51 protein-coding genes, 1 tRNA gene, 2 rRNA genes and 2 pseudogenes (1 of these 56 only partly in view) are annotated in these 53,324 nt (G+C 58.3%); 29 read left to right on the forward strand and 27 right to left on the reverse strand.

Translation table 11 applies throughout. From position 1 onward, the window contains the following. On the reverse strand, positions 1–141 hold the start of the coding sequence (locus AC0JZ1_RS17195) for a TetR/AcrR family transcriptional regulator (protein ID WP_471883669.1). The gene continues 417 nt to the left of window position 1, outside the view; only the first 141 of its 558 coding nucleotides appear in the window; the start codon lies at positions 139–141; its stop codon lies beyond the left edge, outside the window. Between the two features lie 91 nt (positions 142–232). On the opposite strand from AC0JZ1_RS17195, the gene AC0JZ1_RS17200 reads away from it, so the two are divergent. Then, on the forward strand, positions 233–1,708 hold the full coding sequence (locus AC0JZ1_RS17200) for an MFS transporter (protein ID WP_471883670.1): 1,476 nt from the start codon (positions 233–235) through the stop codon (positions 1,706–1,708). Between the two features lie 373 nt (positions 1,709–2,081). Here AC0JZ1_RS17200 and AC0JZ1_RS17205 read toward each other — a convergent pair whose 3' ends face one another. From AC0JZ1_RS17205 to AC0JZ1_RS17215, 3 genes and pseudogenes are all read right to left on the reverse strand, one after another. Next, a complete protein-coding gene (locus AC0JZ1_RS17205) occupies positions 2,082–2,489 on the reverse strand; it encodes a DUF429 domain-containing protein (RefSeq protein ID WP_471883671.1) in 408 nt (135 codons plus the stop codon). Positions 2,490–2,529: 40 nt separating this feature from the next. Next, positions 2,530–2,970: a hypothetical protein gene (locus AC0JZ1_RS17210; protein WP_471883722.1), complete on the reverse strand. Its 441-nt coding sequence runs from the start codon at positions 2,968–2,970 to the stop codon at positions 2,530–2,532. Further along, a pseudogene (locus AC0JZ1_RS17215) lies at positions 2,910–3,889 on the reverse strand (3'-5' exonuclease). The gene AC0JZ1_RS17210 and the pseudogene AC0JZ1_RS17215 overlap by 61 nt, the downstream one beginning before the upstream one ends. 332 nt (positions 3,890–4,221) lie before the next feature. Between AC0JZ1_RS17215 and AC0JZ1_RS17220 the strand changes: the two are divergent. The 4 genes from AC0JZ1_RS17220 to AC0JZ1_RS17235 all read left to right on the forward strand — a co-directional run bounded on the left by AC0JZ1_RS17220 (position 4,222) and on the right by AC0JZ1_RS17235 (position 6,492). Continuing rightward, positions 4,222–4,734 carry an RrF2 family transcriptional regulator gene (locus AC0JZ1_RS17220; RefSeq protein WP_471883672.1) on the forward strand — a complete coding sequence of 171 codons (513 nt, stop codon included), beginning with the start codon at positions 4,222–4,224 and terminating at the stop codon, positions 4,732–4,734. Between the two features lie 12 nt (positions 4,735–4,746). After that, a complete protein-coding gene (locus AC0JZ1_RS17225) occupies positions 4,747–5,499 on the forward strand; it encodes an SDR family oxidoreductase (protein ID WP_471883673.1) in 753 nt (250 codons plus the stop codon). Between the two features lie 15 nt (positions 5,500–5,514). Then, positions 5,515–5,952 (forward strand): cupin domain-containing protein, encoded by a 438-nt coding sequence (locus AC0JZ1_RS17230; protein ID WP_471883674.1) that lies wholly within the window; start codon positions 5,515–5,517, stop codon positions 5,950–5,952. Positions 5,953–6,045: 93 nt separating this feature from the next. Continuing rightward, positions 6,046–6,492: a carboxymuconolactone decarboxylase family protein gene (locus AC0JZ1_RS17235; RefSeq protein WP_471883675.1), complete on the forward strand. Its 447-nt coding sequence runs from the start codon at positions 6,046–6,048 to the stop codon at positions 6,490–6,492. Positions 6,493–7,015: 523 nt separating this feature from the next. Here AC0JZ1_RS17235 and AC0JZ1_RS17240 read toward each other — a convergent pair. Next, complete coding sequence (locus AC0JZ1_RS17240; RefSeq protein WP_471883676.1) at positions 7,016–7,882, reverse strand: aldo/keto reductase family oxidoreductase; 867 nt, start codon at positions 7,880–7,882, stop codon at positions 7,016–7,018. 81 nt (positions 7,883–7,963) lie between these two features. Between AC0JZ1_RS17240 and AC0JZ1_RS17245 the strand changes: the two genes are divergently transcribed. Further along, the gene (locus AC0JZ1_RS17245) at positions 7,964–8,917 is read left to right on the forward strand and encodes a LysR family transcriptional regulator (protein WP_471883677.1); all 954 of its coding nucleotides are present in this window, start codon (positions 7,964–7,966) and stop codon (positions 8,915–8,917) included. Positions 8,918–9,413: 496 nt separating this feature from the next. On the opposite strand, the gene AC0JZ1_RS17250 is transcribed toward AC0JZ1_RS17245, so the two are convergent. Then, complete coding sequence (locus AC0JZ1_RS17250) at positions 9,414–10,304, reverse strand: LysR family transcriptional regulator (protein ID WP_471883678.1); 891 nt, start codon at positions 10,302–10,304, stop codon at positions 9,414–9,416. A 105-nt stretch (positions 10,305–10,409) separates the two neighbouring features. Between AC0JZ1_RS17250 and AC0JZ1_RS17255 the strand changes: the two genes are divergently transcribed. The 12 genes from AC0JZ1_RS17255 to ggt all read left to right on the forward strand — a co-directional run bounded on the left by AC0JZ1_RS17255 (position 10,410) and on the right by ggt (position 22,939). Further along, the gene (locus AC0JZ1_RS17255) at positions 10,410–11,279 is read left to right on the forward strand and encodes an NmrA/HSCARG family protein (RefSeq protein ID WP_471883679.1); all 870 of its coding nucleotides are present in this window, start codon (positions 10,410–10,412) and stop codon (positions 11,277–11,279) included. Between the two features lie 38 nt (positions 11,280–11,317). Next, a complete protein-coding gene (locus AC0JZ1_RS17260; RefSeq protein WP_471883680.1) occupies positions 11,318–11,791 on the forward strand; it encodes an SRPBCC family protein in 474 nt (157 codons plus the stop codon). A 401-nt stretch (positions 11,792–12,192) separates the two neighbouring features. Continuing rightward, on the forward strand, positions 12,193–12,963 hold the full coding sequence (locus tag AC0JZ1_RS17265) for a GntR family transcriptional regulator (RefSeq protein WP_192087449.1): 771 nt from the start codon (positions 12,193–12,195) through the stop codon (positions 12,961–12,963). Positions 12,964–13,158: 195 nt separating this feature from the next. After that, on the forward strand, positions 13,159–14,679 hold the full coding sequence (locus AC0JZ1_RS17270) for an ABC transporter substrate-binding protein (protein ID WP_471883681.1): 1,521 nt from the start codon (positions 13,159–13,161) through the stop codon (positions 14,677–14,679). A 96-nt stretch (positions 14,680–14,775) separates the two neighbouring features. Further along, positions 14,776–15,633, forward strand: coding sequence for a BtpA/SgcQ family protein (locus AC0JZ1_RS17275; protein ID WP_165130679.1), 858 nt, complete (start codon positions 14,776–14,778; stop codon positions 15,631–15,633). Between the two features lie 6 nt (positions 15,634–15,639). Continuing rightward, entirely contained in the window at positions 15,640–16,542 is a 903-nt protein-coding gene (locus tag AC0JZ1_RS17280; protein WP_471883682.1) for a ribokinase, read from the forward strand. 4 nt (positions 16,543–16,546) lie between these two features. Beyond that, positions 16,547–17,539, forward strand: coding sequence for an ABC transporter ATP-binding protein (locus AC0JZ1_RS17285; protein WP_471883683.1), 993 nt, complete (start codon positions 16,547–16,549; stop codon positions 17,537–17,539). After that, on the forward strand, positions 17,536–18,606 hold the full coding sequence (locus tag AC0JZ1_RS17290; protein WP_471883684.1) for an ABC transporter ATP-binding protein: 1,071 nt from the start codon (positions 17,536–17,538) through the stop codon (positions 18,604–18,606). Before AC0JZ1_RS17285 ends, AC0JZ1_RS17290 begins: the two co-directional genes overlap by 4 nt. Position 18,607: 1 nt before the next feature. Then, positions 18,608–19,552: an ABC transporter permease gene (locus AC0JZ1_RS17295; protein WP_062460010.1), complete on the forward strand. Its 945-nt coding sequence runs from the start codon at positions 18,608–18,610 to the stop codon at positions 19,550–19,552. Beyond that, a complete protein-coding gene (locus AC0JZ1_RS17300) occupies positions 19,549–20,391 on the forward strand; it encodes an ABC transporter permease (protein ID WP_471883685.1) in 843 nt (280 codons plus the stop codon). The genes AC0JZ1_RS17295 and AC0JZ1_RS17300 overlap by 4 nt, the downstream gene beginning before the upstream one ends. 97 nt (positions 20,392–20,488) lie before the next feature. After that, complete coding sequence (locus AC0JZ1_RS17305; RefSeq protein WP_471883686.1) at positions 20,489–21,259, forward strand: glutamine amidotransferase; 771 nt, start codon at positions 20,489–20,491, stop codon at positions 21,257–21,259. 90 nt (positions 21,260–21,349) lie between these two features. Next, the gene (ggt, locus tag AC0JZ1_RS17310) at positions 21,350–22,939 is read left to right on the forward strand and encodes a gamma-glutamyltransferase (protein ID WP_471883687.1); all 1,590 of its coding nucleotides are present in this window, start codon (positions 21,350–21,352) and stop codon (positions 22,937–22,939) included. 13 nt (positions 22,940–22,952) lie between these two features. Here the strand turns inward: ggt and AC0JZ1_RS17315 are convergent, their stop codons facing one another. The 9 genes from AC0JZ1_RS17315 to AC0JZ1_RS17355 form a co-directional block, all read right to left on the reverse strand. Beyond that, entirely contained in the window at positions 22,953–23,627 is a 675-nt protein-coding gene (locus tag AC0JZ1_RS17315; protein WP_165130663.1) for an HAD hydrolase-like protein, read from the reverse strand. A gap of 172 nt (positions 23,628–23,799) precedes the next feature. Next, entirely contained in the window at positions 23,800–24,855 is a 1,056-nt protein-coding gene (locus AC0JZ1_RS17320; protein WP_471883688.1) for a phosphoadenosine phosphosulfate reductase domain-containing protein, read from the reverse strand. Then, a complete protein-coding gene (locus AC0JZ1_RS17325; protein ID WP_471883689.1) occupies positions 24,848–25,396 on the reverse strand; it encodes a hypothetical protein in 549 nt (182 codons plus the stop codon). The genes AC0JZ1_RS17320 and AC0JZ1_RS17325 overlap by 8 nt, the downstream gene beginning before the upstream one ends. 82 nt (positions 25,397–25,478) lie before the next feature. After that, on the reverse strand, positions 25,479–26,084 hold the full coding sequence (gene dcd / locus AC0JZ1_RS17330; protein WP_471883690.1) for a dCTP deaminase: 606 nt from the start codon (positions 26,082–26,084) through the stop codon (positions 25,479–25,481). Then, positions 26,081–27,085: a hypothetical protein gene (locus tag AC0JZ1_RS17335; RefSeq protein ID WP_471883691.1), complete on the reverse strand. Its 1,005-nt coding sequence runs from the start codon at positions 27,083–27,085 to the stop codon at positions 26,081–26,083. The genes dcd and AC0JZ1_RS17335 overlap by 4 nt, the downstream gene beginning before the upstream one ends. Positions 27,086–27,107: 22 nt before the next feature. Next, positions 27,108–27,437 carry a hypothetical protein gene (locus AC0JZ1_RS17340; RefSeq protein WP_129566474.1) on the reverse strand — a complete coding sequence of 110 codons (330 nt, stop codon included), beginning with the start codon at positions 27,435–27,437 and terminating at the stop codon, positions 27,108–27,110. A gap of 70 nt (positions 27,438–27,507) precedes the next feature. Then, positions 27,508–27,876, reverse strand: coding sequence for a ubiquitination-like system serine protease family protein (locus tag AC0JZ1_RS17345; protein WP_471883692.1), 369 nt, complete (start codon positions 27,874–27,876; stop codon positions 27,508–27,510). Next, positions 27,876–29,285, reverse strand: coding sequence for a ThiF family adenylyltransferase (locus AC0JZ1_RS17350; RefSeq protein ID WP_471883693.1), 1,410 nt, complete (start codon positions 29,283–29,285; stop codon positions 27,876–27,878). The genes AC0JZ1_RS17345 and AC0JZ1_RS17350 overlap by 1 nt, the downstream gene beginning before the upstream one ends. Then, complete coding sequence (locus AC0JZ1_RS17355; protein WP_471883694.1) at positions 29,282–30,136, reverse strand: multiubiquitin domain-containing protein; 855 nt, start codon at positions 30,134–30,136, stop codon at positions 29,282–29,284. The genes AC0JZ1_RS17350 and AC0JZ1_RS17355 overlap by 4 nt, the downstream gene beginning before the upstream one ends. A gap of 162 nt (positions 30,137–30,298) precedes the next feature. Here AC0JZ1_RS17355 and AC0JZ1_RS17360 point away from each other — a divergent pair, with 162 nt between their 5' ends. From AC0JZ1_RS17360 to AC0JZ1_RS17375, 4 genes are read left to right on the forward strand one after another with little or no spacing between them, the layout of a single operon-like run. Further along, positions 30,299–30,505 carry a transcriptional regulator gene (locus AC0JZ1_RS17360; protein WP_129566471.1) on the forward strand — a complete coding sequence of 69 codons (207 nt, stop codon included), beginning with the start codon at positions 30,299–30,301 and terminating at the stop codon, positions 30,503–30,505. Between the two features lie 3 nt (positions 30,506–30,508). Next, positions 30,509–31,123, forward strand: coding sequence for a GNAT family N-acetyltransferase (locus AC0JZ1_RS17365; RefSeq protein WP_471883695.1), 615 nt, complete (start codon positions 30,509–30,511; stop codon positions 31,121–31,123). A gap of 8 nt (positions 31,124–31,131) precedes the next feature. Then, positions 31,132–31,623, forward strand: coding sequence for a helix-turn-helix domain-containing protein (locus AC0JZ1_RS17370; protein WP_471883696.1), 492 nt, complete (start codon positions 31,132–31,134; stop codon positions 31,621–31,623). Beyond that, positions 31,595–32,539, forward strand: a complete 945-nt coding sequence (locus AC0JZ1_RS17375; RefSeq protein ID WP_471883697.1) for an ImmA/IrrE family metallo-endopeptidase — start codon at positions 31,595–31,597, stop codon at positions 32,537–32,539. The genes AC0JZ1_RS17370 and AC0JZ1_RS17375 overlap by 29 nt, the downstream gene beginning before the upstream one ends. A 72-nt stretch (positions 32,540–32,611) precedes the next feature. Here AC0JZ1_RS17375 and AC0JZ1_RS17380 read toward each other — a convergent pair whose 3' ends face one another. Beyond that, a complete protein-coding gene (locus AC0JZ1_RS17380; protein ID WP_471883698.1) occupies positions 32,612–33,643 on the reverse strand; it encodes a hypothetical protein in 1,032 nt (343 codons plus the stop codon). Positions 33,644–33,760: 117 nt separating this feature from the next. After that, positions 33,761–33,928, reverse strand: a pseudogene (locus AC0JZ1_RS17385) (helix-turn-helix domain-containing protein); the annotation flags it as partial. Between the two features lie 16 nt (positions 33,929–33,944). On the opposite strand from AC0JZ1_RS17385, the gene AC0JZ1_RS17390 reads away from it, so the two are divergent. Then, positions 33,945–34,598, forward strand: a complete 654-nt coding sequence (locus AC0JZ1_RS17390) for a hypothetical protein (protein WP_471883723.1) — start codon at positions 33,945–33,947, stop codon at positions 34,596–34,598. Further along, positions 34,598–35,341: a DUF5677 domain-containing protein gene (locus tag AC0JZ1_RS17395; RefSeq protein ID WP_471883699.1), complete on the forward strand. Its 744-nt coding sequence runs from the start codon at positions 34,598–34,600 to the stop codon at positions 35,339–35,341. The genes AC0JZ1_RS17390 and AC0JZ1_RS17395 overlap by 1 nt, the downstream gene beginning before the upstream one ends. Here the strand turns inward: AC0JZ1_RS17395 and AC0JZ1_RS17400 are convergent. The 7 genes from AC0JZ1_RS17400 to AC0JZ1_RS17430 form a co-directional block, all read right to left on the reverse strand. Further along, entirely contained in the window at positions 35,286–36,224 is a 939-nt protein-coding gene (locus tag AC0JZ1_RS17400) for a DUF4238 domain-containing protein (RefSeq protein WP_471883700.1), read from the reverse strand. The two genes, AC0JZ1_RS17395 and AC0JZ1_RS17400, sit on opposite strands and share 56 nt — an antisense overlap. Before the next feature lie 640 nt (positions 36,225–36,864). Then, on the reverse strand, positions 36,865–37,986 hold the full coding sequence (locus tag AC0JZ1_RS17405) for an RHE_PE00001 family protein (protein ID WP_471883701.1): 1,122 nt from the start codon (positions 37,984–37,986) through the stop codon (positions 36,865–36,867). A 131-nt stretch (positions 37,987–38,117) separates the two neighbouring features. Then, on the reverse strand, positions 38,118–38,882 hold the full coding sequence (locus AC0JZ1_RS17410) for an ATP-dependent metallopeptidase FtsH/Yme1/Tma family protein (protein ID WP_471883702.1): 765 nt from the start codon (positions 38,880–38,882) through the stop codon (positions 38,118–38,120). After that, on the reverse strand, positions 38,879–40,873 hold the full coding sequence (locus tag AC0JZ1_RS17415) for an AAA family ATPase (RefSeq protein WP_471883703.1): 1,995 nt from the start codon (positions 40,871–40,873) through the stop codon (positions 38,879–38,881). The genes AC0JZ1_RS17410 and AC0JZ1_RS17415 overlap by 4 nt, the downstream gene beginning before the upstream one ends. Beyond that, positions 40,866–41,405: a hypothetical protein gene (locus tag AC0JZ1_RS17420; protein ID WP_471883704.1), complete on the reverse strand. Its 540-nt coding sequence runs from the start codon at positions 41,403–41,405 to the stop codon at positions 40,866–40,868. Before AC0JZ1_RS17420 ends, AC0JZ1_RS17415 begins: the two co-directional genes overlap by 8 nt. A gap of 117 nt (positions 41,406–41,522) precedes the next feature. Beyond that, positions 41,523–42,590, reverse strand: a complete 1,068-nt coding sequence (locus tag AC0JZ1_RS17425; protein WP_471883705.1) for a hypothetical protein — start codon at positions 42,588–42,590, stop codon at positions 41,523–41,525. 331 nt (positions 42,591–42,921) lie between these two features. Continuing rightward, the gene (locus AC0JZ1_RS17430) at positions 42,922–44,094 is read right to left on the reverse strand and encodes a hypothetical protein (RefSeq protein ID WP_471883706.1); all 1,173 of its coding nucleotides are present in this window, start codon (positions 44,092–44,094) and stop codon (positions 42,922–42,924) included. Positions 44,095–44,947: 853 nt separating this feature from the next. Between AC0JZ1_RS17430 and AC0JZ1_RS17435 the strand changes: the two genes are divergently transcribed. The 5 genes from AC0JZ1_RS17435 to AC0JZ1_RS17455 all read left to right on the forward strand — a co-directional run bounded on the left by AC0JZ1_RS17435 (position 44,948) and on the right by AC0JZ1_RS17455 (position 49,708). Beyond that, positions 44,948–45,283 carry a hypothetical protein gene (locus tag AC0JZ1_RS17435; RefSeq protein ID WP_471883707.1) on the forward strand — a complete coding sequence of 112 codons (336 nt, stop codon included), beginning with the start codon at positions 44,948–44,950 and terminating at the stop codon, positions 45,281–45,283. 680 nt (positions 45,284–45,963) lie between these two features. Further along, positions 45,964–46,200: a hypothetical protein gene (locus AC0JZ1_RS17440; RefSeq protein ID WP_471883708.1), complete on the forward strand. Its 237-nt coding sequence runs from the start codon at positions 45,964–45,966 to the stop codon at positions 46,198–46,200. Positions 46,201–46,212: 12 nt separating this feature from the next. Continuing rightward, positions 46,213–46,761 (forward strand): hypothetical protein, encoded by a 549-nt coding sequence (locus AC0JZ1_RS17445; protein ID WP_471883709.1) that lies wholly within the window; start codon positions 46,213–46,215, stop codon positions 46,759–46,761. Between the two features lie 158 nt (positions 46,762–46,919). Next, complete coding sequence (locus tag AC0JZ1_RS17450; protein ID WP_471883710.1) at positions 46,920–47,783, forward strand: recombinase family protein; 864 nt, start codon at positions 46,920–46,922, stop codon at positions 47,781–47,783. 74 nt (positions 47,784–47,857) lie between these two features. Beyond that, positions 47,858–49,708, forward strand: coding sequence for a recombinase family protein (locus AC0JZ1_RS17455; protein ID WP_471883721.1), 1,851 nt, complete (start codon positions 47,858–47,860; stop codon positions 49,706–49,708). Here AC0JZ1_RS17455 and AC0JZ1_RS17460 read toward each other — a convergent pair. From AC0JZ1_RS17460 to AC0JZ1_RS17470, 3 genes are all read right to left on the reverse strand, one after another. Further along, positions 49,665–49,741: transfer RNA gene (locus AC0JZ1_RS17460), tRNA-Met, on the reverse strand. The two genes, AC0JZ1_RS17455 and AC0JZ1_RS17460, sit on opposite strands and share 44 nt — an antisense overlap. Positions 49,742–49,952: 211 nt before the next feature. Beyond that, positions 49,953–50,067 (reverse strand): 5S ribosomal RNA (rrf, locus tag AC0JZ1_RS17465). 230 nt (positions 50,068–50,297) lie between these two features. Further along, a 23S ribosomal RNA gene (locus AC0JZ1_RS17470) occupies positions 50,298–53,099 on the reverse strand. Positions 53,100–53,324: the final 225 nt, after the last annotated feature.

Consider the following 53,324-nt stretch of genomic DNA (forward strand, 5'->3'; position numbering starts at 1 on the left):
GTCATAAACCACCGTGGATTTGCTGACGCCAGCTTCCTTGGCGACAGCATCAATGGACAGTCCGCTCGCACCTTCCCGCAACACCACGCGCACTGCGGCGTCGAGTATGGCGTCTCTGTCAATCGTTCGATTTCTACCCATGAATCTCTCCGTCACCTGTTGCTATCAATACGACCGTTCGTGTATCAATGCAATACCGAAACGATCGTTCGACAAAGATAATGGTGAGCATGTGAAGACTTCGAACAAGTGGCTGGTCCTGTGCGCGGTCATCGTGGCCTACATCCCGGTCATCCTGGATATGACCATCCTCCATGTGGCAGTGCCATCTCTTACTCTCGCGCTCAGCGCCACATCCAACGAGGTCCTCTGGATTATCGACATCTATCCGCTGGTGATGGCCGGCCTGCTGGTGCCGATGGGCGCGCTCGCCGACCGCGTCGGCTATAGAAGAATGCTGCTTCTCGGCCTCACCGTCTTCGGCGTCGCCTCGACTCTCGCGGCCTATTCCGGGTCAGCATCCATGCTGATCGGAGCCAGAGCTGGACTTGGCGTTGGAGCGTCGATGATCATGCCATGCGTCCTAGCCGTCATCCGTCAGGTGTTCCGGGAAGAAGGTGATCGAGCGAAGGCGCTTGGCGTCTGGAGTGTCGTCGGCGCTGCGGGCGCGGCTGTCGGGCCTCTCGTGGGAGGGTTCCTGCTTGAACGCTTCTGGTGGGGATTAGTCTTCCTTGTCAACGTCCCGGTGATGATGCTGGTCATCCCGATGGTCTGGAGCATGGTTCCTGCTCTTCCCGGGAATGTGGAAGCCAGGTGGAAGATCACGGAGGCGGCAGTTCTCGTCACCGGATTGATCGCATCCGTCTACGGGATAAAGTCCGGGTTCAAGGAAGGCTTCGATGCCGTCAACCTGGCGATCCTGATTGGCGGCTTTGCTATGCTGTCTTGGTTCACCAGGGTTCAGCTTCGTTCGGCTGCCCCCATGCTCGATATGGGCCTGCTCGCGAAGCCCGTTATCGGAGCGGGCCTCATGATGGCTTTCGTCGCAGCAGGTGCGCTTGCGGGGTTCGAACTCGTGCTAGCACAGGAACTGCAGTTCGTCCTTGGCATGAGCCCACTGGAGGCCGGCGTGTTCATGCTCCCGCTCGTTATCGCGGCGGCAGTAGGCGGCCCGTTAGGCGGCTGGCTGGCTCCCCATTTCGGTTTGCGGCGCGTGGCGACGCTGTCCATGGCTGTGTCGGCTCTTGCACTATACGGTATAGGCTATGCCGATTTCGGACAGGATCGGTTCTTGGTCACTTCACTGCTAGTAGCGCTGGGTCTCTCTTTGGGCGTTGGCCTCCTGGCCTCGTCGATCGCGATCATGGGTAGCGCGCCTTCCGAAAAGGCCGGAGCAGCCGGCGCGCTCGAAAGCACCGGATACGAACTCGGAGCCGGCTTAGGAGTCACCTTCTTCGGAGTCTTCATTAATTCGATCTACCGCTCGTCAGTCGGGCATCCAGCGGAGGGCGCGGGCAACTCCATCGGAGAGGCAATAACATTTGCACGGACACTCGGTGGTGAACGTGGAGACGCAATTGAAGCCGCCGCTAAATCCGCCTTCGTAAGCGCGCACGGCACCACCCTCTTTGTCTCGGCGACAATGATTGCGATGCTGACAGTAGCGATTTACTTCGCCTTGCGCCGCGCCCCTGCAGGAACGCACTGAGGTATAGGTAAGCAGATCATGTGGTGGCGCTTCGTCCGTCTGCGGCCCATGACCGCTCTTGGTGCGATGCGACGTGACGACGCCATGATTGATGTCTGCTTTGAGGAGGCGAGAGAGACGGCTCCTTCGGCCGAGATGAAGGCGCTAAGCCGTCGTTGAGCGAGAAGCGTAGAGGGCGTCGAAGCAGATGTTGGAGCAGAATCTTCGCCTTGAAAGGAGGGGAACCAGAGGCACGCCAGCCAAAGAACTCTTCGCCTGAAATAGCTAGTCGTCAGATATATCAACGGCCACATAAAGAGCGGTATGCCACGGGCGGTACCTTTGTCTGCCATTCATGCGCGATGATGTTCGATCTATCGCTGGAACGCTTCGATCATAGCCGGCTTGGCTGCCTTCCCAGGAGGTGCGACTGAGGGATCCAGATCGCCGAGGTCTCGTCTCCGAAGGGCACGGCGGTGCCCTCGAATGCGCATATCCCGACCCAGGCGCAGACTATGGCGTCGAGCATGTCCTCAAACGCCTTCATCTGCCATGTCGCTGCATCGAATGGAGGAAGCTGCAAGACGTCAACGGCGCCCGGCAACCGTCCGTCAAGGCTGGCAACGATTACTTGCCAGGTTTCAAAAAGTCTGATCCGCCGGCCGGCGGCTGTTTCGATCGGCCAGTAATCGCGGATCTTCCCGACCTTGTAGGGCAGTCGTCTTGGAGCGCCCGTCAACTCCACCAGGGCGGGATGGGGATAAACTTCCAGAAGACCCGGCATTGCAAGGTCTTGTGTCAACAATTTGTATCCGCACTGCGCAAACCCGGTCCTCAAATTGTCACTGATCCTGCCGGGCCGGGTCGAACTCGGCGTATGAGTGCTGTAATGGCGCGCCATAGGCCTTCGAAACCAGGTTGTACGAGACCCGTCGTTCTGCAATGGCCTCATGAGACAAGGGCATATCCACGGCGACTAGGTCGATCGGAGCTCCTGCAATCTGCTCCGCGGCCGTAAGGACAGCTGCGGCCTCTGCGACCAAGCCTGATGGCCGGGAGCTGGGGATCCGCCCTACGGCGCTGTCCATCAGGTGGCCATAGGATGATCCCGCGAAGGTCACGCGCCACCTGCCCGCCTCGGAAGTAACAGGCGCGATACCGCTCGGCTGCGTTGCTGTCCAGGCTGCGTCGATCCCAAGAATGGCCGTCATCGCTTCTCTGCTTACGCGCGCCGGAAGCGATCGAATGCCGTCAGATGTCTGACGAGCGGATCGGCATCCCACCGGTAGATCTCCGTCCGGAGGAAATGAAGTTCGTCGTCCAGTCTCTCTTCCGGAAGTTCGATCCACCAGGATTTGGGGAGCGCGTCGGAACCGTCAGACCAGCGATAGCCGCGCGCCTTCAGGTGATCTTTCATCTCAAATGGCGCGTTCTCAGCATGGATGCGGACCCTTAATCGCTGGCTGGCTTCATGGAGCTCTGCAAACGGCGCCACGCTCACACCGGCTCGCGTCTGCCCGAGCACTTCGAGGAGCGCGAAACAATCATCGACCGCTCGATGTCCGTCGTGAAATATCCCGACTGCCCGATCAGGTAACCGAGCTTGCTCCCTTCGAAGCCGCGTGCGGCCCAGTCGATCTCGAAGACCGAGCAGGCCCAAGCCTTGTGGGTAAACATCGGCGAGAAGGCCTCGCAGAAGGGCCGATCGAAACCCGCATTGTGGGCAACCACCAGGTCAGCCGGCTCGATGAGAGAGCGGAGGCAAGTGACATCGATCATCTGCGCCACCACCATCTCGTCAGTAATCCCGGTCAGGCGGGTGATATCGGCCGGGATTGGAATACTCGGCTGTTGAAGTCCGCCGTAGACGCCGGTAACATCGCCTATCTCACCGGCATCGTTGAAGGTAAAGGCGACAGTGCCGATTTCGATGATTTCGTCGCGGCGGTAATCAAGGCCGGTGGTTTCGGTATCGAGGATGACGCCCTTCCGAGAGAACCCAGGCCTCGCACGCTCGACAACCGACCGGCGGGGAAGCCGTCGCAGTATGCGATAGTTGCCGGTCGCCTCGAGATCACGAGCCATCGACTCCTGATCGCAACCGTCCTTGCTCTGTGACCTCTCCGAAACAGCTCGAAGTTTGGTGACCTTGGTGTTCACCGGCAAGCCGTGAGCTGAAAAGAAGTCCAGTTGCGAAGTCATAGTATCCCGGTCTGATCGGTTCACGCACGGCGCACATTACCCATCAGCTTAGTCGCGATCAACGATCGGCGCGTCGGTGTGGATCGTAATTCTGAGATCATCGGCGGGTGTCTCGCCTGTTTCGGCACGGAATGCGCGGCTGAACTGGCACGGCGAGAGTGCCGCAATCATCGCCAGTTTTGCCTGAACTGTCCTATCTCCCTTTTCGAGCCCGCAGAGATCCGATTGCCCGCTCCCGATATTTCAGTTCTGTCAAACGCAGCGTTTACTAATCGAGGATTGACTGGCAATCATATCGCGGATATATTTTATCCACGATTAGGAGATAAAACATGAAACTGAGCGAAGGCGTCGAACAGGCAATTCATTGTGTGGCGTTCCTGGCGGGACTGTCGGAAGACGGCGTGCTTTCGGCGGCAGCCTTGGCGGAACTGCATGGCGTATCCACAAGCTACCTCTTGAAGCACCTGCAAGCGCTTTCCGGCGCCGGGATCGTCGCGACGACGCCCGGCCCGAAGGGTGGCTATCGACTGGCCAAGCCGCCGAAGGACATCAGCCTGCTCGACATCGTCCTCGCAGTCGAAGGGCCGGCGCCCGCGTTCCGGTGCGCCGAAATCCGCCAGCGTGGGCCGAACCCTCTGCCGCAGCGTTACTTTACCAGGCCCTGCCAGATCAACGCCGCGATGCTGAAGGCTGAGAAGGCCTATCGCGCAGAACTCGCCAAGGTGTCCGTTGCGGAGCTTCTGGCGGATCTCGGCGCAGACGACGACGGCGGTATCGCCGCCCGTGGATGCGCCTTCCTGGAACTCCACGAACGCAAGACGGGCAATCGCGCCTCGTCATAGGAGAAAGCACCCATGACCAAGATAAAGAAGGTCGTCGTCATCGGCGGCACGGGCCTGATCGGCTCGAAGGCAGTGAAGCTGCTGCAGGACGCCGGCCATGAAGCGGTCGTTGCAAGCTCACGCAACGGCATCAACGCCTACACGGGAGAAGGACTGGAAGCGGCGCTTACGGGCGCCGACGCCGTCATCGACGTGTCGAACATGATGTCCTTCGACAAGGACGTCATCACCGACTTTTTCGGGACGTCGAGCCGGAACCTGACAAGCGCCGAACAGGCCGCGGGCGTGCGCCATCACGTCGTCCTCTCGATCGTTAATGCCGACCAGCTTGCGGCCAATCCTTACATGGCCGGCAAGCTGGCACAGGAAGAGGCGGTCGCATCCTCCGGTCAGGCCTATACCATCGTCCGGGCAACGCAGTTCCACGAATTCATCGAAACCCTGGCTGGCGCCTATGCAGCCTACGGGGTGGTCAAGGTACCGGATATCGACTTTCAGCCGATCGCGGCCAGTGACGTCGCCGCCGCTCTGGTAGAGGCCGCGCTCGGGCAGCCGAGGAACGGAACGGTCGATCTTGCCGGACCGCATCGGGCACCGTTCGAAACTTTTATTCGGGCGTATCTCGATGCGAAGGGCGACGGCAGTCCGGTGACCGCGGACCCCGCGGTCGATTACTTCGGCGCCCCCGTTGCCAAAGGCTCGCTTGTTCCAGGTAAAGAGTACATCAAGGGCCGCGTCACGGTCGCCGAATGGCTTAAGATATAGAAGGAGCGCACGATCATGAAGACCATTTCATATGCGGCTGCGGCACTCGCGGCCACCCTTGCCACCGCGTCCGCTCACGATGTCGCTAAGCCAGGACTCGCGTACGATACGAAGGATGCCAAGGTGACGCTCGTCTACGAGCATCCCCTGCCCGACCTTCCCGGCAAGAGCGTCAAGGGCGTCCTCGTCGAGTACGGCCCCGGCGGCTACAGCTCCGCCCACACGCATGCGAAGTCTGCGCTGATCTATGCCACGGTCCTAGAGGGCGCGATCCAGAGCGCCGTGAATGGTGGCGAGACGAAGACCTTTACCACCGGTCAGAACTTCACCGAACTGCCCGGAGACTGGCACGACGTCAGCGCCAATGCCAGCAAGACCGAACCGGCGAAGCTGCTCGCCGTCTTCGTCGTCGATACCGACGACACCGTCCTGACGACGCCGCGCAAGCCGTAGCGGGTCCTCCGAAACTAATCGCTAAACCACAGATCACCCGACGACGGCTACTCCGGCGAACGGAAAGCCGTGGCCTCAAGAAAGGAAAGCAACATGTCCCGCCTGAACTGGTCCGAAGTCTCCCCCGAGGGTGCCAAGGCGCTCTTCGGTGTCCACCACTATGTCACGGCCAAGACGAACCTGCCGGCAGAGCTGATCCACCTCGTCTTTCTGCGCGTGTCTCAAATCAACGGCTGCGCCCACTGCATCGACATGCATAGCCGCGATCTGCGCAAGACGATGTCCGTCGACAAGATCACGCTGGTTCCGGTGTGGGACGAGGTGCCCTACCTGTTCAGCGACCAAGAACGCGCCGCTCTCGCCTGGGCAGAGGAAGTGACCAATGTCAGCCAGACCCATGCCTCCGATGAGGCATACGCGGTCGCCGCTGCAGCCTTCGAACCGAAGGACCTCGTCGATCTGACGATCACGATCGCCGCAATGAACGCCTTCAACCGGCTTGGTGCGCCGTTCCGTCTTCCGGTGGCTGCAAAGGCTTGATTGGAGCTGCAACAATCGTGAAGGAGGCAGCCTGCCGAATCGCGCGAAAGGTCCGGCAGGCTGCGCCAACTACAGCGGCGATGAGACCATCCGCGTCGCCATCTCCCAGAGACGGAAAGCGTTCTCCGGATCGACCGCGTATCTTGCCACTCCCTTGAACGGCTCGGCTCCGCGCTCGTCGACCACAGGGGCTTCCTGGCAGTCGTCGAAATATCTGCCGGAAATTCCTTCTAAGTAGAAGAGATAGGTGGTGAACGTTACAGCGATACGGGAGGAGAAATCACTTTTGGAGTCTTGGACCTTATTTGGACGCGGCAGGTATCGAGTATATAAGCGACTGCATTCAAAATTTAGACCCTGAAAATGAACCGCTATGGCGGGTCGCTTAATAGAGACGGGAAATCGAGGGCTCTGCTGCAGCCATTCACAGCGATCGGTCGGAGCGCCCACTGTCGAGCTTGCAGGGCTATTGGCGCTCCGCCGCAATTGCTGCGCCGCCGCGCTGCGTAAGACTTAAGCCGCATTAGGCCGCAACCTTTTCCAGCTCCGACAGGACTTCCGTCGGGAGATCGATCGTAGCCGCTGCCAGGTTCTCCCTGAGATGGGCCCGGGACGAGGTGCCGGGGATCAGGAGAATGTTCGGCGAACGCTTAAGAAGCCAGGCGAGCGCCACCTGCATTGGCGTGGCCTCAAGCCGGGCAGCCACGTTCGACAGGGTAGAGGATTGCAGCGGTGAAAAGCCGCCCATAGGAAAGAACGGCACATAGGCGATGCCTTTGGACGATAGCCTATCGATCAATGTATCGTCTTGGCGATGAACGAGATTGTACTGGTTCTGCACGCAGGCGATTTCGGTAATCTTTCCAGCGTCTTCGATCTGCTTTTCTGTGACATTGGAGAGCCCGATGTGCCGAATCAGGCCCTTGTCTCTCAAGTCTGCCAAAACCTGAAGCGCCTCGTCCAGCGAACCTTCTGCAGGACCGTGGACATCGAACATGGCGCGAAGATTCACCAGCTCGAGTACATCGAGGCCTAGATGACGCAGGTTGTCATGGACGGCTTGTATCAGTTGGTCGCGCGAAAATGCAGGGTTCCATGAGGCGTCTGGCCCCCTGACCGCGCCAACTTTGGTGACGACCACAAGGTCGTCGCTGTAGGGGTGCAACGCCTCTCTTATGATTTCGTTCGTTATATGCGGTCCGTAGAAGTCGCTGGTGTCTATGTGATTGACGCCGCTTTCCACGGCCTCCCGCAGAACCGCAATGGCCTCCGGACGATCGCGAGGAGGTCCGAACACGCCCTTGCCTGCAAGCTGCATGGCACCATATCCCAACCGGCGCACCATACGATCACCAAGCTTGAACGTTCCTGAATTTTCTACAGAGTTCATGGTTCATCTCCTTGTATTCCGCAGAAATAGATGCGTAGGATATGCAGCACAAGCTGCTGTAATCAGGACAGGCTGTCCGGTATGCTGGACAATAGGCTTCAAGGTCTGGGGAATCTGGTGTCGGATATAAACGATGTTAATGCGTTTCTGTTGGTGGCTCGATCTCGCGGTTTCCGACAGGCCGCGCGCGAAAGCGGCATCAGTTCGTCCGCATTGAGCGATGCCGTGAAACGACTGGAAGACGATCTGGGTGTAAGATTGCTTAATCGCACGACCCGGAGCGTTCTCCCGACTGACGCCGGACGCCTCTTGCTGGAGCGCCTCGCACCCGCATTTACAGAGGTGGCATCTGCTCTCGACGAGGTAAAGAGCAGCCGCGGTCGGACAGCTGGCGTGCTCAGGCTAAACGTTCCGATGAGCGCGGCGCGGCTGGTTCTGCCTGCGATCGTGCCGCCGTTTTTGAAGACCTATCCGGATATACGGCTCGAAATCGTGACCGACGAGAATTTTGTCGACATTATCGAAAGCGGCTGCGATGCGGGCATCCGTTATGACGAGCGCCTCGAGCAAGACATGGTGGCATTGCCGATCGGCCCACGCCAGCAGCGCTATGCCCTGGCCGCCTCGCCACATTACCTGGGGACAAGGGGAACGCCCCAACATGCACGAGATCTGCTTTCGCATGATTGTATTCTAGGGCGGTTTTCAGGGCGCGCCCTCCCCTCCTGGGAATTCGAACGCAAAGGGGAGGAAGTCATCATAAATCCGAAAGGCAACCTCGTCGTGCAATTTGGTGGAGGCACCGATCTCGGCATTGAAGCAGCCATTGCTGGCTCTGGCATGCTCTACATTTTCGAGGACTGGCTGAGGCCACACTTCGACAAAGGAGTCTTGGTGCCGGTGATGGAAGAATGGTGGCTGCGGTTTTCGGGCCCGTTTCTTTATTATCCCGGGCGGCGCCTCGTGCCTGCGCCTTTGCGCGCATTCATCGATTTCGTGAGGCAATCGCACAAGATATGGATCAGGGCAGAATAAGCGAACGCTTCTGTCATGTTCAAAATCGGTCCCCACCTTGATGAGATGGGAACCTTCGACCCTCGGTACCACTGTCATCGGCCCTGTTCCCACTCTTGAACGGCTCTGCAGCTTATAGAGGAGGCAGGGAAGATCGATGCCTGTTGGACATCAGTCTTGGCGGTGACATATTATTTCTGCAACCGACGTTCTCACGGACCGGAGCGGGCCGTTTCTATTCACCACCGACCATGACAGGTCAGCCACGCGCGCGTTGCCAAGGCTGCGTGATGCGATCTGAATACTCATCCCAGCGGCTAGTCAGAAGTGCTGTCTGTCGGAACCACGCCATGCCGGTCATTCCCCTTTATGGGTTCACGACCACGTTCACCACCAACCTAGAGACTGGGAAGCGCGGCAAGCAACTACGCCATCGTGTTGAATATTCATGCCGAGACACATGCCGCCTGGGCCGTATTCGCGGGCAGTTGCTGCTGCGGCTTAGCGCGTCCGGTCATTACTCGCCGATATAGGCGGCCAGCTCTTCAGGAGTTCCCTTGGGAAAAGCCTGCTTCAGGAAATCCAGGAAGGCGGAGACCCGAGCACTCAAGAGACGCCGGGACGGGTAAAGCGCCCAAAGCGCGATTTCGGAATTCTCGACGTCTCCCCAGTGCATCAAGGAGCCGGCGGCTAGATCGTGGCTGACCAGCGAGATCGGAAGGCGCGCAGCCCCGACGCCTGCCCTCACCGCGTCGCGAACCATAATGAGGGACGACAGAACGAGGACGGGATCGATCCTGATCTTCGTGGGCCCATTGGTGGTTATGACGTTCCAGGTCTCAGGACCTGCCTCTCCCCGAACTACGCCCGGAACCGGTTGATCGCCAGCGGGTCGCGCAAGATCGGGACGTGCCACGACAACCAAACGATCATGCAGAAAAGCTCGACCGACGAGACTTTCATCCGGAGCTGGGTTGACGCGGATGACAAGGTCATAGCCCTCCTCAATCATATCGACGGCGCGATCTTCCGTGGTGATCTCAAGTCTGACATCCGGGTATTTTAGCGCAAAACCAGCGGAGATCTTGCCCATGGCTGTCTGGGACAACAGAAGCGGCGTACTGATGCGCAATCGACCGCGAGGCTTTTTCGCACCGGACGCGATTGCCGCCGTAGTCTCGTCCAGTTCTGTCAGCAGCACGGCTGTTCGCTCGTAGAGCGCCCGCCCTTCCTCCGTCAGCTTGAGGGCGCGCGCGCCGCGCTCGAATAGTCGAAGCTGAAGTACCGCCTCAAGTTCCGTAACACGCCGCGACAGCGTTGCCTTTGGTCGACCGGTCGCGCGGGCGGCTTTGCCAAAGCCACCATGGCGAGCAACGAGGTTAAAATCGGCAAGTGCAAGCAGGTCCATGGATGTTCCACCTGTGAGACGCAACGTCTAGATTAGCGGTCTATCGGGTCATCAGTGAACCATCCATATTTGGGGTGTCAAGCAAACAAACCCGGAGACATTCCCATGACCATCCTCGTTACCGGCGCCACCGGCAATATTGGCGCGCTAGTCGTTCAGCACCTCGTCAACCGCGGCGCCGATGTGCGTGCCCTGGTCCGCGATCCCTCCAAGGCAGACTTTCCGGCCGGCGTTGTAGTTGTGAAAGGCGACCTCCTTGACGTGGACTCGCTACGCAGCGCCTTCGACGGCGTCTCTACGCTCTTCCTTCTCAACGCCGTCGTACCTGACGAATTTACCCAGGCACTGATCGCTCTCAACCTGGCGCGTTCGGCGGGCATTGAGCGGATCGTTTACCTGTCGGTGATCCACGCCGACGTCTACGTCAACGTCCCGCACTTTGCGGGCAAGTTTGCCGTAGAGCGAATGATTGAACAGATGGGTATGGCCGCCACGATCCTACGTCCGGCCTACTTCATGCAGAACGATCAGACGATCAAGGAGGTCGTCACTGGCTATGGCGTCTACCCGATGCCGGTCGGCGATAAGGGCCTCGCGATGATCGACGTGCGCGACATAGCGGAGATTGCTGCCCATGAACTGCTGCGGCGAGAACAAGCGGTAGCCCCCCTTCCGCTGGAACGCATCAACCTCGTCGGACCCCAGACGCTGACCGGAGCTGACATTGCAGCTATCTGGTCGGACGTCCTGGGACGCCCCATCAACTATGGCGGTGGCGATACAGCCGCCTTCGAGCATAACCTCAAGCAGTTCATGCCGCCATGGATGGCCTACGACATGCGCATGATGGGTGAGCGGTTCCTGACCGACGGCATGCTGCCTCACGAGGGCGATGTCGAGCGCCTGACGACGCTGCTTGGCCGCCCGCTTCGCTCCTATCGCGACTTCGCCTTGGAAACCGTGGCCTCCGCCTGAGGCAGGCCGCCCCACATCTCACAACAAGGACCATCGTCATGATCTATTCGACCGCAACCGTTCCCGTAAATCCTGAAGGCGAAACCACGCTCACCCGAGAGCAGGTCTGGAAAGGCCTTGTACTGAAAGCGCGCGACGCGCGCCTGTTTTTGCCGCCAGGCCTCTGCACCCGCTGCGACGTCGTCGAGGACAGTGCAACCCATTTCGTTCGTGAAGCGACGATTGCGGGCTCTGACATCAAGGAGATCATCACCCTGGAGCCGCAGAGCAAGGTCACGTTCTTCCAGGCCACCGGTCCACGCGAGGGCGCCATCATCAATGAACTGTTCGAGGATGAAGCCGGCACGCTGCAGCTGAAATTCTACTGCTACCTTGGAATGCGCGGCAAGCAACCTGGCGGCCTAGAAGAGCAGGCTGAACAGGCGCAGTTCGACAGCGACAGGGGATACAGATCGGCCCTGCTGTCGACGCTGAAGCGGACCCGCGAACTCGTTGCAGAGGGCAAGCTCTGATTTCCGCCATCACCAAACCAGTCGGGAGGCCTCGCGAAAGGCGTCTAGCCTTTTACAGGGCCAGTCCTATCCTCATCTCAGGTGTGAGTCCCGCTCGCCTTGAACCAATTCGAACCACCGACACCGTCACTGGTAAATCCAACACGGGTCTATCTGGCATTAGTTCCGGACGTGCCCTCGAGCGCGCGCTTCAAATGGCCGCCGAGAACAAATTCCTACTTTTCGCTTGGCAGGTACTGCGCTTGGACGGTCACCTCCTCACCACCCGCCATCGGCGCGGCAGTAGTCTTTTTTGTTCCGCGACGGTTCGAGCCGCACAAGACGAGATTGGCTGGGTACAAACTTATGCCCAAAAGCTAAGCGCAAAGCGAAATGCTCAAAAATAGCCTTGACGAAATGTCATGACGTTATACTCTATCGCCATGAGCTGGAATGATACCGATCTTGAAGAAAGTCCGATACCACGCTGGTCGCAGATTGCGGACCGGTTGCGGACGGACATCGAGAGCGGCAGTTTCAAGCCCGGCGATGTTCTGCCGGGGGAAGCGGAGATCAACAAGCGCTTCGGTGTCAGCCGGAGTACCTCGCGGGCAGCTCTGGACTATTTGGAAACCGAAGGTCTCATCAAGCGACGCTCCGGCGTCGGGTCGATCGTCATCGAACCGCGTGTCGAGCGTCCGTTGAACCAGATCTCCTCGTTTTCGGAAGACATGCGTCGGCGCGGTCTGACCCCTGGCTATCGAACACGATCCGTCAAGGTCGTGTCCGCCAGTGCGGCAATCGCTTTGGAGCTACAACTCCAGCCCGGCGACGACGTGGTGGAGATCGACAGGACAATGCTGGCGGACGGCATGCCGCTTGCAACCTCGATCACATATCTGCGCCCGCAACTGTTCAAGAAGTCGGGTATTCCGACGATCGAGGAACTGGATAGCGGCTCGCTTTACGAAAGACTGCGGCGCGACGACATCGTTTTCGCCGGTGGCGACGAACGCATCGAAGCCGCAATGGCCGACACCATGACGGCCCGCATCCTCAACGTCCGGCAGCCGGCGGTCGTGCTGATCTGCCACCGAACCTCCTGGATGCCCGACAGGCAGCCAGTGGAATACGTCGTTCTGCACTATCTCGCAGAACGCTACAGCTTCCACGTGAAGCTCATCAAAGCCTGACAGCTCGAAAGGCTGATCGCAACACAGGAGCCCGCGGCTTGGTCGGGGGCTCTGCCGGCTATCCGTGCCGTTTCGGAGCCGTCGATACTCACAACATTCGTATCCATCTGTCCCGACGGGCTTCCCGGCGCAGGGCAGGTGCGTCCCGAAGAATACTGAACACAGAACAACAATAATAATCGCCAGAGAAGGAACATGACGTTGACGACTATACGCAGCTCGTTTCTGGCCCTAGCAGCCCTCTCCCTATCTCTTTTGCCCGTCGCAGCTTCCGCTCAGACGCCCGAAAAAGGCGGCACGCTGAACATCGGCGTCGTCTCGGATCCCGTGACGCTGGATCCCGCCTTCTTCGCCTCCTATTTCGAGCTCTACGAGCAATACCTGATTTACGAACCCCTGCTCACCATGACGCCGGATCTCAAGGTCGTCCCGGGCATCGCCAGTTACAAACAGGTCGATGACCTCACCTACACGTTCGAGATCAAGCCGGGCGTGACGTTTCAGGACGGAACCGCTTACGACGCCGCGGCCGCGAAGTTCAATCTCGACCGCATGCTTGACCAAAAGACCGGTTCGCCGCGTCGCTCGGACCTCGGCCCGATCGCATCGGTTGAGGTTACGGGGCCGCTTGCTTTCACCGTCAAGTTCTCTCAGCCCTACGCGCAGTTTCCCTTGGTGATGACGAACCGTGCGGGCCTTTTCGTCTCGCCGACCGCGCTGCAGAAACTCGGTCCTGATTTCGCAACCAAGGGGGTTGGTGCCGGACCTTTCAAGCTCGATAGCTGGACCAAAAACGGCCAGATGGTGCTCTCTGCCTTCGACGGCTATCACAAGGGACGTGCCCCCCTCGACAAGGTCATCATTCGACCAATCCCTGACGAAACGCTGCGCACGGCCGGCCTGAAAAGTGGCGATCTCCAACTGGTCGACATCGTCCCGCCGCAGAGCCTGGCGCAGATCAAGACCGATCCATCTGTCAATGTGGCCGACATTCCGGGCCTCGGCTTCAATGCCTTCTCGATCAACAATACCAAGCCCCCCTTTAACGATATGAAGGTCCGTCAGGCGCTGCTGTATTCCGTCGACAAGGACGTCGTGAACAAGGTGGCCTACTTCAATACTGGTTCGCCTGCCTTTGGCCCCGTTCCACCACCGATCACCTGGGCGTTCGATCCGAACTTCAAGCCCTACAAGCGTGACGTTGCAAAGGCCAGACAACTGCTAGCCGAGGCAGGCCATCCGGACGGTGTGCCGTTCGCGATCACCGTCGTCGCCTCGCCCCTGCAGCTTCGCGTCGCACAGATCATCCAGGCGCAGGCGCAGGAAGCCGGCTTCAAGGTCTCGGTTCGTCAGGTTGATGCGACAAGCCTGATCTCGGTCCTTCAGAAGAAGGACTTCGATATCTCCTGGTCGCCCTGGACCGGTCGTCCGGACCCGGATGGCAACATGTACAACTGGTTCACCAAAGGGGGTCCGAACAACTTCTCGGGCTACAGCAATGATGACGTCGACAGCCTTATGAAAAAGGCACGTGTCAGCGCTGACCAGACCGAACGCGCTGCGATGTACAGGCAGGCACAGCAGATCATTTCCGACGATGCCGGAATGCTGTTCCTCCATTTTGACTCAACGCTGCAAGGCTCGACCAAGAAGCTTCACTGGACGCCCTACCCAGACACCGCCTTCCGCCTCGGCGACGCGTGGCTCCAGAAGTGATCCCTTCCGCTCTCCGTTAACTTCACGACACACCGTCGCGCGCCCTGATGCTTCGCGACGGTGCCAAAAAGACTGCAAAATCAAAAAGGCAACCAGATGAGTGAAACACCAAAGGCTAAACCGGTCTTCCGCGTGAAGCCCAATGCCATCGAACAGATTTTCGGCCGCCGCAAGGCCGTCATCGGAGTGATCCATTCCCTCGCTCTTCCCGGCTCACCGGATTATGACGGTCAGCCGATGTCCGAGATTGTTGATTTTGCCGTTGCCGAGGCAGAGCGTTACAAGGCCGGCGGTGTCGATGGCCTGATCGTCGAGAACCACGGCGATATCCCGTTCGCCAAGCCGAACAATCTCGGCCCGGAAACCGCCGCTTCGATGGCTGTCATGACTGATGCGGTGCGTCGTGCAACCGGCATTCCGGTCGGCGTTAATGTTCTGGCCAACGGGGCAATCCAGGCGATTGCCGTCGCCAAGGCCGCTGGCGCCGCCTTCGTGCGCGTCAACCAGTGGTCCAATGCCTATGTCGCAAACGAAGGCCTGATGGACGGACCTGCCGGCGAAGCTGCGCGCTACCGTGCGTACCTCCGCGCCCGCGACATCAAGATCTTTGCCGACGTGCACGTCAAGCACGGCGCCCATGCGATCACCGGCGACCGCACCATCCAGGAACTTGCCCGCGACAACGAATTCTTCGACGCCGACGTAGCGATCGCCACAGGCCAGCGCACCGGCGATTCCGCCACCATGGAAGAGCTCCAGACCATCGATAGCGGCACGTCGCTTCCCGTCGCCGTCGGCTCCGGCGTCACGCCAGACAATGTCGGCGATATATTCTCGGTCGCAGACGCCGTCATCGTCGCAAGCTACCTGAAACGCGATGGCGTCTGGTGGAACCCGGTCGATCCCGAGCGCCTGAACGTCTTTATGCAGGCCGTCAAGAAGGCAAGGAGCTGATCGCACGTGGCTAAGGTCCTTGTACTCGGCAATGCCGGGCTCGATATCAGCCTGCAAATGCCACGCCTGCCCGAGCGGGGCGAAACTCTGCTCGGCGACGGTGCCATGCGTGCGCCTGGCGGCAAGGGCCTTAATCAGGCGGTCGTTGCCGCCCGCGCCGGGGCCGATACGCGCTTTGCCGGCCCGATCGGCAATGACGGCATGGGCGAGGAGATCATCCGAATCCTCGGTGCCGAACAAAACCTGGTCTTCGAACCGCAGCGGTCGGAAGGCTCAAGCGATTTTTCGCTCCTGATGGTCTTGCCCGATGGCGAAAACAGCATCGTCACGGCCGGCGCCTGTGCCGCCGCCTTCTCTCAAGAAGCAGCGTCCCGCTTCGCCGCCAACACTGAGGCAGGCGATCTCTTCCTTGCCCAGGGAAATCTGACGCAGGAGACGACACTTGCAGGGTTCAAGGCCGCACGCGACCGTGGCGCCTATACGGTCTTCAACCCGGCCCCGATCTGGTGGGATGCCACGCCGCTGCTTGCCCACTGCGATATTCTTGTCGTCAATCGCGGTGAGGCCGAAGCCATCAGTGGTCTGGATGATCCCCGTGCTGCGGCTGCAAGGCTTCACGAACGAGGCGCAAAAACCACCATCATCACGCTCGGTGGCGACGGCTGTCTGGTGCACTCGAGCCGCACCACTCGGCACCACGAAGCGATTGCCGTCAAGGTCAGGGACACGACCGGCTGCGGCGACACGTTTTGCGGCGCGCTGTGCGCGACCCTCTCGTTCGGCCATTCGTTGGAGAAAGCGATCGCCTATGCCCAATCTGCTGCATCCATCACGGCCACGCGTCCCGGCGCCTTCCGCGCACTGCCCAGCCCTGCCGAACTCTCCGCCCTTTGCAAAACGGAGGCCTGACGTGATGGCGCAAACAGAACAGAACCTTCTTCTGGACATCGATCGCATGTCTGTGGCCCTCGGTCCGCCGGGCAAGCGAGTTCGGATCGTGAGGGATGTTTCGCTGGAAATTGCCCCTGGCCGCATCACTTGCGTTGTCGGAGAGTCAGGATCCGGCAAGAGCGTTTTCGCCATGTCGCTGATGCGGTTAATGTCGGACGATATTTCGGAAATGACGGCAGAGAAGGCGCTGTTCGAAGGCCAGGATCTCAAGACTCTGACCGAACGCGACATGCTCAAGCTGCGCGGCAGCCGCATCGCGATGATCTTTCAAGAGCCGATGACCAGTCTTAATCCGGTCTTTACAATCGGGGACCAGATTGCCGAGGCAGTCCAGCTTCATCAGAAGGTGTCCGCGGCCGAAGCTCGGCAAAAAGCGCTCGCGGCTTTGCAGAGCGTTCATATTCCTGCCGCCGAGCGCCGGCTCGATGCCTATCCACACGAGCTGTCAGGCGGCATGCGCCAGCGCGTGATGATCGCCATGGCGCTGGCCTGCGAACCGTCGCTGCTGATCGCCGACGAGCCGACGACGGCGCTCGACGTGACCATTCAGGCACAGATCCTCGCCTTGCTGATGGAGCTTCGTGAGCGCTCCGGTATGGGCATCCTGTTCATCACCCACAATCTTGGCGTGGTCTCGGAAATCGCCGACGACGTGGCGGTCATGTATGCCGGTCGCATCGTCGAAAGGGCGCCGGCCGCCTCTCTGTTTACCGATGCCCAGCACCCTTATACGCTCGCCCTCCTGGCAGCGATGCCGCATCTGGGCGCGACGGTGGAACGCCTCGAGCCTATCCTCGGCCGCATGCCGCCGCCCTGGGAGGAGGAACTCGGCTGCCGTTTCGCGCCGCGCTGTCCGTTTGCGGCACCCAAATGCGCCAAGCTTCCGCCACTGCGCGAGATTGGCGTCGACCACCATGTCGCCTGCTGGCGCGCGCCCGTGGAGGACCTGGCATGACGCCCTTGCTCGCCGCCGAAAATTTGGTGAAATCGTTTTCCGTCTCCACCGGCTGGGGAAAGCCGAAGCGCTTTTATGCGGTCGACACTGTCAGCATTTCAGTCGAGCGTGGCCGCACGCTTGCGGTCGTCGGTGAATCCGGCTGCGGCAAGAGCACGGTCGGCTCCCTGCTGCTGCGCCTTCAGGATCCCGACAGCGGCAGCATCCGTCTCGACGGCGAGGATGCCATGGCTCTCGACAGCAATGGCCTTCGCCGCTTTCGTCGGCGGGTTCAGGTCGTCTTTCAGGATCCCTTTGCATCGCTCGATCCTCGCGAACGCATTCGCGAGGTCCTGGTCCGCCCCATGCTGCTGCATCGGCTTTGCGACAGGCCGGAAGCATCGAAGCGCGCCGCCGCCTTGATGGAAGCGGTCGGTCTGTCCGCCGAACAACTGGACCGCTTCCCTCACCAGTTTTCCGGCGGCCAGAGGCAGCGCGTCGCGATCGCCCGGGCGCTGTCGGTGCAGCCGGATCTGATTATCTGCGATGAGCCGGTGTCAGCGCTTGATGTTTCCGTGCAGGCGCAGGTCGTCAACCTTCTGCAGGACCTGCAGCGCGATACCGGCGTCGCCTTCATCTTCATCTCGCACGATCTCGCCGTCGTTCGCCATCTGGCCCACGATGTCGCGGTCATGTATTCGGGCCGGATCGTCGAGCAGGCGCCGACCCGCGAACTCTTCGACAATCCCAGGCATCCCTATACCCGGGCGCTTCTGGCCGCCGCACCCCGCGTCGAGATCCAGAGAAAATCGCATGTGCTTCTGACCGGCGAGCCACCTGATCCGACCAACCGCATCGCCGGTTGCCGGTTCGCCGCGCGCTGTCCCTATGTGCAGGACCGATGCACGCAGGAGGAGCCGCCACTCATGCCCGTGAATGCGGCCCACCTGTCGGCCTGTTTCTTCGCCACGACGCTTCCGCAGGTCGAAACGCTCCCAGACACCCTGCCGGGCACGTCCGCCTCTGCCCGCATAGCCGCCTATCGCCGCGCTCGTGACCGCCAAACGCAACAGGCTGAGGACATCTGACATGAAGCTGATCGTTACCCGCGTCCTCTCGGTCATTCCGGTGCTCTTCGGCCTCTGCGTGCTCTCCTACACGCTGCTCGCGATGATCCCCGGAGATCCGATCACCGCCATGCTCGGCATGGATGCCACGCCGGAAGCGATCGCCGCGCTGCGCGCAAAATTTGCTCTAGACGAGCCCTTGCCGCTCCGGTTTATCTCCTGGTTCGGGCATCTTCTGATCGGCGATCTCGGTCGTTCCATCCAGTCGGGCCGACCGGTCCTCAGCATGGTCATGACCGCCATGGTGCCGACCATGCAGCTCGGCCTAGCGGCGCTTTTGATCTCGCTCGTCATCGCCATTCCGGCCGGAGTGATTTCCGCGGCACGCCGCAACAGCGTCGCCGATTATAGCGTCTCGCTGATTTCGCTGGCAGGCCTTTCGCTGCCAAGCTTCTGGCTGGCGATCCTGCTTGTCCTCTTCCTGTCTATCCGTCTGCAGATTTTCCCCTCCTCCGGCTATGTGCCTATCGGGGAAGATCCCGTTGGCGCTTTACGCCACATCACCCTGCCGGCGATCACCCTCGGTGTCGCCATGGCCGCGTCGACCATGCGCATGACCCGCGCCGCCATGCTGGACGTGCTGAATGCGGACTATATCCGTACGGCGCGCGCCAAGGGCCTGCCCTTTCGACGTGTGGTCTGGAAACATGCGCTGCGCAACGCGCTGATCCCGGTCACGACGCTGGTCGGCCTGCAGCTCGGCCAGTTGATGGGCGGCGTGGTGGTGACGGAGACGGTGTTCGCTTGGCCGGGCATAGGCAAGCTGACGGTCGATGCGATCTTCGCGCGTGACTATCCCGTGGTGCAAGGCGCCATCCTGGCATCCGCCGTACTCTTCGTCTTCATCAATCTTGCCACCGACCTTCTTTACGCGACGCTCGATCCCAGACTGAGGAAACGTGCATGACCACAGCTCCCGCATCTCACTCGTTGATACGCCGTCTTGTGGAAGACAGCCGCAGTGCCTTCGGCATGGCGCTGGTCAGCATCCTTGTCCTGGCTGCCGTGTTCGGACCGGTCTTGTCCACCTATGCGCCTGACGCTGCCGACTTCATGGCGACGCTTGCCCCACCGTCCGCCGATCATTTTCTCGGTACCGACGATCTCGGTCGCGACGTGCTGTCGCGTATCCTGTCCGGTGCACGGGTATCGCTGCTTGTCGGCGTGATCAGCGTCGGTGGCGCGGTTCTTGTCGGCCTGCCGATCGGCCTTCTGGCCGGCTATCTGGGCGGCAGAACAGATGCGGTCCTGATGCGCTGCATGGACGTTCTACTGGCCTTTCCGGGCATCCTGCTGGCACTCGGCATCACAGCAGCGCTTGGCGCGTCGCTTACCAACACGATCATCGCGATCGCCGTCATCAACACGCCGACCATCGCCCGGGTGACCCGCGCCCAGACCATGTTGGTCTCCAGCCTCGATTACGTGAAGGCGAACCGGGCGCTCGGCTTTAGCAATCTGACGATCATGACCCGCAGCGTTTTGCCCAATGCCCTGTCGCCGGTCCTGGTCCAAGCATCGCTGCTGCTTGCCTCGTCGATCATCACGGAGTCCTATCTTTCCTTCCTCGGTCTTGGCGTCCAGCCGCCGACCCCGACCTGGGGCAGCATGCTGCGTGATGCGATCAGCTTTATCGACCAGGCAACCTGGCTCGCCTGGTTTCCCGGTGCTGCAATCTTCCTGACTGTGCTCGGCTTCAACATCTTCGGCGATGGTTTACGCGACCGTCTCGATCCGCGCGACTGATCCGTTGAACATTGCACCCACCCATCTCCACCTCGCTCAAAGCGCAACCAGCGCCAGTCAGAGCGACAATTCAACTCCCCACGAGGACCGGTAAGACATGACCAAGAAAGTTCTTCTCGTCGGCGAAAGCTGGATCAGCTCCGCCACCCACTACAAGGGCTTCGACCAGTTCGGCAGCGTCACCTTCCACCTCGGCGCCGAGCCTCTGGTCAAGGCGCTAGAAGGCAGCGAGTTCGAATTGACCTATATGCCGGCTCATGACGCCGTGGAGAAATTCCCCTTCGATATGGCCGGCCTCGACGCCTACGATGCCATCATCCTCTCGGATATCGGCGCCAATTCGCTGCTGCTGCCGCCGGCCGTATGGCTGCAGTCCAAGACCGTGCCGAACCGGCTGAAGCTCATCAAGGCCTGGGTGGAGAAAGGCGGAGGCCTGCTGATGGTCGGCGGATATTTCTCGTTTCAGGGCATCGATGGCAAGGCACGCTGGCGCCGCACGGCCGTAGAGGACACGCTGCCCGTCACCTGCCTGCCCTATGACGATCGGGTGGAAATACCTGAAGGTTCGACCGCCGTCGTCCTCAAGCCCGAACATCCGATTATGGCCGGCCTCGGCGGCGAATGGCCTCTGCTTCTGGGCGTCAACGAGGTGGAGGTCCGCGACCGCGCCGACGTGGACGTGCTCGCCCGCCTGCCCGAAGACCAGGGCGGCCATCCGCTCCTGGTGACCGGCACCCATGGCCAAGGCCGCACCGTGGCATGGACCTCGGACATCGGCCCTCACTGGCTTTCGCCGGCATTCTGCGAATGGGCCGGTTACGCCAGGCTCTGGAAGAATATCCTCGGCTGGATGACCGAAGCACGCTGACGGCAGCGTACCACAAGACAAGCGGCCGGCCGGATACGAGACCACCGGCCGGCCGCCGATACCCCATCTTCGCAGATCAGGAGCAGACGAATGACATCGCGCGATTTCTTCAAGCCGGGACACTCAGTCGCCATTTCGGACCGCGGCATGGTTGCGACCTCCCATCCGCAGGCGACCCTGGCGGCAGTCGATATCCTGCGCGCCGGCGGTAATGCGGTCGATGCGGCCGTGGCGGCGGTGGCGCTGCAATCGGTGATCGACCCGCTGATGACCGGCATCGGCGGCGATTGCTTTGCTCTCTATTCACCGGCCGGCGGAACGCCAGTCGCGCTCAACGGATCCGGCCGTGCACCCCAGAAGGCCGAGCTAGCCTATTTCATTGACAAAGGCTTCTCCTCCATCCCCGACGATAGCGCACATGCCGTCACCGTACCCGGCGCAGTAGATGCCTGGTGCCGGCTGATCGAAAGCCATGGTAGCCTCGGGATGGACCGTGTTCTGGCCGCAGCGATCGCCGCTGCCGAGGATGGCTATTGCATCACCCCACGCGTCGCGCTCGATTGGGTGCGCTACAGCGATCGGGTTGGCAAGTTCGCAGGCTCCGCCAGCTACTTTCTTCCAAACGGCAAGGCACCCACCACCGGCCAGCGAATGACCAACCCAGCGCTGGCCGCCACTCTTCGCGCCATTGCAATGGGGGGCCGCGACGCCTTCTACAAGGGCCGGGTGGCCGAAGAAATCGTCGGCCTGCTGCAGTCGCTCGGCGGCCTGCACGAAGAAAGCGACTTCGCAAAATTCGCCGCCTTCGAGACTGCACCGATCTCGGCCAAATATCGGGGCCGTGACCTGCTGGAATGTCCGCCGAATGGCCAGGGGCTTGCCGCTTTGATAATCGCCCGCATCCTCGACGGCTTCGACCTGCGCGATCCGGCGCTGTCGGAAGCCGACCGCATCCATCTTCTCGCGGAAGCATCGAAGGCAGCCTATGCCAGGCGCGACCAAGTGATCGCTGATCCAGCCCATATGACGGCCGACATCGATGCCATCCTGTCGGATCAGTCCATCGACGCGATCCGCTCAAAGATCAGCCTCGAAAATGCCGCCACGGCCAGCACCTGGGAAGGTCCGACCCACAAGGACACGGTCTATGTGACGGTGGTCGACCGCGACGGCAACGCCGTCTCGCTGATCAACTCGATCTTCTTTGCCTTTGGCAGCGGCATCTATGCGCCACGCTCCGGCGTTCTGCTGCAAAACCGCGGTGCAGGCTTTGTGGTCAAACAAGGCCACCCCAACGCCATCGGCCCCGGCAAGCTGCCCTTCCACACGATCATCCCCGGCATGCTGGCCGAGGGCGGCAAGACGCGCATGACCTTCGGCGTCATGGGCGGGCAATACCAAGCGGTCGGCCATTGCCATCTGCTAAGCCAAATCCTCGATCGAGACATGGATCCGCAGCAGGCGAGCGACCAGCCGCGCAGTTTCTATTTCGATGGCAAGCTCAGTCTCGAGCCAACCATTTCCGACGATGTGCGGATGGATCTGGAACGTCGCGGCCACACGACCGTCTGGGCGGACGAACCGATCGGCGGTGCGCAGGCGATCTACATCGACCACGAGCGCGGCGTTCTGCTGGGAGCTTCCGACCACCGCAAGGACGGCATCGCGCTAGGGTATTAAGCGACAGCCTTGATTATCGTTCGGCGGGGGACACCATGCCCAGCGCGACATCGGCCAGTTCGGCAGTCTCTGCGACCAGACGATCCGCGCCGGCGCTCTCCAATTCGGCTTGGGCGCCATAACCCCAGAGCACCCCCGCAGCCCGCATGCCGTTGGCATGGGCGCCGGTGACGTCGTATTTTCGATCACCGATCATGACACACCGATCGACGTTGAGTCCATTCTGGTTGACGATGTGTGCGATCAGTTCGGGCTTATGGTCGATGTCGCCGGCCGGGGTCGAACCATAGACACCGGTGAAGAGAGAATCTAGGCCTTTGTCTTCCAGTATGCGGCGCGCAAACGTTTCGCGCTTGGATGTCGCGAGGAAAAGCCTGGCTTCTTTCTTCATCTTGGAAAGAGCTTCCGGGATACCGTCGTAGACCTCACTCAGAAGAAGGCCTCGCGCCCCGTAGTCCTGCCGGTAGGCATCGACCCCTTCGGTGACGCGGTCGTCGCCGAACTGTCCGAGCAGGTACCGCATGACGTCCTCGATCGGCGGGCCAATGATCGACCTGATGTCCATGGCTGGATCAGTATCATGCCCAAGGGAACGAAGCGCTGCCCTGCAGCTCGAGAGAATGCCGGGTTCTGATGCGATCAGAGTTCCATCTAGATCGAGCAGGATCGCGGGTGAGGCATACGACATGGAGGAACTTTCATTGGACTGATCACAGCATCATCGGTGCTGCCGAATTAGACAAATATATCCTTTCGCAGTGGTCTCAATGTAATTCTGCGGATTTTGCAACAGCCAACCATTCCCACGCCTTGAAGGGATATGAACCGTCGTGGCGTAAATAGGCCATCGCTTTCAACAACTAATGATCTGATATTCCACGAAATTGTAGTCGTACGTGGTCGTCGAGCCTCCACAGACCGGCGATGACACCTCTCTCTTGAGAGTCAATAATTTGACGGCCAGTTTCCGCCTCAAGGAGATCTATTCGACGCAGGATCATCTTTCGCGCTTCGAGGGTGAACGGACCCATTCCTTGAGAGCCATTTCTACGTGTAGGCCATCGCATTTCGGGATCATTGCGCAATTCGGCCAACCAATTCCGTAACTCAAGATAAGGACGTAGCTCTTCGTGCCCAGCATCTATGAGCTGTGCTGCGGACTTGTCTTTCCTTACCACAGTACATGTCCAACAGCCGAAGCGGCCAGATGCGCAAGGTGGAGCAGTAGGTGCCTTGATCACTGGGCACTCTCCTGATGCATCCCGGTAAAGCTTTTCGAGAACACTGGGCAAAATCGATCTCGGCTTTGACAACCAAAAGACAGTGTCCCACACTTCAGGGACGCTCAGGTTCAAGATCGGAAGATAAAGATCGTAGTCTTTATTGCCTTCGGTTTGCTTTTGCCATTTGCTAAAGGAGGACTTCTTTAGAGATCGGTCTCGCTGCTGGCTCTCCGATTGCCTCAAGCCCAGAACCAAAACCGTATTCGAGGGATCTTGGGCAGTGATAAAGCGGGACACAGGCTGAATTCGGAGGCCATTTGTACACCAACGAAAGCTATTCGTCGGTGGAGGATATCCTCTCCCAATAATCCTTACAAAGAAACGATCTTGGACAGGCGCCTGCAGCAGCTTTACGTCCAGCTCAGCTACCAATCCGTTAAATTCTTCCTGTAACCGGATCAAAGAATTTTTCACATATGCATCGAGGATCGGGTTCTCCACACCCGTATCACAGTAGATGACCGTAAGCTTTAGATGCTCAAGGTTCGATTTACGATAGGCGGCAAGCATCACCTTCAAAGCTGCGGTTGAATCCTTACCGCCGGAAAACGCGACAACCCAATGATGGTTAGGGCGCTGATGAAGGGCGTCCGTCGCTTCGTCAATCGCAACTGTTATCTGATCGTCAGTCAAGTTGGTTGAGGCGCTTTTCTACGGCCGCCTTGTGTTCAAAACGGATGTGTTCCAACTGCTCGTTTCCGATTGCGATCTGACGGTTAGTGACGACCCGACCGCCTATGATAGAAACTATCAAAATGGCGGCGAAAATGGCGACGGCTAAAAGCGCGTATTGAACATCAAAATAATATAGAACAACCGACAGCAACGCGTACAGGAAAGCGACAGCACCTGAATCGGCAAGGCTCGTCCAAATCAACCCGTTAAAGTACGCAAGTGAAGCCTTCGTCGTCAGCGATTTGTCATCGTCGACGAGCTTGAAAAAAAGAGAGCGAAGATTTTTCCAGCTGTATTTGACCCGATCGTCGCTGTATCCGGCGATTGAGACTAATCCGGCGCGTAGATTTTCAGTGATCTGGTCATGATTTGCGTTGTTCATCCGCGCGCGTATAGGGGTGATGTAATAAAGCACCCCAGGAATGACCACTATGATCAAATAGGGCGCCTTGGAGTAATCAGGAATCTCCCAAGCCGTGCCGAACAGCAAATATGACAAGAGGACCCCATATAAGACGATAAGGGCCCCAGGGACTAGAAGCCTCCAAATCTTGAGCGTGTTTAGCGTCATCGGGAACCCATCAACCCTTGCTGTGCTCGGAGATCGCGCGCAGTCTCACAAGATCCTCATCATCGGCCGCCCGCGAAGGCGCTGGCCTGACATTGCCGAAATATTTGCGCTCCAATCCCCCATAAGCCATTCCATCAGTCACCTGAGTTAGACGCATCTGGAACATCTTCGCGCCGACAACGAGCTCGACCGGGTTGTTGCCATGATTGAACAACTCGACCGAGAAGCACCCCCTGAAGCCGGGTTGGACCATCGTATTCACAGAAATTCCGAGTCGCGTGTAGCTGCTTCGGGACAACACGTCAGCATAGCAATCACTCGGCAGCGCAACGTACTCAAGGGTTGTCGCCAAGACGACCTGATCCGGATACAAAATAAACCGCTCGCCGAGTTCACGCCGTGTCGGCTGAAAGTAGGTAGAAATGGCCCGAAAGCGCTCATTATCGCGGGCAATTCCGATGTACGGGCGGCGCGTCACAATCGAGACAAGGAAGTCATATCCCAATCTGAGATCGACAGTCAGCTCTCCAATCTGCTTTGGATCAAGCAGGGGTTCGATCCATAAGCCGAGCCCATCCTCCCGCGAAAGGCGTTCAAGAATCTCTTTCTTGATCACTCAGCTCCTGCCTCCCAAAGATTTCGCACTGATGCGTTCCGGATTGATTTCTCGATAAGGTCATTGACGATGCGAACGACGTCGAGGGGGTTAGCTCCAACCGTCCATTGTGGACCGCCACCCGACCTTAATCGACCGAGATAGGACCATCCCGCAGCCATCACGCCGTGCAATTCCTCCGTTCCGTCAAGAGTGCACGGGCGAATGTCATCAAATGCGCTGTCGATTGAAGGTACTTTGTAGCGCTTTTGGAGCCGAGGCAGACCAAGCTTCTTTAACGCACTCTGATACATCAGAATATCATCCGATTCTACTTCGTCCAGGAAACCTCGAATCAAATCGAGCCGTTCCGCAGTAGAAGGGTGCGTAAGGCTCCGCTCAGCGCGTGGATTGATAGCTTCGAGGCTATCGGAGATCGCATAGCCGACGTAACAGGCGGCGAAGAGATCTGCGAAATGTTCACGCCGATAGACTTGGACGAGCTCTTGTACCTCGGGGGAGGCTCCCTCTACCGGGTGTGTTAGGCTGGTAGACGCAGTAACGTTGCGTGCGAGGTCCACAAAATGGCCGAGCTCATGATACAAGGCTGCGCAAAATAGCGGCATGTGTTTGTAGACGCGCGGCACGCCGATGAATATGAGTTTTTCTTCAGGCAGTGCTCCTGGATAGTGGACCATAGTCTTGGCCACGAAATCCCAAGGATCGCCGAGTGCCAGATGGAAGTCTTTTTCGTCGGTCAAGGCCGTCGTTACGATGCAGGCAACTGGAAGCCAGTCGGTAATTGCATGGCGCATGCAATACTCTATCTCGTACGGGGCCTCCTTCGTCGTCGACCCCTGTAGATATCGGTAGCAAATCCACACCTTGTCCGCGAACGGTCGGAGAATTTCATCCTCGTATGCCGGCGACCAGGAAAGCGCGTGCTTGATCACATCGATCAGCGCTTGGGTATGCTTCTCGATTGCATGATTGAAGTATGGTGTTTTGGAAAGCTGCGCCAAGCTCTCCGCAAGAAGGGCAAGATCAGTCCGCGGGTGCAAGTCTCGGCTCCAAATTCTGGAGCACCTTGTGAGCAACGGCTGGGCTGACATCACCTATATTCTCGACACCCTTAAGGGCATCGCGCAGCCCCTGATAAACAATCATGTCGCTTGCAAGCTGCACGGCCTGCGGCGTCACGTCCGGTGAGAGGGTATCAGGATCGTCAGACAGAATTCTCGCTTGGTGCAAAACATCATTGAAATGAAGCGTGAGAGGATGCGGAATGTCTCGGCTGCCCCTATCAATCAAAACAAGCACCAAGCGAAAAAGCTCAAGGCGCCGACTGTTTTCTGATGGCATGGCAGCAAGCATAAAAGACCCCCAACTCGCGCCGAATCAAAGCGAGGATAACTCGGCAGAGTTGAAGGTGGAACAATATTCACTAATTTTCTGGTAAAATTCCCCCGCTATCTTTGCACCATTCGATCTTTCCTTTCTTCATCCAGAAATGGCAGCGGCATCCATCCGTCCGGTGAACGGACGGCGCGATACTCGGTCGGCCAAGCCAATCATGCGTTACCTTCCAACGCGGCCGGCGATCCGGGTTCAACGACAGCAGTAGCGGAGTGCCACATCCAGACGGGCATGGAAAAGTGACCCATTTCGGTTTCTCGGCCGGTCCGACAACGACTGCTTGCCCGGGCATAAGATCGCCTGGAGCTGGCATGTCGAGAGTGGATTTCACAAGGAATTGCGGCCTCTCGATTATCCCAAACCAAGCGAGCGTCTTGGCGAGTGTAGTTTGCAGCATCAACCTGCCCTCCCCAGAAAAGGTTCGACGTCACCGAGACCGTGAACACGATCAGATCGGCAAATTCGGCAAGGTTCCTTTGCGGCGCCCGGGCGGAAATCCTCGACAAGGCTGAACTTCCGGACCCGATTGGCTATAGCACCGTCTTCGCCACGAAACCGGTTCAAACGCTGGATCAGCTCCTCCATCGCCATGGTCGCGACAGAGGTCGTGAAAGGAATGACAGCCGGCGAAGGACTTCCCTCCCCCCGAACATACGCTTCTGCCTTACGACGCTCATACTCTTCTGGGTCGGAGCGTCGGAGGGCTTCCTCCGCAGCCGCCTGAGCATCGACGATACGGCGGCAGACGAGACACGCACTGCCCGGCTCCAGGACCGTGACACGACCATCCGCCTCCAGGCAGGAAATTCCGAAGCGCTCGGACACGCGAAGCGCGAGGCCGATATCGACGACGGGTATCAGGTAATAGTATGCGAGCCGATTGAGAAGCAGCCGCCCATCGTGATCATCAGTGCAGCCGAAGATGATGTCCATCGACTTCAAGGCATCGCGGCACTCTGTCGAGCCGATCCACGCATCATAGGTCACGACGCGCGTCCCAAGCCCCATCCGCTCGATCTCACGCCTGGCAACGTCGACCTTCCTAGCCTTCCCCTTGGCGTCTTCATACGTCGCACCGTAGAGACGGTTAAGATTCGTGTCCTCGACGTGATCCGGGTCGAAGATCGCAATGTGCCCGGCCCCCATGCGAGCAAGCTGCTGTATAAGCGGACTACCGGTTCCCCCGGCACCAACCACGCCGAACCGCATGTGATGCATGATCCGCGTGAACCCGGCACCCAGAGCAAGTTCCTGCCGGGCCAGGGCCGGAGAGGATACCTCTTCATCTGCGCCGAAAAAAATGACGCGCCACTGGCCCCCTGCCGTTCCAGCTCGATCGAAGTCGTTTACCTCATCCGGCGACGTCCAGACCCGGCCCGCAACCAATTCCCCGTCGGCAAAAAGCAAGCTTGGAAGCAATGCGTGATCACCGTTTCGGTTCTGTGCAAGGCGAGCGAGTTCCGCCTCGTTCCGATCGTCCTGAGATGAGAAATGCCGAGGACCGCGGGGGTGCGAGTGAGCAATGCCCACTTGTAAACCGTCACGATCAGCACGCGCCAACAACTGCACGAAGCGCGCAGTGCTCCAAGAGATGTGCTGATGGTCAAAGGATTTAATTTCTGCATCCTCGACCGGCAGCACTTCCTTGACCATCAGACGGAGCCTAGGCTCATTGTCAAACGGATCCGCGTTGATGCGCGACATTCCGAATAGGACGTAGGCAGCGTGTTCATTGCCGTCAGGCCTGCAGAGCTCGGCGGTCAGCACGCCGAGATGCAGCTGATTAATAGTAAGGTCGCTTTTCATGCCGCGATCTCCAGAGCACGCTCGATGCGGCGGACCATCGTCCAGATGCCATCGATACCCGGACGCCATGCATTATTGTGGCGAGACCAACGCTGCCAAGTCTTGCCATTGAATGCATGAGGCTGGTCGGCGGCGTTGGGATAGCGCTGACTGGCTGCCAACCGTACCCACGGCATCAGATAGAACATATCCGGCGCGCAGTCCGGGTATGCTGGCGGCAGCATGATGAGGATGTCAGCTGCGCCGACATCGAAGCGCGCCGCCGGCAAGCTCCATCCCTTCAGGACCACCGCCTTGCCCACACCATCGGCCACCTCTTCAAAGGCGATGCCCTGCTCCAGAAGATAGGTGCGATCCTCGGGCGGGAGCACTGCTGCTCCCGCGCCTTCGGTGGTCGTGTCGATGCCGGTGAAGAAACGCTCGGTCCCGTCGCCCTGGAGATCGACCTTCTCCTTGTTGCCGATCAGCTTGTCATCTCCGACGCGCTGCGAAAGCCAGACGCCGTAGGAGTTCGGGTCGACACCCGCCAAACGCTTCAACTGCACGCCGGTGATAAAGGGAAGCCCCCATTCGAACTTGCGGCCGTCGAGAACGAAGCGGAAGGAGCGATCGCTTTTGAACGTGATGAACTGTTCGCGACCGGGATTGCGAAGGTCGACACTTTCATCCGGACGGATCTCTTCCAGCTGACCGTCATCCAGCTCCTGGAAAAGGAGATACTCGTCGGTCGGAAAGAGCTTTGCCTTCTGGAGGACCTGAGCGCCAGTGACGATCGGGTCGTTGAAAGTGAATGCGTTGCCGTCGATCTTGATATCGAAATTGTGGCGGCCGGGGAGGATGCTGTCTGCCATTGTCGGAAATCTCCGTTTGCCGACAAGGCGACTACCGCCTCGTCTGTATCCATAAATAATAGCTAGTTTTTAGCTATGCAATAGCCAAAGGATGAATTTTTTTTGTTGACTATTTGAGTAAAAAATATACACTCCCTGAGTCGAATTACGCGGGAGCGCTTCATGAAGAAAACCATGACATTGAACTTAACGGATGCGGAAATGCAGGCACTGCAGGATCTGTGCGATAAAAAGGACCTGTCAAAAACCGCTGTCCTTCGCCAGGCGCTGAGGCTCTACCAGTTGGTAGACGTGCGCCTTGAACAAGGTGGAAAGCTCTTCTTCGAGGATGATGCCAAGAAGGAGAAGGCTGAACTTATGGTGCTGTAACACGTGACCTCCTATCCAGTTTTTCTGACCGACAAACGTACCGGGAAGCCGGTAGCCGCCGAACTCATTGACACCATCAGCGATGCTGATCTTCGCTCGGTTGAGACCGATTGGAGACCGGTGACAAACGCAAAAATCAGAGAGATCATGGCGCAGGGCGCAAGCCCAGCCGATTGGCCGGAAGGCTGGCATTGGAAGTGGAGAGACAAGATGACCGCGATCCGCGGCCTGCTTGCTTTCCAGACGTTTGCGCTTCACTGTGAAGGCAAGCTCCAGGGATTGATGCAGCTTAATACAGCCCGCTATCGCGGCCGTGTCCCAGAACAGGCCGGCAAGGATCTGGTCTATGTCGACTATGTCGAGACAGCTCCTTGGAACCGCAAGGCTATCGTTGCAGAACCCCGGTTTGGCGGCGTCGGAACCATCATGATCCGAGCAGCTATTGAAGCCAGTCGAGACCAAGAGTTTCGCGGTCGCATTGGTCTGCACTCCTTACCGAGCGCTGAGACCTTCTATGCCGACATCTGCGGCATGACCGATTGTGGCCTCGACGGAACCTATGAAGGATTGAGATACTTTGAGATGACGTCCGCACAAGCAGACGCATTCTCAGGATAGGAACAGCCATGAAACTCGAAATAACGAGGGAGTGGTTCGAACGCAGAGCCAAACTTGAAGGGGATCTTGAGATCTCCGCAGGTCGGCTCGCCAGGGACCCGGCCCCCGAACAAGCACAAGTCGAAATCGAAGCAAGCGAAGCCCCAACTCCAATTCGGATGGCATTCGGCTCTTTTGTCGAAACGATGCGCCGTCAGAAGGGGCTTTCCATCGAAAAGCTGGCAGAGCGCGCTGACCTTGATGTGTCCGATGTCGTCCGTATTGAGCGTGATGCCCATTTCAGACCGGAGCCGCGTGTCGTCTATCGGCTGGCAGAAACTTTCAACCTGCCGGGCAAAGCCATGCAGCAGCTATCTGGAAACACCGCCGCTCGTCCCGGCCTTCAGGAGCAAGCGCTAAGATTTGCTGCACGATCGGGCGACTCTCCTCAGAAGCTATCACGCGAGGAGCAACGAGCCCTTGAGGAGTTCATTGCATATCTGGAAAAGCAACAAGGCTGATGAATTGCGTAATATTATTCTCAGCCGCGGGACGGCGTCAGACATAGATAGGCAAGTCAATAAGGTCCTCAAGGCACTCGGAAGTCCCGAGCCGCCTCTGAAACTTGATGACGTTCGCGAGATCCTAAAGCTCGATCGTCGATATTACTCTACGACGGATGACAGCTTTCTTCGCGAGACGATCAGCAAGTTGACGGTAGCCGGGACGCAGGTGATGAAGCGCCCCGGCCTCCTCCTCGAAGCGGTAAGGAAGATGGACCTCCGTGCGCTCTATCTTCCCGACCGCAAGAGGATCGTATTGGACTCGGGTCAGCCTGATGCAAAGCAGCGATGGAACGAGGCACACGAGATCGGACACAGCATCATTCCTTGGCATGAGGATCTGATGCTTGGCGACCAGGAACAAACACTCGTACCTGGTTGCCACGCCCAGATCGAGGCAGAAGCAAACTATGCAGCCGGCCAGTTGCTATTCTTGCAGTCGCAATTCCAGGTGGCCGCGAATGACTCCTCTCCGGGTTTAGATTCGGTTCGCGCTTTGAAGGGCGCCTTCGGAAATACTTACACCACTACATTTTGGCGCTTCATCGAAGATTCACACCGCGACGTTCCGATGATTGGCCTCATCGGCGGGCATCCGCGTCACCCTCAGCCTGGTCAGGCGCATTTTCGGCACATCATCGAATCTCCGGCCTATCGAGATATGTTTGATAGCCTGTCCGTGGATCACCTGCTGCAGTTAATGCGGACCTATTGCAAGTACCAAAAGCGTGGCCCGCTTGGAGACGGTGAAGTCAACCTGGTTGACAAGAACGGTCAGACCCACGTTTTTCTCTTTGAATCCTTTAGCAACACCTACTACTGCCTAACGCTTGCGACATATCAGCGGCCCTACAGAAATGCCGTTGGCTTTTGAAAACAGATCCGAGCGGCCCGTGGCTTAATCCGCATCCCGCTCCAGCAGAAGGTTCAATGAAGCCAGTGTCACTCACTCCACCCTGATGTAGCGCCGCTGTTCGGTTACCGATGACGGTGGCATCCGCCAATCTGCATCATATTTGGCGGTAACCAGTGAGACATTCTTTGTCGGAACCTCCACTATAAGATCATCTTCTGTCAGCATGAAAAGCGAAGTGGAAGAGCGCATCAGTAAGTTCCCTCGCAGGCTGTCGCTTCCATTATATTGTAGGCCTTCCAGTTGAACCGCCGCTTCGATCCCGCCTCCGAAGCGTATAACTCGAAGCACAGAGCCGTACGTGTCATATGCAAAAAGGCTTATCGACATGACGACCGCCAAAGGAATCGTAAGATATCCCTGAAGAAGCCAAAGCTTTCGATTGGTTCCAGCATACCATACTGAAAATGCAATTAGCGAAGCGGCCGCAGCAAGGAGCAGAGCCGTGTAAAAGCTTTCGTGGTCCAGTATCGGGAAAAAACCTGATGCCCCAACAAGATAGTAACTAACCCCCGAGACGAAAATAGCGACTGCCGCATAAGGCAGCACTGTCCGGACCAACGCCTCGAAAACAACGGAAACTATTTTAGCAGCTTCATCCGAGACGGTAATGACGACCGATATCGGGTCTATCGCGAGTCCCATGTAAACGTCGAGCCGTAGTGACTCAATGGAGTTGCTCGCCCAATGAAAAAGAAACTTGAACTGAAATAATACGAACACGCAACATGTGACGAGCACCATAGAGAGCGCAAAACCGATGAATGACCATAGGCCAAGCGTAAACCCTAGATAGGGTGTGCCTTCCAACGGCACGCGCATTCCGAACCTCGCTGCAAAAAGGGCTGTAGCCGGAGTAGCGAGGAATGCCATAATGACGGAGATGACCAGCGACTTTCCGACCAGAACAACCGCGAATTTGGCGACGTCCGGCATTAAAAGAAACAGATACCGGATCTGCTTGTAAAGCGCTGTGACTTTCAGCCACCACGATGGCGCTTCGCCGCCGCCGATAGACCATTTGCTGTCTGGACCACTTCCATCGCATTCTTGAAACACTTGCATCGACAACCCCTACTCTCCACACTGGATAGCACTCGGAGGTGGAAGCTGTATTAATCGCATTCAGAAGGTTTCCTTATTTTGCAGCACAGTCAATGCGATGATCGATCTAAGCGGTACCTACATCATCCCCCATGCTCGAAACCTCCCCCTCCCCATCATCTTCCGCAAGCCGAGTTCCAACACGATCCGCCGCGCAGCCTGCGGCGTCACATCTAGAGTCTTCGCCACCATGCCCGCGGACACAAGCGGTTCCGCCATCACCAACTCGACCATGCCAGGCCACTTTACTCCAAATAGGGTCGTGACAGGTGATGCGGCCGCCGCATTGATGTCTCCACTGACTTGCAATGGCGCAGCTCAAAAGCGCGACGCGGGCCAGATGGTTGGGGTTTTTCTTCACCCCCGGATTCTGAGGGAAAGCCCGCACACCCGTCAATATGGACGTTCGAGAACCGCCGTGCATAATGCCGGCAGGTTGGGGAATCTCTACATGAACATCAAGCGCGGACTCTTCCGCATCTGGCTTGTCTGCTCGATCTTCTTCGTTATCGGCAACATCGCATTCAGCTATTCCTTTATCCGCTCCGAGCTCGTCCGCGACCGCATGTTCAGGGAGGGCGGCGTGCTCATCCCGGTCAAATGCGGCCAGGCGCGCGGGGAGCTGAAGACGGATTACAAGCTTAGCGAATGGAAGTCAGAAAAGCTGAGCTACGACAGCTGCTGGTATCGCATGGGCAAGTTCCGGACCCTCTTTCCGGAATACCGTGACCTCGATGATCTCGATCTTATCGGCAAGACGTATGATGCGGCCGGTGAGGCCTTTTATATTCCCGAGCCTTGGCAGTCTCTGCAGCAGCGGGCCGCTATCGCACTCGGCTTCCCGCTCGGCATTTTCATCATAGGGTTTGCCTTCGTCTGGGCATTTTCCGGGTTCGCGCGCCCGAAGGCTTCCTGATGTATGGCTATTTGATCGACCTCTACCATGTGACCGTCAAACACCTGTCCAACCTCAAGTTCGACAAGAACAGCGAGGTTCACCGGACGCTGGTATCCCTCTATGCCAGCATCATTGAATTGACGAACAGCGCGATACTAATCCGCGAGGCCGGAGCCTATACCGGCATGGACGTGCTCCTCCGCTCGGCCATGGAAGCTCACGTTGATCTGATCAATTTGGCGAGCAACAGCGAGTACCTGAAGGCAATGCTTGCCGTGTACCACAAGGAGTGGATCAAGCTCGCGAGCGACGGAGTGAAGGGGGAGAACCCCTTCCTTTCCTACTTCAAGGATAACCCCGAGGTGGTGGAAAAGCTCGACTATCACAAGGTCGAACTGAAGGCCTTCACCGACCAGTACAGCATCCCGACCAACTTCGATAAGTTCAAGATGGCGGGGATGGAGAACGAGTACCGCTCGATCTACAACAGCCTGTGCAACGACAGCCATGGCAACATCAGGGCGCTGACGTCCCGGCACTTCCGAGTCCACGACAAGGGCCATGAGCTGGTCATATTCGACAAGCCCAGCCGGGAGGATCTGGCGGCGACGCTGGATTCCTTTATCGCCATCCTGAACCAGTCGAACTACATCATGCACGACTACTTCAAGTCGGATGGAGCGGTGAAAGAAGAGCTGGCAGCCTTCAAGCGACACCGGGAGGAGAGGGGTTTGTCGTGGGTGGATGAGCTGGAGGCTTAGGCTCCATCGCCAGCGAAAAGTATTCGCCGCTGCTCATCCCTTCCCTCACCTCTTCAAGGTAGGAATTATCCACCCCGTAAACCTTCTCCCGAGCCTGGGCTATGATCATCCGGTTCACTCCTTCCACAACCTGGTCTGAAGGGATGTACTGCAGTTCATCATTCCACTTCGGCTTCATGAAGATTGTGAGAAGCTTGTCGGGGCTTAACGGAATTGCCACCTGCCCATCATCCCTCCCGAGCGGCGTCATAATCAGCGGCCGGTCGCATGTCAGGAAGCGCCGTTTAGCGCCGCTGGCGTCGTAGACCATCCAGTCGGCTCCCATCAGGGTCCGGATGACGTTCTGATTTTGAGCCAGCTTCGTGGTTATGATAATCGCCGCCATCTCCGGCGTGTGAGGGTTCAACTGGAGGAGAGCCTCCTCCACCGTCGCCGGTTGGCCGTCCTTCCGGACTTCCTGCCAACGGGCCTCAAGCCGCGCATCAGGCTTCACGAAATCCCGCTTGAGCCGTTCCTTGAACTTCTCCATTTCAGTCGGGTTACGGATGCCGAGGGAGAGGAGGAACCGCGCCCAGATGTACAGATCCTCATCGGTCATCTCCTCCCGTTTCAAGAGTTTGTCCCGAACCTTGGCGGCAGACGTGTCCACCTCCTGATAGAAAACCTTCTCGACGTTCTGCTTTGTCTCTTCGGTCACACCCGGCAGGGTGTACAGGTTCGGGACGTAACCTGTCTTACTTGTCACCCAGCGTCGGCAGCGAATCTCCATGGTTGGCGGGACACGTCCGTACTCTACCAGCTTGCGGTCGTTCCTGCTCAGCCACGGCCGGAGGTAAAACTGCGGAATGAAGTGATGGTCGTCGGTATCTTCGCCTTTGGCCACGGGCGGCCTCCTATGGAAACTTCCTCCCTTATACCACTTGTTCCAGCGGCCAATAGGTAAACGAGCATCTTTGACGAAGCGAAAATGCGCAAAATGATTCCCACTATTTCCGTCTTAATTTTGTGTTAATACCCCTGAAAACATTGTTATTTTAGCTTCAGAAGTTGACAAATCCTTACACCCCGTTTTGGGACAATAAATTGCAACGCGAGCTAAATGTTAAGAGTTCAAGCATAGCATCTGACTCGCAAGCAAAGTCGCTTGCTTCCAACTGAGGCCACTGCTATGAAAATAACAGCGCTTTTCAAGCGGCTCTTCCTTGTGTCCATTTTTCTGTTTGTAAGCGGTTTCTTAGATGAAGCTGGCGGGAAGACGTTCGACATTATGTGGGACGTGCTGGGACCGTCCATCAGATCAGGTGACCATCCCTAAGCGGCGTCGATGTTCCTCGATCATGCGCTTTTCGCGCTCCGCGTTTCGCGCTCTGGCCTCATTGATTCGCCGTTGAGCCGCTTCAAGATTGACCGGCGATGACGTTGACTCCTCGCCGGGAACAGTATCAATCCACCCTTGCTAGTTCAGCCAAATCGTCGGGTGCGGGATGTACGGACCCCGTCTTAGTCAACGGAAGCGGTCGAGGCTACATCACACCCCACGCCCGAAACCTCCCCCTGCCCGTCATCTCCCTTAGGCCGAGCTCCGTCACAATCCGCCGCGCCGCCTGCGGCGTGACCTCGAGCGCCTTCGCCACCAGTCCGGCCGACACGAGCGGCTTTGCCATCACCAACTCGACGAGCTCGGGCAATTTCGAAGACGTCCGGCGCCCTTCCAGCTTTCGCTCCATCAGTGTTCGAGCCAGCGCCAACCGATCGTGCTCCTTCATGCCGATCTCTGCCGCCGACAGCAAACCGTGTGCAATCGCCAGCAGCCGGGTCTCACGATCGCGATGCCGGCGCCGATCGACCGGAATGGTTTTGAGGCCAAGGTTGATGGCCGCGAGATGGGCGCCTGACGTGATGCCCGCCTGGCGCAGGATCGAAGCGGCCAGCAACCGGCCGAGCCAAGGGGCGTGCTGCAGGACGGCAAGCTCGTTCCAGGCGTCCAGGGCGACGATGGCCTGCAGCACCGCCGGCAAATTGTCGGCCTGACGTAAGACGCCACGCCATTCATCGAGCCGGGCATCCTCGTCCCAGTCGAGATCATAGACCAGCGGATCGGCCGGAGCCCGGCCAGGCTTTTTGACTCGTTCGATCGCAGCGTCAGAGCGCGCGAGCAGCGCATCGATAGCTGCATAGTCGACGCCGGGGAGCTCTTGGGCGTCGTCGGCGTTATCCCCCTCCCCTTCCGCGTCGATCGCGATCGCCGGCCGAATTACTCCGGTGGTCGTCGCCTCGTCCGCGCCACCCGACGCGATCTCCGAGGATCTACGCAACGTGCGGATTCCGTCAGGCGACAAGGCCCAGCCGGGCAGCTGCGCCGCAATACGCCGACGGGTGCGCAGGACGTCGCGGGCGATGGTCAGCTCATGGGTGGGTGTGCGAATATCGCGGGTAGCGTCGTGCAGGACGAGGTCTTCGAGATGCACGAGTTCGCCGTCGGTCCACAGCGAGGCGCAGGCGTCAGCGAAATTTTGCCGTTCGAGAAGGCCGGCGCCAACCGGCGAGCGGGCGATGCGCTCGTCGAGACGAGTGAGCGCGACGGCAGCGTCGAAAGCTGGCCGCATCACAACGCTTATGCTGATTTTCGCGAGATCGTAAGCCATTGTATCTACGGCAAATGATTTATTACACGAACTCTATCGGCTTATTACAGTTCTTCATATAGTATGATTGCCAGTTTGCGTAATGACTATCGATAAGTAACTCTTATCAATACTCAAAATGATTATATTTCTCAGGCTTTAAATTTCCAGATATACCGCAAAACATCTTCAACGGCTTTCCCATCCAGCGCCCGTTCCTCAAACAGAGCTTTTGCCAGGTCATTCAGTTTGCTACGGTGCTTACCGATAATCGTCCCAGCCCTCTCAAGCGCTTTTTCCAGCCGCACATGAATGCGCGCTGACAACTCCGGATTGCCATCCAGAACCGCGGTCGGATCGTTGTCCTTTCGGTAGAGAAGCGGATGGACGGCACCAAAACCAAGCGATCTTTCGATGGCAAGCGCAAGGGTGGTTGCTCGGGCAAGATCGCTATCATCGGACCCGGCCGAGCCCGCAGAGACATTGCCGATGACGATTTGCTCGGCTGCGCGTCCCGCCATCATCATGGCGAGGATGTTCTCCCGGTAGCTGAGGGTGTCGCTTCCTGATGCGGAGAAGCCAAGCTCGCTGTAAGCACCTCCATTGGCTGTGTCGATGTTGATGCCGTGGATGGGTCCCAGCTTCAGGACATGATGGACGAGTGCATGACCTGCCTCGTGAACCGCAAAGCGCCAGCGGAGATCTTGCGACAGTTGCGGTCGGTCATTACGGATGGCTGCCTCAAGGTCCTCGTAACGGATTGCCCGCTTCTCGCGGCGCGCTTTAAGACGAGCTTCACGGACGAAGCGTTCGACATCGGCCCCGGTCATTCCCATGGCACGGGTTGCCAAGCGGTCGAGCATGGCCTTCGTCGCTTCTGAGTCCACTGCGCTTGCGTCATTTGATACTGTTTTCATTTCAGGGGCCTTGCTTGAGTGTCTTCGATGCGACGTTGTCTACCGGTGCCGTTGCGATCCGGGTGATCGACGTTGCTGTTGCTGCGTGCGGTAGGCTTTTCCTCTACCCGTGGTCGCTTGGCTTCCATCACGAGAGCTTCAACATCATCACCGAGATGGTGCGCAAAGATTTCGGCAAGCGTCGGCACATCGGGCCTGGGGATTTCGATATGCGTCTCCAATCGTCCGGAGCGCTTGATCGCCTCGTCGATATTGTCTGGGCGGTTGGTGGCACCCACGACAATGAGGCCCTCGCTCTTCACAGCGCCATCGAGCAGTTCCAGGAGCTTGTTGACCACGGCGTTCCAATAGTCGGCATGTTCCCGCTCGGCGGGCTGCCGTTTGCCGATGCCGTCAATCTCGTCGATAAACAAAATCGCCGGTGCCATGGCTCGCGCCTCGACAAAGGTCTTGTTCATCCTGTCGATCACGTCGTTCAAATGACCGCCCTGCAGCCAGGTCGACACCGAGGTGACGATCAGTGGGACCTGCAGACTGTTGCACAGTGCCCGGGCAAAGGTGGTCTTTCCGGTCCCGGGTGGACCGGACAGCAAAAGCTTGGTGCTCATCTCCGACCAAGCGAGGTTACTCGCCAGGTAATCGTCCAGATCCTCCTTGAGATCGAGCGCCCAGTCTTTCGCCTTGCCATATCCGGAGAGCGTTTCGACGGTCAATGGCGGTTTGTGGCCGGTCTCGCCCAGCGCCGGCATTGGCTCCGGCTGGATCACTTCGGCCCCGGACGGCTTGTCCTTTTTCCAGCGACCGTTGCTATCAGTGTCGGTCGGTTTCGGCTTTTCGTGTGAGCCTTTGGGCTTCTCGGCGGATGTGTTCGACGATGCCGATCCGGGTGCCTTGTCGTCACTCCCGCCACCACCGTCCTCCTCTTCCTCGAAGTCAGCGCGATTGCGCTCAATGAGCGTCGCCAGGACATGCAGCACGTCGCGAACATGCCGCCCTGGACGGAAGGCAAGGACCAGATCCTCCAGCGACAACCAGCGCGCATCGGAATCCGACGGCAGGCCCAGCGTCTCGATTGCCACGTCCGGATAAAGCACCTCGACCAGATCGGCGACGAAGCTGCGATCGAGCTTTCCCGTTTCCAGACGCAGGTCGGCGGCGATCTGCAGCAGCGAGGGAATGTCCGATCGCTTCTCCGCGATGGCGAGAACGGCCAAGTCGTGGGACAGTGCGCTGAGCATCCGCCGAGGTAGGGCATTGCCCGTGACACGATGCACACCGGCGCCTGAGAAAGTCATCAAGCGTCTGCGTGTCTCGCCTTCCACGAAGTCGAAGTGATCGTCGTTGAACATGTGATCGGACTCGATGACTGCAAACGGGCCGCCCGGCACCAGCCGGGATTTCTCCAGGAGCCGCAGCACCTCACGCTCGAAGCCATCGAGCGGCGCATGGAGGGTGATCACCGGTGTCACGCGGGTCAGCGTATAAACGATCTCCCGCAGAGAGCGGCCGCTGCTGCGCACCGCACGTGCCAGAACCAGGATTGCAACAATATGACTGACCGATGGCTGAAGGGCTGCGCGATCCACCAGACCGACCGCGTAAGCGCGCCGATCGATATCATTGCCCAACACCCCTTCCTCTACGATTGTGCCGCGACGCGCCCGCGGCAGGACCATGAATTGCGAGGCAAACGGCGGATGAACGATCCCGCCGGTCACCACACTATCGCCACCAGAACCCGGCCTCGGATTGCCGGTTTCCTTCGTTGCGACAAGCCAGTCACCAAAATTGCGCCGGAACCAGGTATCGTCACGGATCGGATCGCCGGTCAGCCTTGTCGTGTCGAATGCAGGGCTGTAGCAGCAGAGCATGTGGCCATCGACATCGACGATCCTAACCGATAGCAGACCGTTGCGCAGTGCGGCCCGGCGTGCCTCGCGGCGGCTAAGATGACGAAGACGGCGAACAAGCAGTCGGGCGAGCTTATCCATTAGTCCGGCCTCCCGTCTCCGCGGCAATAATTGCCGTTTGAACATTCTTCACCGGATCCCGCGGACGCGTCCGGCCACGCCGCCCATTAATGGCAGCGAGCTGCGGGACCCGCGTCAACACACGCTCGCGCGGGGAACGGCGCGACCGGTGAGTATCGTCCAACGAGCCGGTCGAGAAAGACAGGCTCAGGTGTTCGTTCCCGAACGGAGCGAGGTCCCGATTGCGATTCTGCAGCCAGTCGAGCAGCAGTCGGCATGCCGCGTCGCCGCTGGTGGCAAGTGAATTCAGCCGCAAGATCAGAGGCTCCGGCACAAGGCCATCCAGCAGAGAACCTTGCCGGACGAAGGCGAGCGCCAATCCGATCAGTACGGCGGGGTCGTCGCGATCGCTCGAACCGCGATCCACGTCCTCGGCTGGGATATGAGAGAGTTTCGCAGGCTTGCCGTGATGACAGGGCAACGCGACGGTATCGGCCGTGACCGCTTCGCAGACGAAGCCGGCCACAGACGGGCTGTGGGTATCGATGGACATAACTGTCTCCTCGCCGGAGCGCATCGGCATCCGGCGTTCATGGAATGGAATTGACTGGAGAAGCCGGCCACGCGCTTCAGGCGCGGCCGCGATCAGCGTCGTTAGGCTGGCGGCGCGTCAGTGCCGGCGCGGACGGCGGGCAAAGCCGACCCGGATGCGGACCGGTTCGGGCTCGTCGTCATGATCCTCGTCGAAGCAGCCGAGATGGTCGTGACCATTGTCCTCGTCCTGCGCGGCCATCGCCTGCTCTTCATCGTAAGTGCGGGCGGGACCGTTCAGCGCGATCAGCGACTTGCCCAATACGGTCGAGGTAGCGGCCGCGTCCGACACAACCGGAGCCACGACACCGAGGGCCTTACGGGCTTCCGCTTCGAGGAGCTGCTGCACGCGGCGACCGAAGCGCAGGCGCAGTTCGGCCATGCAGGCCGCAACTCCGTCGATTTCCAGCAGGTCGTCGATCTCCGACAAGGCCCAGATGCCGTTGGCATGATCGCTTGGGCGACTGGCGCCATCGACGATGGCAACTTCGACGGTATCGACCATCAAGCGCTTGTGGCTTTTATAAAGCCAGTCCGGCAGCACCATCGCCGACGCCATCATCTTCAGCTTCAACTCCTCGAGCCGACTGGTGTCGCCATACGAGGCGAGCGACCGTTTGAGGTCGAGGATGTAGGCCGTGTGCCGCGCACGATTCACGAGGATCAGGTCTGGCGTATAGCTGCCCTTCGCCGGTGCCTCGCAATCAAGCTTCACGCCATCAAGGCTGGACCAGTCGTTGCCGGACACGGCTTCAAGCGCGGCCTTCACCAGCGGCAACTTCAGCGACTGCGTCAAGACAACGACATTGGGGTTGGCTTTAGCCAGACGCTCGACCGCCTGCTCCAACAACTTGCCTTCCCGGAAAGACACTGCACGGACAAGCGAAGCGATGTGAACGTAGTGGCCGAGGATCTCGTCCTCGACGGGCTCGCCGTCGGCGATTGCCGCAATGGCGCGATCGATGAGCAGATCGAGATCGGCCTCGACTTCGGCGAAGCGAACAATATGCGGATGGCGGCGCAAAGCGGCCGGTTCGCTGATGCTGTACGCACCGATACCGAATGAGCGGTGGGAGAACATCGATGTCGCAGCGACAGTCGAACGAAGAACTTCCCCGGCAGAGGTTGAGAGAGTATGCGTTGTCATAGCCCGATTCCTTTTCGCGAAGGCTTGAGGGTCAGGCCCTTGGTAGCGTTGGCGCGCTGCCTTGGGCCGTTTTGTGTCCGGTCTTCCGAACGACCCCAACCTGGCAGGACCGGCGGGCGGGCTCAAGGACCCGGGAGAGCAAAAAAGAACAAAGCCGGTACAAGGTTAACGGCGGGCTCACGAAGTCCGGCGCGGTGAACGCGTCCGGTGATCGCAGGGGTCGGCCTCAGCGTTTCGCTCGCCATCATCAGGCAAAAGGAAAAGGGCCGACATGCGGCCCTTTCGCGTTTGGTGGGAAGGCCGGTCGCCCTACCCTCGTGCAAACTGCATCTTACGGCGTGACGGCGGGTACGAGTTCAGCCTCGGCGACGTTGTCATCTGCAAGCGCCGGCACCTTGGCAAACTGCTTGCGGTTTCGCGGCGCCTCCCGGCTGACCGTCATGAAGCCCCCGGTCGCCTCCTCCAGCGCCGCGCCGAACCGGTCGATCGCCTCATCCGGGACATCGGCATCAGTCGAGATCTCGTCCAACATTGCCGGCTCGACATCGTGACGATCGCCGACGCTGTTCGCCTCTTCCAGAACCGCCGGTTCGGAAGCCAGAGCAGTTGGCACCGCAAGCGGCCATTCCGGCTTCCGCTCCTTTGACACCGCCCAGCCAAGCACCGGAAGCACATGCAGCGCAAGCCAGTCACGCATGTCTTTCGACTTCGGCCAGCTATCGACACCCCCCAATGTGTAGAGCGTATCGTTAACCTCGGCCCAGCCGCTTCCTTTCGGGAATTTCGTCGGCCGGGTGTTGCGGCCATAATCGAGCTCCGGCTCGATGAACAGCGCCAGGTTTTCGAGCTCCTGGCGGGCGACACGGGCAATGTCCTGGATTTCCTTCGCCAGCGCCTCCTTGATCACGCGGCTTTTGGCCAATGCAGCCTCGATCGCCTGGCAGATTGTGGCGACATGGGCGAGGAACGCCTTCAATCCATCGCGGATCTTGGCCGCAATCATCACTTTCAGTCCGCCAACACCGCCGGTCCAGAACTGATCGTCCTTCCCGGCCTTGTCGCCACCTTCTTCGCTGCTAGCGAGAATGGCCTTCACGTCGGCAACCTGCAGACGCCCGTTCTCCTCGGCGAAGGCAATGGCCGCAGTGATCTGGTCGGTCGTTGCCGAACTCAGATGGAACAGCGCCGTCGCCCCGACCGAGAGGTCGACCAGTTCATCACGGTAGGGTGTCAGGTTGCGGTACACCGCAGTATAATTGCGGGCGCTGCGCGGTGCGAGACCGCAGCGCAGCTTTACCCAATTGTCGAACCGGCCGTCGGCCAAGAGGTCGGCAGCCCGGCTCAGATGATCGCCGAGCTCGAAAGTCTGCTCGGTGGTGCGGCGGCCGAGGTCGAAGATATGGGCCGCGCTCGTTTCGAGCTGTTCGCGCATCGAGTGCCCGATACCGTTATCTTCGTAGGAATAGGCGGCAGTCGCGATCGTCTTGGTGGTCTTAGTGCGCATGGAAGTCTCCGTGTGACGCGTTTACAATGTATCCGACGAGCAACCCATCGGATGTCTATATGATCGCGCGAATACGGACATAATTCAAATCAGAGCAAAACATACACCCAATATTGATTCGAATATAATCTTCATTTTATCGTCAAATTTACAGGCATTATTTCGATCATAACACGATATTAACCATTATAAATCAATATATACAACATCTTCAAAAATTTTACACTACATGATCGATTGATTTTATTTCACGGCAAAATCCAGAATCCGTAGCCGGATAGCCGGCCTCCCACATTTAGGGCTTCACGAAGTAGTCTTGTCGTCACGGAAACACGCGGCGAAGTAAACACGAAGCCAGCGTCTCGCCGTCTAAAGGCGATGCTCGATTTCCACCCGGAGATGGCACATTCCGCGCGAACGGCTGGAATATATGACATGCGACTTCGCGGATGAACCCACCGGGAAGCTTTTTGGTTCGTCGCCGCCTCATAGTCCGGAATGGAGATAGTCCTGCAGGCGCAAGCGGGAGAGGGATCCGTCGGCGATTTCTGTCACCTTGCCCACAGGTCGTTCCGAAGTGCCCGCACGTCGAGACAAATTGCGCTCATTTGATTCAAGGGCCGATATTTTTGATTCCAAACGCTGGTCATTTGATTCACGACCGCCGTTTGGCCCTCGCCAGCTTATCTCGACCTGTCTCAACGTGTCCGCAATTGATCTCAAATTGCGTTCATTTGATTCAAAACCCTAAAAAAACGATTCATAAACCGGGATTTCCGATTCCATGCAAACGGCGTTGTCGCGGTGACAACGGTCTGGCATCGGTAGCCAGAGACCTGATGGGAAAGAGTGTATGCCAGCGAAGTCCGAAGAGATCCGCAACAGCAAACAGCGTGAGCGACAGCAGAAGCTGCGCGATGCGGATCGAAAGGCCAAGCGCCCCGGACGCGACGATGTGGCCCGCGTCGCACTCTACTGGCTCATCAACAGGGCGATCGAGAAGGAGCTGCACGAGGACCTCGAGAAGTTCAGAGCCAGGATCGTTGCGATGCTGGCAGAACAAGGCTTCGACAACCGCCAATCCGAGATCGTTCTCGACGAGCTCATCTACAAATATCTAACGGGGGGCTCGCCCTTCCGCCGCAAGCCCCACTTGCTCTATCCTGACGGCGCTGACGACGCTGACTGACCGGTTGCGTCCGAACTGCAGCCTGCGGTTTCGGTCTTTTGCCCATCAACGATGGCTGCGGGAACGCCTAACGGCGTTTGCAGACTCTACGGCTCCTCCCCCCATTACTCGGTTAAACGCCGTTTGATTCTGAATCGGTTTTCCTGAGGTTTTCTGGATGAGCGTCCCGCGCCATATCCTGGCGCCACCTTTGGCCTGCCCTCTATTGCACTCCGACGGCTCTGACGCGCACCGACCAATTTCATCTCGTTCGATAAAATGCAACCGATCGTATTAAGGACGTGATAGGCAGATTTTCAGATAAAGGCGGCTTAGCAGGGAGCATGCCATTGCTTTCGGGAGCGGCTGAAGTTAGCGGTTCAGTCAGGATGCGACCCAGCGGAAGCCCTTGCATGGCGGAAACTGGTTTTTGATTAGCTTTTGGCCAACTGGGACAATCTTGCAAGAGAGGACTCCTGGCGCGCTCGTGACTCCGATGATCGAGCGTCGTACCGATTTTTACAGAGGCTCTGGCCGGTGCGGAACCGTCCTGCAGAGCATGCCCAGCCTGTGTCACCTTTTCCGTGTGGTGGCTTTACAGGCATTAGATGATGGGGATCGAGGGCGAGCGGAAGCCTGAGGGGTCCCATAGTGGTGAACGCATTCCTTCAATATCCACTCTGGACACGAAGGACCAAAACGTGACCAACATCATCTATCTCGCTTCGGCGATCGGAGCGATCAAGACCTATCACCTGCACGATGTCGACAACGACACCAAATCCCGGCTGCATTCCGGCACAGCAGCCATGGCGTCCATCACGGGTGAACCGATGTCGCGCATCCGCGATGCCGTGCGCCTCCACCGTCATGGCGCTGGCTGGGTAGACCGTCGTCGCGCTCCCGCGATCACGAAGACCAGCCACACTGAGATCTAAAGCACCTTGCGATTGCTGGGCTATGCAGGCGAATGGCACAAGGTCAAAGGTCGCCCGACCCTTGCTGCGTACCTCAAAGCCCGCACGGGCATCCAGCAAAGCCACCCTTCCATCGTGTTTCTGAACAACCACCGCGCCGCCATCAGTGGCGAGCTGTTTTGCGACGTGACCAATAACGGCCTGATGGTCGATATCGACCGGGCACCTTGGCGGCGCAAACCGGTGCACCGTGTGTTCGTCCTCACCCACCGTATCCCCGCGACGCCCATCCCATCGAAGACTCTTCAGCGCGTCCAGCCGACACACCTGACGGCCGAGCAGAAGCGTCAGATCAAGGAACTGGATCGCCTGTTTCGCGAAGCCATCAAGGCGGAGACCGGCGCAACGCGGGTCAAGGTGACCTCCACCGACGTCTTCATTATCCGCCCCGCCGATTCCGGCTGGACGTGGTGCGGGGCGCGCGACAGCGTCGCCGACAGCCTTCTCAAGCTTCAGCAGCATGGCTGGATTGGAGGCAACACCGACGAAGCCGCGGCTTATCGCGCGTTGATGGGTTACTGACCAGCACTCAGGAGCAGCACCTCATCGGCGGCAATTATTGCCGCCAGTACCTGCCAACCGCCAGACCATGATGATCTGGCATCGCGGCGGGGCTCTCAAGTCCCCTGCCGCCGGCTACCATGTCCCCCGCCTTCACCCATTCGAACAGAGATCACTCCATGACCAAAAATGTTTTGTTCTATGCACGCCATTCCGCCGGCGACCCAATCAATGCCTGCCTCGAAACACAGCTCTACTATGGGCACCGCTTCATCAAGGAGAATGGCTGGACCTTCGCAAAGTCCTATGCTGACGAGGACATCGGCGAAGTCGTCTTCATGGCGCAGCCCGGCGTGCGCAAGCTGTTCGCCCACATCGAGCGTGAGACGGTCGATATCGTCCTCTGCCATACGCTGGACCGGTTGTGCTCGCGATTCGATATCGCTAATCGACTGTTGAGCGAACTTACTGGTAAGGGCATCGAACTCTGGGTCGCCGATCCCGGCGAGCGGATCACCGCCCGGAACCTGTCCGACTATTATATGACCGACCGCAGCAACATGTTTGTCCCGAGCGGCCGTATTGCCCAGGTTCCCGACGACCTGCGCGAGGAGAAACACTTCGCCCCCCTTCCATTCGGCTACCGCTATTCTGGCGCCTGCAATGCGGACGGCCAGCGCATCTTCGGTTTCAAGGTTGTCGATCCGGTCGCCGCCGACGTCGTCCGCCGCATTTTCAGTTTGTATGCCGAGGGGATGGCTCCGACAAAGATCGCAGCGCTTCTAAATGTGGAAGGCGTGGCCGGTCCCCGTGGCAGTATCTGGCGCGACGCTGCGATCCGCGGCAATTGCGCCAACAGAACGGGGATCCTGAACAACCCGGCTTACATCGGCGTGTGTAAACAGGCGGGCGACGATGACGACCATTACGTATCGGCGCTACGCATCGTCAGCGATGAACTCTGGGGCCGCGTGAAGGATCGCCAGAATGCCGTAGCAGAGCATGCGGCAGGATTGGCAGGGCGCCGTAATCAGCAGAACTGAGCACGCAGCAGACGCACTGGCCGGCGAAGCCGGCCAGGATTCACGATGAGATTGTTTCAGATGGAACTGCCCCAATGACCAAGAATATCCTGTTTTATGCCCGCTACTCCACCGACCGCCAGCACGAGGTCTCGATCGAGACGCAAATCGAGCTTGGCGAAGCCTTCGTCAAAGATCGTGGCTGGAAGCTGGTCGCAACCTATTCCGATGCCGCGATCAGCGGTACGAGCTACCAGCTACGCCCCGGCATCCAGAATCTCATGTCCCATGTCCGGCGCGAGAAGATCGACATTGTCCTCTGTGTCACCGTCGATCGCCTGTCGCGCGACCTCGAGCATGCATTCAAGATGCTGAAGGAGTGGCAGTATCGCGACATCGACCTGTGGACCGTTCATGGCGCCCAGGCGGTCACCAATCTCGAGATGGCCCTGCGAACCGCCCTCAGCCATGAACTGGTAGAGCAGATCCGATACCGGACTCGCGAGGGTATGAAGATGGCCGTAAAGAAGGGCAAGGCGTCGACGTGTCTCGCCTACGGCTACAAGCTTTCGCAACAGCGCGATGAGATGGGTGACCGCATCCGAGGTTTGCGGGAGATCGATACCGGCAAGGCTAATATTGTCCGCCGCATCTATCAGCTCTACGCAGACGGCATGTCGCCGCGCGACATCGCTCAACTCCTCAACAAGGAAGGCATTCCCGGCCCGCGTGGCCGCAAATGGCGCGATACCGCAATCCGTGGCCATGTTGGCCGGGGCAGCGGTATCCTTAACAATGAGAGCTATATCGGCCGCATCGTATGGAATCGGCGCCAATACCGGAAGAACCCGGAGACGGAACGACGCACCGCCCGCACCAATGACGCTGCTGAATGGGTGCTCAAGGAAGTCCCGGAGATGCGCATCGTCTCAGACGAACTGTGGAGCCGCGTCAAGGAACGTCAGAAAGAAGTCGGCCACCTGTTTGATTTCGGGCAGAGCAATCGGCTGAACGCGACACATCGGCCGGAATATCTTCTGAGCGGAATGCTGGAATGCGCCGAGTGTGGCGGGCCTTACGCCATCTCCGGCAAGGATCGCTATAGCTGCACAAATCGCAAGAAGCGCTTGCCCATCGATGAACTCGACGGTGCCTGCTGCGGCAACAGCAAGACCATCACCCGCCACGAACTCGAAGAGCGCGTCCTCAACTGCATTCCGGTCGCCTTCTTCTCGCTCGATATCTTTGACCGGATTTCGCAAAAGATGGTCGCGCATGAAGTGAGCAAGCTGAAGAGCGTACCCTCCCGCCGGGCGGAACTCGAGGCAGAACTGAACGCGACCACACAGCGGCAGAAAAGTATCATTCAGCAGATTAGCGACCGCGCCGCGGAAGGCCGCCCTCGCCTCCCCGCTCTCGACGATCAACTCGACGAACTGGAGGCTACACGCGAGAAGCTGGTACACGAACGCGCCGCAACGGAAGAGCCGGCGGAAGATTTCCAGGAGAAGATCGGCAAGCTGAAGGCACAGTTCAATCCGACGAATACCGAGATTGCCATCCGCAAGCTTCTCTTCCTCGCCCGCAACGATGGCGACGAACAGGCCAAGCGCCGGCTGATGCCGATCGTGCGCGACCTGATCCACACGGTGGTGATCGGCAAGACACCCGGCCATCAGCCGGCAGCCCTGCAGGTCCATGGCGACATCGCCAACATCATGGCATCGATGGATGTGATCGACGTAATGCAGCAGCAATTCGTGGCAGCCGCTCAGAACGACCTGATGTCCCGCATTGCTTCGGGCGAGATCGACACGGAGCGCAAAAAGAAAAAGCTCCTGGAGGCTTATGCCGAGGAGCTTTTGAAGAAGTTTCCCGAATGGGAGAATTTACAAGTTTCAGTGGTTGCGGGGGCAGGATTTGAACCTGCGGCCTTCAGGTTATGAGCCTGACGAGCTACCGGGCTGCTCCACCCCGCGTCACCAAGATTACCGGTTTATGCCCGGGGAGCGCATGAGGTAATTCCTGATGCTTTAATGCAGTGGATTGATTTCCAGATCCATTGCGGTTTGGGCAGCTCCTTGCCCATTTTCAGTTGGCTGTACGGCAAAAGGGTCGCTTTTGGCGACCCTTCATTCGGCTGGGCCGATGTTTGTTTTCGGATGAGAAGATAATGATTGCCTTTAGCAGACCTGGCAGCGACCTACTCTCCCGCGTCTTAAGACGAAGTACCATTGGCGCTGGGGCGTTTCACGGCCGTGTTCGGAATGGGAACGGGTGCAGCCGCCCCGCCATAACCACCAGGTCGGCTAAGGGCAATCAGATGAGAAGCTGGTACAGGCACTTACCTGTTTGCAGATTTGAACACGTCACCCGCAACGTTTCTTTCCTGTTGGTATGCGTTAGGCACCCATACAGGCCAGAGGCCGTCGCCGGTCGTCCGGCGCCCTCGCGGAGCATAGGCTCCTTTGAGCCGCTCATGCGTGAGCGCTGAACAGATGATCATCGATTTATCGATGAGCATGAACAATGAGAACGATCAAGCCAATCGGGCTATTAGTAAGGCTAAGCTTCATGCGTTACCGCACGTCCACACGCCTCCTATCAACGTGGTCGTCTTCCACGGCCCTGATAGGGAATACTCGTTTTCAGGTGGGTTTCCCGCTTAGATGCCTTCAGCGGTTATCCCTTCCATATATAGCTACCCTGCTATGCCGTTGGCACGACAACAGGTCCACCAGAGATATGTCCATCCCGGTCCTCTCGTACTAGGGACAGATCCTGTCAATATTCCTACACCCACGGCAGATAGGGACCGAACTGTCTCACGACGTTCTGAACCCAGCTCACGTACCGCTTTAATTGGCGAACAGCCAAACCCTTGGGACCTGCTCCAGCCCCAGGATGCGATGAGCCGACATCGAGGTGCCAAACAACCCCGTCGATATGGACTCTTGGGGGTCATCAGCCTGTTATCCCCGGCGTACCTTTTATCCGTTGAGCGATGGCCCTTCCACGCGGGACCACCGGATCACTATGACCGACTTTCGTCTCTGCTCGACTTGTCAGTCTCGCAGTCAGGCGGGCTTATGCCATTGCACTCGACGACCGATTTCCGACCGGTCTGAGCCCACCATCGCGCGCCTCCGTTACTCTTTCGGAGGCGACCGCCCCAGTCAAACTACCCACCATACACTGTCCCGGACCCGGATAACGGGCCGCGGTTAGACATCCATGACGATAAGGGTGGTATTTCAAGGATGGCTCCACGAAGACTGGCGTCCCCGCTTCAAAGCCTACCACCTATCCTACACATGCCGACACGAATGCCAGTGTAAAGCTATAGTAAAGGTGCACGGGGTCTTTCCGTCTGACCGCAGGAACCCCGCATCTTCACGGGGAATTCAATTTCACTGAGTCTATGTTGGAGACAGCGGGGAAGTCGTTACGCCATTCGTGCAGGTCGGAACTTACCCGACAAGGAATTTCGCTACCTTAGGACCGTTATAGTTACGGCCGCCGTTTACTGGGGCTTCGATTCAGAGCTTGCACCCCTCCTCTTAACCTTCCAGCACCGGGCAGGCGTCAGACCCTATACGTCGTCTTATCGACTTCGCAGAGCCCTGTGTTTTTGATAAACAGTCGCTACCCCCTGGTCTGTGCCACCCCTTCCTACTTGCGTAAAAAGGGGTCACGCTTCTTCCGAAGTTACGCGTGCAATTTGCCGAGTTCCTTCAACATAGTTCTCTCAAGCGCCTTGGTATACTCTACCTGACCACCTGTGTCGGTTTCGGGTACGGTCTATAATGGTGGAGCTATTTCCTGGAACCGCTTCCCCGCACACTCAATCCAATAAGAATGTACAAGTTACGCAATCCGTCACTACCACCAGGCCCACGAATATTAACGTGGTTCCCATCGACTACGCGTGTCCGCCTCGTCTTAGGGGCCGGCTAACCCTGCTCAGATTAACTTTAAGCAGGAACCCTTGGTCTTTCGGCGAGGGAGTCTCTCACTCCCTTTATCGTTACTCATGTCAACATTCGCACTTCCGATACCTCCAGAGGCCCTCACGGGTCCTCCTTCACAGGCCTACGGAACGCTCCGCTACCACGTGGATAAATCCACATCCTCAGCTTCGGTGCATGGCTTTAGCCCCGTTACATTTTCGGCGCAAAGACCCTTATTTAGACCAGTGAGCTGTTACGCTTTCTTTAAATGATGGCTGCTTCTAAGCCAACATCCTGGTTGTTTTGGGATCCTCACATCCTTTCCCACTTAGCCATGACTTGGGGACCTTAGCTGGAGGTCAGGGTTGTTGCCCTCTTCACGACGGACGTTAGCACCCGCCGTGTGTCTGCCGACTAGTACTCCTCGGTATTCGGAGTTTGGTTAGGATCAGTAAGACGGTGAGTCCCCATAGCCCATCCAGTGCTCTACCCCCGAGGGTATTCGGTCGACGCTCTACCTAAATAGATTTCGCGGAGAACCAGCTATCTCCGAGTTTGATTGGCCTTTCACCCCTAGCCACAAGTCATCCCAATCTATTGCAACAGATGCGGGTTCGGCCCTCCAGTTGGTGTTACCCAACCTTCAGCCTGCTCATGGCTAGATCACTCGGTTTCGGGTCTAATGCAACTAACTAAATCGCCCTATTCAGACTCGCTTTCGCTGCGCCTACACCTACCGGCTTAAGCTTGCTAGTTACACTAAGTCGTTGACCCATTATACAAAAGGTACGCCGTCAGCCTTGCGGCCTCCGACTGCTTGTAGGCATCCGGTTTCAGGTTCTATTTCACTCCCCTTGTCGGGGTGCTTTTCACCTTTCCCTCACGGTACTTGTTCGCTATCGGTCATGCACGAGTACTTAGGCTTGGAGAGTGGTCTCCCCATGTTCAGACAGGATTTCACGTGTCCCGCCTTACTCAAGGACAATAGGTCAACTTACGTCTACGGGGCTATCACCCGCTACGGCCGACCTTTCCAAATCGTTCGACTTTTCTTCCTATTGCCACTGGCCTGGTCCGCGTTCGCTCGCCACTACTTGCGGAGTCTCGGTTGATGTCCTTTCCTGCAGGTACTTAGATGTTTCAGTTCCCTGCGTTCGCTTCTTACCCCTATGTATTCAAGATAAGATACCTTATAAACAATGCTTAGAAACCCAAGCCGTCATCGCTGACAGTTTGGATTTTCTAAGCATTTAAGGTGGGTTTCCCCATTCGGATATCCATGGATCAAAGCTCATTCGCAGCTCCCCACGGCTTTTCGCAGCGTATCACGTCCTTCTTCGCCTGTGCATGCCAAGGCATCCACCAAATGCCCTTACGACACTTAATCGTTCTCATTGCCAATGCTCATCATTCAGCCAACCATTCTTCAGAACAGCCAACAGACCGGGTTACCTTTTACAACCCAGTCAGATCAATAATGCCATCGACGTGTTCGATCCGGTCACTTTATTGGAGCTACGCCGAGCAGCTCGCTTGTGCCAGATCTTTAAGACCAGCTTCTCGAGATTAAATCCGGGATCGCGCGGTCAGGCAACGATCATCAGTTATTCAT

Source organism: Affinirhizobium capsici, from assembly GCF_977018625.1.

What these genes read in the sequence shown, in the direction of transcription:
- AC0JZ1_RS17220 (WP_471883672.1), top strand. Translation starts at nt 4,222, where the DNA reads ATGAAACTGAGCGAAGGCGTCGAACAGGCAATTCATTGTGTGGCGTTC.
- AC0JZ1_RS17225 (WP_471883673.1), top strand. Translation starts at nt 4,747, where the DNA reads ATGACCAAGATAAAGAAGGTCGTCGTCATCGGCGGCACGGGCCTGATC.
- AC0JZ1_RS17230 (WP_471883674.1), top strand. Translation starts at nt 5,515, where the DNA reads ATGAAGACCATTTCATATGCGGCTGCGGCACTCGCGGCCACCCTTGCC.
- AC0JZ1_RS17235 (WP_471883675.1), top strand. Translation starts at nt 6,046, where the DNA reads ATGTCCCGCCTGAACTGGTCCGAAGTCTCCCCCGAGGGTGCCAAGGCG.
- AC0JZ1_RS17240 (WP_471883676.1), bottom strand. Translation starts at nt 7,882, where the DNA reads ATGAACTCTGTAGAAAATTCAGGAACGTTCAAGCTTGGTGATCGTATG.
- AC0JZ1_RS17245 (WP_471883677.1), top strand. Translation starts at nt 7,964, where the DNA reads ATGCTGGACAATAGGCTTCAAGGTCTGGGGAATCTGGTGTCGGATATA.
- AC0JZ1_RS17250 (WP_471883678.1), bottom strand. Translation starts at nt 10,304, where the DNA reads ATGGACCTGCTTGCACTTGCCGATTTTAACCTCGTTGCTCGCCATGGT.
- AC0JZ1_RS17255 (WP_471883679.1), top strand. Translation starts at nt 10,410, where the DNA reads ATGACCATCCTCGTTACCGGCGCCACCGGCAATATTGGCGCGCTAGTC.
- AC0JZ1_RS17260 (WP_471883680.1), top strand. Translation starts at nt 11,318, where the DNA reads ATGATCTATTCGACCGCAACCGTTCCCGTAAATCCTGAAGGCGAAACC.
- AC0JZ1_RS17265 (WP_192087449.1), top strand. Translation starts at nt 12,193, where the DNA reads ATGACGTTATACTCTATCGCCATGAGCTGGAATGATACCGATCTTGAA.
- AC0JZ1_RS17270 (WP_471883681.1), top strand. Translation starts at nt 13,159, where the DNA reads ATGACGTTGACGACTATACGCAGCTCGTTTCTGGCCCTAGCAGCCCTC.
- AC0JZ1_RS17275 (WP_165130679.1), top strand. Translation starts at nt 14,776, where the DNA reads ATGAGTGAAACACCAAAGGCTAAACCGGTCTTCCGCGTGAAGCCCAAT.
- AC0JZ1_RS17285 (WP_471883683.1), top strand. Translation starts at nt 16,547, where the DNA reads ATGGCGCAAACAGAACAGAACCTTCTTCTGGACATCGATCGCATGTCT.
- AC0JZ1_RS17290 (WP_471883684.1), top strand. Translation starts at nt 17,536, where the DNA reads ATGACGCCCTTGCTCGCCGCCGAAAATTTGGTGAAATCGTTTTCCGTC.
- AC0JZ1_RS17295 (WP_062460010.1), top strand. Translation starts at nt 18,608, where the DNA reads ATGAAGCTGATCGTTACCCGCGTCCTCTCGGTCATTCCGGTGCTCTTC.
- AC0JZ1_RS17300 (WP_471883685.1), top strand. Translation starts at nt 19,549, where the DNA reads ATGACCACAGCTCCCGCATCTCACTCGTTGATACGCCGTCTTGTGGAA.
- AC0JZ1_RS17305 (WP_471883686.1), top strand. Translation starts at nt 20,489, where the DNA reads ATGACCAAGAAAGTTCTTCTCGTCGGCGAAAGCTGGATCAGCTCCGCC.
- ggt (WP_471883687.1), top strand. Translation starts at nt 21,350, where the DNA reads ATGACATCGCGCGATTTCTTCAAGCCGGGACACTCAGTCGCCATTTCG.
- AC0JZ1_RS17315 (WP_165130663.1), bottom strand. Translation starts at nt 23,627, where the DNA reads ATGTCGTATGCCTCACCCGCGATCCTGCTCGATCTAGATGGAACTCTG.
- AC0JZ1_RS17340 (WP_129566474.1), bottom strand. Translation starts at nt 27,437, where the DNA reads ATGCTTGCTGCCATGCCATCAGAAAACAGTCGGCGCCTTGAGCTTTTT.
- AC0JZ1_RS17345 (WP_471883692.1), bottom strand. Translation starts at nt 27,876, where the DNA reads ATGCTGCAAACTACACTCGCCAAGACGCTCGCTTGGTTTGGGATAATC.
- AC0JZ1_RS17350 (WP_471883693.1), bottom strand. Translation starts at nt 29,285, where the DNA reads ATGAAAAGCGACCTTACTATTAATCAGCTGCATCTCGGCGTGCTGACC.
- AC0JZ1_RS17355 (WP_471883694.1), bottom strand. Translation starts at nt 30,136, where the DNA reads ATGGCAGACAGCATCCTCCCCGGCCGCCACAATTTCGATATCAAGATC.
- AC0JZ1_RS17360 (WP_129566471.1), top strand. Translation starts at nt 30,299, where the DNA reads ATGAAGAAAACCATGACATTGAACTTAACGGATGCGGAAATGCAGGCA.
- AC0JZ1_RS17370 (WP_471883696.1), top strand. Translation starts at nt 31,132, where the DNA reads ATGAAACTCGAAATAACGAGGGAGTGGTTCGAACGCAGAGCCAAACTT.
- AC0JZ1_RS17380 (WP_471883698.1), bottom strand. Translation starts at nt 33,643, where the DNA reads ATGCAAGTGTTTCAAGAATGCGATGGAAGTGGTCCAGACAGCAAATGG.
- AC0JZ1_RS17395 (WP_471883699.1), top strand. Translation starts at nt 34,598, where the DNA reads ATGTATGGCTATTTGATCGACCTCTACCATGTGACCGTCAAACACCTG.
- AC0JZ1_RS17405 (WP_471883701.1), bottom strand. Translation starts at nt 37,986, where the DNA reads ATGGCTTACGATCTCGCGAAAATCAGCATAAGCGTTGTGATGCGGCCA.
- AC0JZ1_RS17410 (WP_471883702.1), bottom strand. Translation starts at nt 38,882, where the DNA reads ATGAAAACAGTATCAAATGACGCAAGCGCAGTGGACTCAGAAGCGACG.
- AC0JZ1_RS17415 (WP_471883703.1), bottom strand. Translation starts at nt 40,873, where the DNA reads ATGGATAAGCTCGCCCGACTGCTTGTTCGCCGTCTTCGTCATCTTAGC.
- AC0JZ1_RS17420 (WP_471883704.1), bottom strand. Translation starts at nt 41,405, where the DNA reads ATGTCCATCGATACCCACAGCCCGTCTGTGGCCGGCTTCGTCTGCGAA.
- AC0JZ1_RS17425 (WP_471883705.1), bottom strand. Translation starts at nt 42,590, where the DNA reads ATGACAACGCATACTCTCTCAACCTCTGCCGGGGAAGTTCTTCGTTCG.
- AC0JZ1_RS17430 (WP_471883706.1), bottom strand. Translation starts at nt 44,094, where the DNA reads ATGCGCACTAAGACCACCAAGACGATCGCGACTGCCGCCTATTCCTAC.
- AC0JZ1_RS17435 (WP_471883707.1), top strand. Translation starts at nt 44,948, where the DNA reads ATGCCAGCGAAGTCCGAAGAGATCCGCAACAGCAAACAGCGTGAGCGA.
- AC0JZ1_RS17450 (WP_471883710.1), top strand. Translation starts at nt 46,920, where the DNA reads ATGACCAAAAATGTTTTGTTCTATGCACGCCATTCCGCCGGCGACCCA.
- AC0JZ1_RS17455 (WP_471883721.1), top strand. Translation starts at nt 47,858, where the DNA reads ATGACCAAGAATATCCTGTTTTATGCCCGCTACTCCACCGACCGCCAG.